This is a genomic window from Duganella sp. Dugasp56 (assembly GCF_047304105.1).
GTDB classification, from domain to species: domain Bacteria; phylum Pseudomonadota; class Gammaproteobacteria; order Burkholderiales; family Burkholderiaceae_D; genus Rugamonas; species Rugamonas hordei.
The window spans coordinates 1-56034 of the sequence record NZ_JBGLYQ010000044.1 but is presented as its reverse complement, the minus strand read 5'-3'; the positions used below and the strand labels follow the sequence as shown (position 1 = coordinate 56034).

Sequence of the window (56034 nt, the reverse complement as noted above, 5' to 3'; positions counted from 1 at the left end):
CGCCGCCCGCCCCGCCCGCGAGGCCGATCTCGATATGGCCGGCGCCGGCGTGGCGCTCGATATTGGTCAGCGCCTCCTGCGCCAGGCGGAACAGCACGGTGTTGGCGACGTCGGGCAACTCATCGGTGCTGCCGGATGCTGTGAAGTGTACCGGGGTTCCGCTGCTGAGGGTGTACTCCTGGCCCAGATGGTGCAGCGCCGCAGCCAGCCCGAGGTCGTCGAGGATGGCCGGCCGCAGGTTGTGCGAGATGCGCCGCACCTCGCCCATCACGTTGCTGAGCTGGTCCGCCGCGTGCTCGAACACCTTCTGCGCCGCCTGCAGCTGGTCCGGCTGGTCCGATGCCAGGCTGTTGTTGAGCCGAATGATGCCGGCCTCGATCTGCAGCTTGATCGACACCAGCCACTGGCTGATGCCGTCATGCAAATCGCGCGACAGCCGCGCCCGCTCCTCCTCCTGCGACTCGACCACGCGCTGGGCCAGCACCTTGAGCTTGGCGTCGGCCACGCGCAGTTCGCTGATGTTCAGCGCCAGCCCGGAACTGGCCACCGCCACCGACGCGGCGATGGCGATCGCCGCGATCCACAGCATGGTGTTGTGGATGTTGCCGGACTGCTGGACATCGACCTGGGCCAGCGCCCGGTCGACGTCGTCCAGATAGATGCCGGTGCCCATCATCCAGCCCCATTTCGGCATGGCGATCACATAGCCGAGCTTGGCGACCGGCTTGCGGGTGGACGGCTTGACCCACATGTAGCGCTCCAGCCCGCCACCCGCGCGGGCCCGCCGCAGCAGGTTCTGGATGGTCGGCTGGCCCTGCTCGTCGCGCAGCTCGAACAGGTTCTGGCCCACCAGCTCCGGCTGGCGCGGATGCATCAGCGTATTGCCCTGCATGTCGTAGAGGAAGAAATAACCGTCGTCGCCGTAGCTGAGCGAGGCCAGGATGCGCTTGGCCTCGTTCTTGGTGGCATCGTCGTCGCGGCCCGACTCGTACAGGCTGGCGATCGAGTGCGAGGCCAGCGCGACGTAGTGCTTGAGCTCGGCCTCCTTGCTGCTCAGATAGGCTTGCTGGATGGTGGCGTGCTGCTGGCGCGCCAGCAGTTCCGACTGGTGGCGGACGGCGAAGGCGATCGCGCACAGCGCCAGGATCAGCGGCGTGATCGCCAGGAAAATAACTTTTTGCCGCAGTTTCATGGCTTTGTCTCGTAATTATTCTGTAGGCGCGATTCTACGCCCCCGGCGCGGCCGCCAGCCTACGTAGTGATACCGAGCGATAGTGCGTATTGGTGCGCTTGTACGGGTTATCAGCTTGCTGAATACTGATCATAAGCTGCCAAGATGCCATCGGAGCAGCGCCTGACCACCTTGGAGGAAGCATGAAAACATCAACACATCCCCTGGCCGGCAAGCTGGGCTGGGCCGCCCTGTCGCTATGCGGCGCGGCCGCGCTGGGCGTCATCGCCCTCAAGCGTGGCGAAGCGATCAGCGCCATCTGGATCGTCATCGCCGCCGTCTGCGTCTACCTGATCGCCTACCGCTTCTACAGCCTGTTCATCGCCGACAAGGTGCTGGGCCTGGACAGCAAGCGCATGACCCCGGCCACCCGGCTGAACGACGGCCTCGACCACGTGCCGACCAACAAATATGTGCTGTTCGGCCACCACTTCGCCGCCATCGCCGGCGCCGGCCCGCTGGTCGGCCCGGTGCTGGCCGCGCAGATGGGCTACCTGCCCGGCATGCTGTGGATACTGGCCGGCGTGGTGTTTGCCGGCGCCGTGCAGGACTTCATCGTGCTGTTCATCTCGATGCGCCGCGACGGCCGCTCGCTGGGCGACCTGATCAAGTCCGAACTGGGCCAGATCCCCGGCATGATCGCGCTGCTGGGCACCTTCATGATCATGGTCATCATCCTGGCGGTGCTGGCGCTGATCGTGGTCAAGGCGCTGACCGGCTCGCCGTGGGGCAGCTTCACCGTGATGGCGACCATCCCCATCGCGCTGTTCATGGGCGTGTACACGCGCTACATCCGCGTCGGCCGCATCGGCGAGGTGTCGATCATCGGCTTCGTGCTGCTGATGGCGGCCATCTTCGGCGGCCAGCTGGTGCAGGAAAACGCCGCGTTGGCGCCGATGTTCACCTTCACCGGCACCGAGCTGACCTGGATGCTGATCGGCTACGGCTTCATCGCCTCGGTGCTGCCGGTGTGGCTGCTGCTGGCGCCGCGCGACTACCTGTCGACCTTCCTCAAGATCGGCACCATCGTCGGCCTGGCGCTGGGCATCGTCGTGGTCGCGCCCTACCTGAAGATGCCGGCCATGACCAAGTTCATCGACGGCACCGGACCGGTCTGGGCCGGCTCGCTGTTCCCCTTCCTGTTCATTACCATCGCCTGCGGCGCCGTGTCCGGCTTCCACGCGCTGATCTCGTCGGGCACCACGCCGAAGATGATCGAGAATGAAAGCCACGCCCGCTTCATCGGCTACGGCGCGATGCTGATGGAATCGTTTGTCGCCATCATGGCGCTGGTGGCCGCCTCGACCATCGAGCCGGGCGTCTACTTCGCCATGAACAGCCCGGCCGCGCTGCTGGGCACCACGGCCGAGTCCGCCGCACACGCGGTGTCGCAGATGGGCTTCTACATCACGCCGGAAATGCTGACCCAGACCGCCAAGGACGTCGGCGAAGCGTCGATCATCTCGCGCGCCGGCGGCGCCCCGACCCTGGCCGTGGGCATGGCGCAGATCCTGTCGGGCGTGATCGGCGGCAAGGTCATGATGGCGTTCTGGTACCACTTCGCGATTTTGTTCGAAGCGCTGTTCATCCTGACGGCGGTGGACGCCGGCACCCGCGCCGGCCGCTTCATGCTGCAGGACTTGCTGGGCGCGTTCGTGCCTTCGATGAAGCAGACCGACAACGTGTTCGCCAACCTGACCGCGACCGGCCTGTGCGTGGCGGCCTGGGGCTACTTCCTGTACCAGGGCGTGGTCGATCCGCTGGGCGGCATCAACACCCTGTGGCCGCTGTTCGGCATCGCCAACCAGATGCTGGCGGCGATCGCGCTGATCCTCGGCACCTGCGTGCTGTTCAAGATGAAGCGCGCCAAGTACGCGTGGGTGACGATGGTGCCGACCGCGTGGTTGCTGCTGTGCACGCTGACGGCCGGCTTCCAGAAGATCTTCGACGCCAATCCCAAGGTCGGTTTCCTGGCGCACGCCGCCAAGTACCGCGCCGCGTTCGACGACGGCAAGCTGCTGGCGCCGGCCAAGTCGGTGGCGCAGATGCAGCAGGTGATCTTCAACGACTACCTGGACGCGTCGCTGGCCGGCTTCTTCGTGATCGTCGTGCTGAGCGTGCTGGTGTTCGGCATCCGCACCGTGCTGGTGGCGCGCGCCGCGTCGCAGCCGACCGCCAAGGAAAGCCCGGTGGTCTTGATCCCGACGGTGCAGTGATGTTGGGCGAAATCGCCAAGGCGGGCCGCTATCTCGGACAAAGCATGCGTCTGATGATGGGCCTGCCGGAATACGACACCTACGTCACGCACCGGGAAGCCACGCACCCGGGCGAGCCGATGATGACGTACGAGGAATTCTTCCGCGAACGCCAGGAAGCCCGCTACGGCGGAGCAGGCAAGCGCGGCGGTTGCTGCTAATAACCTGGGGACAGTTCAAACTGTCCCCGTTTTTTTTCGTTCAGCGGGAACTTTACAGCGTCCCCATGTGTCAAAACCTGTTGAGCCGCGTAGTCGGCAGTTTCCGGGAGACACATGTCACGCACGTTTTCTTATCAGCAGGCATTTGCCCGCAACATCGGCTGGGTCACGCAGGCCGAACAATCTATTCTCCAGGGCAAGCGCATCGCCATCGCCGGCATGGGTGGCGTCGGCGGCGTGCATCTGCTGACTTTGGCACGCCTGGGCGTCGGCACCTTCCACATCGCCGACTTCGACACCTTCGACATCGCCAACTTCAACCGCCAGGTCGGCGCCACCATGTCGACGCTGGGCCAGCCCAAGGTCGAGGTGCTGGCCAACATGGCGCGCGACATCAATCCGCAGCTGCACATCACGCGCTTCCCCGGCGGCGTCAACGACCACAACATGGCAGCCTTCCTCGAAGGCGTGGACTTGTACGTCGACGGCCTCGATTTCTTTGCCTTCGGCGCGCGCCAGGCCACCTTTGCCGCCTGCGCGCGGCTGCGCATACCGGCCGTCACCGCCGCGCCGCTGGGCATGGGCACGGCGGTGCTGACCTTTATGCCGGGTAAGATGACGTTCGAGGAATACTTCGGCTGGGGCGACCTGCCCGACGAGGAAAAGGCGCTGCGCTTCCTGATCGGCCTGGCGCCGGCCGGCCTGCACGGCGGCTACCTGGTCGATCCGTCCGCCATCAACCTGAAGGAGCGGCGCGGGCCGTCGACCATCATGGGCTGCGAACTGTGCGCCGGCGCCGCCGCCACCGAGGCGCTGAAGATCCTGCTGAACCGCGGGCCGATACTGGCGGCGCCGCACGGTTATCATTTCGATGCCTATCGCAACAAGCTGGTGCGCACCTGGCGTCCCGGCGGCAACCGCCATCCGCTGCAGCGGCTGGCCATGATGCTGGTGAAGCGGCGCCGGCGCGGAGAGCAATCATGAGCAAGATGGAACAGCACCTGGACGCCACGCTGGAACAAATCCTCGAACTGGCGCGCTGGGCGCCCAGCGGCGACAACACGCAGCCGTGGCGCTTTGAAATCCTCGACGCCCGCCGCCTGGTGGTGCACGGCCACGACACCCGCGACCATTGCGTCTACGACCTCGACGGCCATCCCAGCCAGATGTCGATCGGCGCGCTGCTGGAAACCATGGCCATCGCGGCCAGCGGCCACCAGCTGGAGATGCGCGCCACGCGCAACGAGCGCGCGCCCGACGCCCGCCCCACCATCGACGTCGAATTCGTGCCGGCGCCTGCGCTCGAGCCCGATCCGCTGGCCGACTTCATCCTGCCGCGCAGCGTGCAGCGCCGCCCGCTGAGCCGGCGTCCGCTGACGGCGCAGGAAAAAGCCGCGCTGGCTGCCGCGCTGCCGTCCGGCTACCGCGTGCACTGGCTCGAGGGACGCCAGCGCCTGGCGGCCGCGCGGCTGATGTTCCGCAACGCCAAGCTGCGCCTGACGATGCCCGAGGCCTGGCAGGTGCACAAGTCGGTCATCGAATGGAACGCCCGCTTCAGCGAGGACCGCATCCCCGACCAGGCGCTCGGCGTCGATGCCGTCACCGCCAAGCTGATGCGCTGGATCATGCAGCGCTGGCAACGCGTGGAATTCTTCAACACCTGGCTGGCCGGCACGGTGGCGCCGCGCCTGCAGATGGATTTGATCCCCGGCCTGGCCTGCGCCGCCCATTTCGTGCTGGCGGCGCCGCGCCGGCCGCAGCGCATGGACGACTACCTGGCGGCCGGGCGCGCCATGCAGCGCTTCTGGCTGACCGCCACCGCGCTGGGCCTGCAGCTGCAGCCGGAACTGACGCCGCTGATCTTCGCCCGCTACGTGCGCGACGGCCGCGTCTTCTCCAGCGCACGCGGCATGCAGCAGAGCGCGGCCGACCTGGCCCGGCAGGCCGCCGCGCTGGTCGGCGAGCAGGTATGGGAGGCGGCGGTGTTCATGGGCCGCATCGGCGCCGGCGAGGCGGCGCAGGCGCGCTCGCTGCGGCGGCCGCTGCGCGAACTGATCGTCGGCCCGGAGCGGGGCCGCTGAGGCGCGGCTCCGTTTTTTTATTCCTTGCTCCCCCCTTCGCCGGCGGCACGCGCCAGTACCTTCCTGAACCGCTCGCCGATGTCGTAGCTACCGAACAGCGACGCCATCCGGCCCGCCGCCGCGCGCGCGGCCGGCTCGTCCACCAGTTCCATCACCCTGGCGCGCAGTTGCTCCTCGTTCAAGCGGTCCGAACGCAGCAAGACGCCGGCGCCGGCCGACACCACGCCGTGCATATTCAGGTACTGATCCAGGTTGCCGGCGATGCCCAGCACCGGCACCCCGGCCGCCAGCGCCTGCTGGCTGGTCGGGCTGCCGCCGTTGCAGATCACCAGCCGCGCGCGCCGCGCCGCCTCCTCGCCCGGCAGATAGTCGGCCGCGCGCGCGTTGTCCGGCAGCGGGCCGGGATCGACCTGGCCGGCGGTGGCGGCGATCACCTGCACCGGCATCGGCGCCAGCGCGCGCAGTATCTGCGGCAGCAACGCGCCCTGGCCCGAACTGCCCAGCGTCAGGTAGATGACGGGCGGCTCGGCCGCCATCGCGTCCCACCACGCCGGCAAGGGCGTCGGCGGCGACCAGGTGACCGGCCCCAGGTAGGAGTGGGTGTCGGGCAAGTCGTGCGCGGGGAACATTTCCGGGATGTCCGAGTACAGCACGTAGTCGGCGTCGGTGTAGATGCGGCGCAGGTCGTGACCCAGCGACGGCAGGCGGTAGCTGCGCCGCACCTGGTTCAGCGGCATGCTGTGCAGCGCGAAAGCCAGCGGCTGCACCAGCCGGAACAGCGGATCCGCCAGCGCGATCGGCAACGCCCGCGCCAGCCCGATCGCCGGCACCTGGTAGTGCTGGCGCACGTACGGACTCCAGTAGGCATTGATCAGCGCCACGTACGGCACTCCGGCCCGGCGCGCGCTGACCGACAGCGACAGCCGGAAGTCGCCCACCACCACATCCGGCCGCACCGCCTGCAACACGCGCAAGTCGTCCTGCACGTACTGCTGCAAGGTGGCGGCGTCGTACACCGGCCGGCCGGCCGCCAGTGCCGCCAGGAAACGCTCGCTGGAGATGCTGTGCACCGTCCAGCTGCTCAGGTTGCTGCCCTTGAAGAACATTTCATAGCCGGCCGCGCAGGCGAAATGCACATCGTAATACCGCCGGTCCAGCGTTTGCGCCAGCGCCAACGGTCGTCCGACATGGGCGAGCGTGACCGCTTCGGCCAAAAACAGGATTTTTTTTCGTTCCATGCCCCTAGCTTGGGGGGCGTGGGAGGCTATTGTTTGAGAATCCTCAAAAGTGCGGGCCTTAGATACAGATCAACGTCGCAGGCAGGCGGAGGATATATTTTTCCTACTGGCACTTAGTGTTCTGTTTGCTGCGTCGACGATTCGGCGTTCACCGTTTGCAACCACCTAAGCAATGTTCAATTTCGAACGTTCCGGTCTGAGCCAGAAACTGACCATCATCTCGGTGCTGTCGACCGGCAGCGCGTTGATGCTGGTGTTCATCGCCTTTGCCGCGACCGCGGTGCTGAGCCGCACCGACGACGAGCGCAAGCAGCTGGCCTCGCTGGCCGGGGTGATCGGCAACAACCGCGGGGCGGCGCTGCGCAGCGCCGACCGCAGGCAGGCCGGGCAAACCCTGGCCACGCTGGGCGTGGCGGACGACGTCCGGCAGGCGGCGCTGTACGACAGCGAGGGCCGGCCGCTGGCCCGCTACATGGCCGCCGGCCTGTCCCCCGCCACCGAGGCGGCGCCCCCCCTGCCTACCCCTGCTCCTGCCCCGGTTGCCGGCGCCGACGTGAGCAGCGTGCGCGGCGGCACCTGGTGGGCGCCGACACTGCGCCTGTACCGCCCGCTGCACGGCAAGGAAGACGAGCTGATCGGCACGGTGATGATCGAGGTCGCGCAAACCCGGATGTGGCTGGACATCCTGAAGAATATGGCGGCGGCGGCCGTCGCCGCCATCCTGTCGTTCATGATGGCGCTGCTGACGGCGGCGCGCTTCCGGGGCAGCATCGCCGAACCGGTCGCCAAGCTGATCACGGCGGCCCAGCAGGTCAGCCGTGGCCAGGCCACGGCGCGCATCGTCCACCAGCGCAGCGACGAGCTGGGCGCGCTGACCGACAGCTTCAACGACATGCTGGCCCAGGTCGAGGCGCGCGACGTCGCGCTGGCCGACTACCGCGAGCAACTGGAGCGCCAGGTCGGCGTGCGCACCGAGCAGCTGGAAAAGGCCAAGAACGCGGCCGAGGCCGCCAGCCAGGCCAAGAGCGCCTTCCTCGCCACCATGAGCCATGAGATCCGCACGCCGATGAACGGCGTGCTGGGCATGACCGAGCTGCTGCTGGCCACGCGCCTGACCGAGCAGCAGCGCCACTACACCAGCATGGTCAAGCGTTCGGGCGAGCACTTGCTGGTGATCATCAACGACATCCTGGACTTCTCCAAGATCGAGGCCGGCAAGCTGACCGTTGAATACATCCATTTCAATTTCCGCGAATTGCTCGACGATATAGACAACGTCTTCTCGCCGCAGGCGCAGGTCAAGGGCATCCGGCTGGAGCTGGCGGTGTCCAACGACATCCCGATCGCCATCTGCGGCGACCCGAGCCGGCTGCGCCAGGTCATCTTCAATCTGCTGGGCAATGCCATCAAATTCACCGAAAGCGGCAAGATCACGGTCAAGGTCGCCGTGACGCAGGAGGATGCGCAAACCGTCGGCCTGCGTTTCGAGGTGCACGACACCGGCATCGGCGTCTCCAGCGACGCCCGCGCGCGCATCTTCGACTCGTTCTCGCAGGCCGACGGCTCGACCACCCGCAAGCACGGCGGCACCGGCCTCGGCCTGGCGATCTCCAAGCAACTGGTCGAGCTGATGGGCGGCACGATCGGCGTCGATCATGCGCCAACGCAAGGATCGATATTTTGGTTTGCCGTAAATTTCGACAAGCGCCGGGTTGAAGTCGATGACCCGTCCTTCCATCACACCACCCAGGAATGCCGCGTTTTGATCGTCGATGAGAACCCCACCAGCCGGACCGAGCTGGAACAATTGCTGCGCCGCTGGCATATCGCCGGCACCAGCGCGACCGCCCACACCGCCTTGCCTGCCCTGCGCCAGGCGGCGGCCGACGGCCGGCCCTACAACGTGGCGCTGCTGGACATGGAGCTGCCGCGCACCAGCGGCCTGGCGCTGGCGGCCGCGATCCGCGCCGCCGTCGATGCCGAGCCCGATCTGCCCAGCCCACGGTTGTTGCTGTTGAGCACGGATCGCAACGCCGCCGACAGCGTGCAGCGGCGCCAGGCCGGCGTCGCCTTCCAGCTGGTCAAGCCGCCGCGCGAGTCGGACCTCTACGATTGCCTGCTGCCGCCGGCCCGCCCGGCCGACGCCGGTCCGGCGCGCGCGGCGCCGCAGCCGGACCGCAGCGGGGCGCACGCCGCGCCGGCCGCGCCGCCGCTGGCCGCGCTCAGTTCCAGCCCGACGCCGGCGCCCCGTGCGCGCCGGCGCCGCAAGGTGCTGCTGGCCGAAGACAATCCGGTCAACGTCGAGGTGGCCAGCGCCATGCTGGAAGGGCTGGGACTGGACGTCAGCCGCGCCTGCAACGGCGAGGAAGCGCTGCGCTCGGTGCTGCACGGCGATTACGACCTGATCCTGATGGATTGCCAGATGCCGGTCATGGACGGCTTTGCCGCGACCAATGAAATCCGCCGCCATGAAAAGCAGCGCGGCCGCACCCGCAGCCTGCCGATCATCGCCATCACCGCCAACGCGCTGCAGGGCGACCGCGAATCCTGCCTGGCCGCCGGCATGGACGATTACCTGAGCAAGCCGTTCACCCAGCAGGCGCTAGGACAAACCATTTCGCGCTGGATCAGCCTGCCGCGCATGCCGGCCCCGCAGGAAGCCGCCGCCACCGGCGACCTGCCTGGCGGCCAGATCAACCGGCAGGCGCTGGAAAACATCCGCGCCCTCAGCGCCGTCCATGGCGACGCGCTGCTGGAACGGGTGCTGCAAGCCTATCTCGACGACACCCCCACCCACCTGCAAACGCTGCGGCAAGCCATCGCCATCGGCAACATCAGCCAGATCCGCAAGGCCGCGCACAGCCTCAAGTCCAGCAGCGCGAACGTCGGCGCCGACGTGATGGCGCAGCGCTGCAAGGAGATGGAGCAGCTGGCGCGTCACGACACCACCGCCGGCGCCGCTGCCCTGCTGGCGGACATGGACCGTTCTTTCCAGGCCGTGCGGCAGGCGTTGGGAGCTATCCTGGAAAAGGAAATATGACATGGCAAGCTCAACCTCCCCCAAGCGCGGCCTGGTGCTGGTCGTCGACGACGATCCCGTGATGCGGCTGCTGATGCTGGAAATGCTGGCCCAGGTCGGCCTCGACGCGGTCGAGGCCGAAAACGGCGACAAGGCCGTGGCCTGCTATCAGGCGATGGCGCCGGACCTGGTGCTGCTGGACGTGGAAATGCCCGGCATGGACGGCTTTGCCGTGTGCCGCGAAATCCGCCGGCTGGAAACGCAGACGACCGTGCCCATCATCATGGTCACCGGCGGCGACGAACTGGAATCGGTGACCCAGGCCTACGAGGCCGGCGCCACCGATTTCGTCTCCAAGCCGATCAACTGGCCCATCCTGGGCCACCGGGTGCTGTACGTGCTGCGCGCCAGCGACGCCATCACCCGCCTGCGCATCGCCGACGCCCACCACCGCGCGGTGCTGGCGGCGATCCCCGACACCTTCTTCCGCATGAACAAGGACGGCTACTACCTGGACTACGAACAAGGCCATGAGGCCAGCGGCGTATTTTCCAGCGACCACTGCGTCGGCCGCCACCTGAGCCAGGTGTTGCCGGAGGATATCGCCCGGCACATGCTGGAGCAGGTGCAGACCGTGCTCGAGACGCAGCACATCCATTCGCTCGACTACGAGCTGCCGATACCCGGCGCCGCGCCGCGCGTGCGCCAGGGCGAGCATGCCGCCCCCGCGCCGGTGCGGCACTTCGAGGCGCGGCTGGTGGCCACCGGCGCCGACGAGGTGCTGGGCCTGGTGCGCGACATCAGCGAGCGCAAGCGCACCGAAGAGCAGATCCGCCGCCTGGCCTATTGTGACAGCCTGACCGGCATCCCCAACCGGCAAGCCTTCCTGGAAACGCTGGAAGCCGAGCTGGTGCGGTCGCGCAAGGCCAACAAGAAGTTCGCCGTGCTGTTCATGGACCTGGACGCCTTCAAGCGCATCAACGACACCTTGGGCCACGACGTCGGCGACCACCTGCTCAAAGCCGTCTCCGAGCGCCTGCGCGAAACCACGCGCCCCAGCGACCTGGTCTCGCGCACCGAGCTCGGCGGCAACAACCTGGCGCGGCTGGGCGGCGACGAGTTCACCATCCTGATCCCGGACCTGGAGCGGGTCGAGAACGCGCTCAACGTCGCCCACCGCGTCAAGGAGGCGATGCGCCGCCCCTTCCTGCTGGGGGCGCATGAAATCTTCGTCACCGCCAGCATCGGCATTTCGCTGTATCCGGAGGACGGCGAGGATTGCAACTCGCTGCTCAAGTATGCGGACACGGCGATGTACCACGCCAAGAACTGCGGCAAGAACAACGCCAAGCTGTACAGCTCCTCGCTGACGATGCAGATCATGAGCCACGTCAAGCTGGAAGTGGGCTTGCGCAAGGCGCTGCAGAACGACGAGCTGTACCTGCTGTACCAGCCGCAGATCGACGTGCAGAGCTCGCAGATCGTCGGCGTCGAGGCGCTGGTGCGCTGGCGCCATCCCGAGCGCGGCATCATCTCGCCGACCGAGTTCATCCCGCTGGCCGAGGAAACCGGCCTGATCGTGCCGATCGGCGAATGGGTGCTGCGCACCGCATGCCGGCAGGCGATGGCGTGGCAGGCGATCGGCCAGCGGCCGGTGCGCGTCGCCGTCAACCTGTCGGCCAAGCAGTTCAAGGACGAGAACCTGACGCAGATCGTCATCTCCACGCTGCACGACACCGGCCTGCCGCCCGAGTTGCTGGAGCTGGAGCTGACCGAAGGCACGCTGATGGACGATGCCCGCGCCACCATGGTCACGCTGGAGCAATTGCGCGCCATCGGCGTGTATCTGTCGATCGACGATTTCGGCACCGGCTATTCGTCGATGAACTATCTGAAGCGCTTCGACGTGCGCGCGCTGAAGATCGACAAGAGCTTCATCAGCGGCCTGCCGCAGGATTCGGAAAACGCCGCCATCACGCGCGCCATCATCGCCATGGCGCATGGCCTGAAGATGGCGGTGGTAGCCGAAGGCGTGGAGACCGACGCCCAGCTCGTGCTGCTGGAAGAGTACGGCTGCGACATGGCGCAAGGCTACTACCTCGGCCACCCGTCGCCGCCGGAATCGATCAACATCATGCTCGGCAACCAGTTCGCCCTGGTCGGAACCGCGGCCAACGACACCGCGCCCAAGATAAAGTTCCCTGCTCAGCTTTGACGCCCATCCCTCCGCCGCCGGCTCAGCTGTCTATGATGAATAGACCGCTGACCGATCACAGGAGTTCGTATGGACGACAAAGAACATTCCTTCCGCCTGGTGTTCGCGCCCGAGCGGCATGCCCATCGACGGCCGCTGGTGCTGCGGGCGGCAGGCGTCGCGCGCCGGGTGGACGCGCTGTTCAAGGCGATGGCGCAGGATTACCTGCTGCGCGAACAGTTCGTCACCGATCCGGCGCAGGTGCTGGCCGAATATGTCGATGGCGGCCAACTGCCGGAGCAGCGCAGCTCGGTCAGCAACCAGCTGGTGTATGCGTTGCTGTCCAATCGGCGCTTGCTGCGCTGGCTGAGCGACTACGCGGGCGAAAACCGCCACCGTACTCCCAGCCGCAATGAATTCATGACCGCCTTCGGCCATGCCGTCGTCGAACATGGCGGCGACCATGTGGTGCTTGCGCTGATACGCAGCGGAATCGAAAGCGCCTCGCCGTTCGCCACCATCGGCGTCGAACAGGCGATGCTGTTCACCAGCAGCCCGATCTTCGCCAGCGGTTTCCTGGTGCCGACCGATCACCGCACGATCAACGACTCCAATAGCACGCAAAGCTTCGAGCACAGTTCGGCCACCATCGGCACCGGCCCCGGCACGCAGCACGGCACGGAAGTGCGCACCGACGGCAACGGCACCCAGACCGGCACCCATCTGGGCACCGATGACGGAACGGACGATGGAACCGACGACGGGACCGACGATGGCACCGATACCGGCACGGACACCGGCACCGATACGGGCACCGACACCGGTACCAATACCGGCACGGATACAGGCACCGACGACGGTACGGACGACGGAACCGACGACGGCACGGACGGTGGCACCGACACCGGCACCGACGACGATTCCCGCTTCGATCCCTACCGCGGCCAGGAATACATCCGCGTCACCATCGAAGCGCTGGTGCAGTACGCGGCAACGTTGCAGGCACGCGGCATCCTCAACATCGTCGACGAGCAATTCAATGTCTCCCGCTGACACGGAAACGGCGATGCTGCGCCGGCGCGGCCACACGCTGTCCATCATGCCGACCTTCACCTGCCCGGCCAAATGCGCCGACTGCGGCACGCTCTCCAGCCCGCGCGACCGCACCCGGCTGGAACCTGCCGTGGTCCTGGCCGCCATCGACGAGGCCAGGCATCTGAATTTCCACAACATCGTCTTCACCGGCGGCGAAGCCACGCTGGAATGGAAAACGCTGTTACTGGGTATCCGCCGCGCCGCCGATCATGACTTTCCCGTGCGGCTGGTCACCAACGCGCACTGGGCCACCAGCCTGGAGACCGCCCGCGCCAGGCTCGCCGAACTGATCGACGCAGGCCTGTCCGAAATCAACTACAGCACCGGCGACGAGCACGTCCGTTTCGTGCCGCTGGAGCGCGTGGTCCTGGCCTGCGTGGCCGCCTGCGAACGCCGGTTCCGAACCCACGTGATGATGGAGCTGAAGCAGGACCGCGGCATCACACCGGACATGATACTGGAGCATCCACTCATCACCGCGTTGCCGCCCCACCAGTTCGATGCGCTGACGATATTGAGCAGCCCATGGATGCCGCTGCGCCACGAAACGATTTATCAATATCCAGAGGGCGTGGCCTGCGACGTGCAGGCGGCGGCGATACGCGGCGGCTGTTCCAGCGTGCTGAAGACCTACACGCTGCAAGCGGACGGCCGCATCGGCGCCTGCTGCGGCCTGGGCCTGCGCGTCATCCCCGAGCTCAACGTTGCCGATACGGCGCAACCGCAATTCCTGCGCCGGGCCATCCTCGACGCCGAGGAAGACTTCCTGAAACTGTGGATACACCATCAGGGCCCGGCCAAGATTGTCGCCTGGGCGGCCACGCACGACCCTTCGATCAGCTGGGAAGGCATGTACGCGCACCAATGCCAGATGTGCCAGCGCCTGTACCACGACGACGCCGTGCGCAAGGTCATCGCCGAGCACTGGCAGGAAATGATCGCCGACGTGCTGCAGGCGGCCTGGCTCGACAACGTGCACATCCCGGACACGCTGGGCAAACTGTCTGCGGCAGTCAACGCCTAGGACCGCGAGATGACGCAGGCGTCCTCCCCACTTTCCGTTGCCAAGCTGCGCCACGACGTCGCCCAGTTTTCCTATCTGCAGCGCCTGGGGGCCTTGGGAACCGAATTCACGCCCATCGTAAAGCGCTACCGTCAGATTGCCGACCAACTGGCCGCCAGCAAGATCAGCCGGCGCGAACAGCTGACATTGGCCGAGCAGATACAGATCGGCGCCGTCTACAACCGCACGGTCTACCTGCGCCCCACGCCGCGCGTCGAGCAACCGTTCTCCGGCACATGGCAAGGCGCGGAGGTGGAACAGGCGTATCAGGCCCAGGCGCCGGGCATCGTCGTCATTGACGACTTCCTGTCGGCGGAGGCGCTGGAGGGATTGCGCCGCTTCTGTCTTGAGTCGACGATATGGTCGTCGCTGCGGTATTCGCACGGCCGCCTGGGCGCGCTGTATCACAACGGCTTCAACTGCCCGCTGCTGCGCCAGATCGCGCACGCGCTGCGCCGCACGCTGCCGCAGCTGATCGGCGAGCGTCACCGCCTGACGCAAATGTGGGCCTACAAATATCCGCCGCTGCTGCCCGGCGACGATATCCATGCCGACTTCGCCGCCATCAACGTCAACTTCTGGCTGACGCCGGACGACGCCAACCTCGATCCCGAAAGCGGCGGCATGGTCATCTACGATGTGGAGGCGCCGCCGGATTGGGACTTCACCAGCTACAACCGGCGGCCGGACCTGATACGCCGCTACCTCGGTTCGGTCCAGGCGAGTGCCCGCTACATTCCGTACCGGCAGAACCGTGCGATCATCTTCAACTCCGACCTGTTCCACGGCACCGCCGCCTGCCGCTTCCGCGACGACTACGAAAGCCGCCGCATCAACGTGACGATGCTGTACGGCCATCGCCGCAACGATGCCTTCCGCCGCCCTCCGCCGGCGCCCGAGCGAACCGCCGATGCCACCGAGCCATACGCAGCCTGGCGATCCGCCGCGTTGCGCCGTTCCCGCCGCTAGAAAAAAGGACCGCGATGAGCTCGCAGCTGGGGCAAGACCATTTCGTGCTGTCGGTATTGAACGGCATGCGCGGCGGCTACTTCCTCGACTCCGGCGCGGCCGACGGCATCCGCTCCAGCAACACGCTGCTGCTCGAATCGGTGTACGGCTGGCGCGGCATCTGCATCGAACCCAACGACCGATATTTCCGGGCGCTGCAAGCGAACCGCCGTTGCATCTGTGTGCACAGCTGTCTCTACGATCAGGCGGGTGAAGTGGATTTCGTGGAAAACGCCCACATGCTGGGCGGCATACTGCAGGAATATCCGCCGGCGATGCTGCGTTATGCCCGCTCGCTGTTCGGCCCGCTGAACGCCGTGCGCAAGCCGGCGCGTACGATAGCCTCGATATTGAAGGAACACAAGGCGCCAGCCGTCATCGACTACTGGAGCCTGGACACAGAAGGCTCGGAGCTGGCGATACTGAAAAGTTTTCCGTTCGACGAATATCGATTGCGCCTGCTGACGGTCGAGCACAACCGGCAACCGGTGCGCGGGGCAATCCTGCACCTGCTGGAAGCGCGTGGTTATCGGCGCATCCATGACTTCGGCATCGACGATGGCTATCTCGGTCCAGGCGAACCGTTGCCGGGCAATTATGCGGCCTGGCGCAGCGCCGCATGGCGTCGTTAAAGCACGCCGTCCTGCTTCATGGCCGCGATGTCCTGCGCGCTGTAGCCCAGCGACTGCAACACCTCGTCGTTGTGCTGGCCCAGCGCCGGACCGATCCACTTGGTGTGGCCAGGCGTGGCCGACAGCTTGGGCGAAATCGCCGGCAGCTTGACCGGCGTGCCGTCGGCGAAGTGGTGCTGCTCGAACATCTCGCGCGCGATGAACTGCGGATCGACCATCATGTCGCGCACCGAATAGATCTTGCCGGCCGGGACATCGGCCGCCTTCAGCACCGCCAGCGCGCTGTCGATGTCGTGCGTGTCGCACCAGGCCTGGATGGCGTCGTCGATTTCCTGCGTGCGCTTGACGCGGCCGTCGTTGCGCTCCAGTTCCTTGTCGCCGGCCATGTCGATGCGGCCCATCGCCAGCATCAGCCGCTTGAAGATCGCATCGCCATTGCCGGCGATGACGATGTTCTCGCCGTCCCTGGTCGTGTATGTGTTGGATGGCACGATGCCGGGCAAGGCGCCGCCGGTACGCTCGCGCACCACGCCGGCGTGGTCGAACTCCGGCACCAGCGATTCCATCAGGTTGAACACGGATTCGTACAAGGCGACGTCGACCATCTGGCCTTCGCCCTTGAGCTTGCCGCCGGTCGCGTCGCGGTGGCGCAGCGCCATCATCGCGCCGATCACACCGTGCAGCGCCGCCACCGAATCGCCGATCGACACGCCCACCCGCACCGGCGGCCGGTCCGCGTGGCCGGACACGTAGCGCAAGCCGCCCATCGATTCGCCGATGGCGCCAAAGCCTGGCAAGTCCTTCATCGGCCCGGTCTGGCCAAAGCCCGACAGACGCACCATGATGGTGGCCGGATTGACCGCCTTCAATTGCTCGTAGCCGATGTCCCATTTTTCCAGCACGCCGGGACGGTAGTTCTCGATGATGATGTCCGCCTCCAGCGCCAGCTGGCGCGCGATGGCGCGGCCGCGGGCATGCTTCAGGTTCAGCGTCAGCGATTTCTTGTTGCGCGACTGCACCGACCACCACAGCGACGTGCCATCCTTCAGCACCCGCCATTTGCGGATCGGATCGCCGCCGTCGGGCGACTCGATCTTGATCACCTCGGCGCCGAACTCGGCCAGCATGCGCGCACAAAAAGGGCCCGCGATCAGCGTGCCCAGTTCCAGTACCTTGATACCGGCAAGGGGGCCAGCAGGGGTTTCAGGCGGCATGCCGCCTGCCTGCTTGCGGTCTTCCCCTGCAGGGGAAGACTCCTTCCCAGAGATCTTTTCAGTCATGTCGCCCTTCGATCCAGCATCGCGCGGGCGATGGTGCCCGCGTCCACGTATTCGAGTTCGCCGCCCACCGGCACGCCGCGCGCCAGCCTGCTGACGTTCAGGCCGCGCGCCTTCAGCAGCTCGCTGATGTAGTGCGCGGTCGCCTCGCCTTCGTTGGTGAAATTGGTGGCCAGCACCACTTCGGTGACCAGGCCGTCGGCGGCGCGCGCCACCAGTTTTTCCAGGTGAATATCCTTGGGGCCGATGCCGTCCAGCGGCGACAGCCGTCCCATCAACACAAAGTACAAGCCCTTGTAGGTCAGGGTCTGTTCGATCATCAGCTGGTCGGCCGGCGTCTCCACCACGCACAGCAGGCGGCGGTCGCGCTGCTCGTCGTTGCAGGTGTCGCAGACGTCTTCCTCGGTGAAGGTATTGCACAGCGCGCAGTGATGCACGGCGCTCACGGCCTGATGCAATGCGCGCGACAGCATGTCCGCCCCTTCGCGATCATGCTGCAGCAAGTGAAACGCCATCCGCTGCGCCGACTTGGGGCCGACGCCGGGCAGACGGCGCAACGCTTCCGTCAGGAATTCCAGCGATTTGGACATGGAGCCAGGCTGACGCCGTCCTTAGAAAGGCATCTTGAAGCCGGCCGGCAGATTCATGCCGGCGGTCAGGCCGCCCAGCTTTTCAGCGGAGGTGGCTTCGGCTTTGCGCACGGCGTCGTTGAAGGCGGCGGCGACCAGGTCTTCCAGCATGTCCTTGTCGTCGGCCAGCAGCGACGGATCGATCGTGACGCGCTTGACGTCGTTCTTGCAGGTCATGACGACCTTCACCAGGCCGGCGCCGGATTGGCCTTCGACTTCGATCAGGGCCAGCGCGTCCTGCGCCTTCTTCATGTTGTCCTGCATTGCTTGCGCTTGTTTCATCAAGCCAGCCAGTTGGTTCTTCATCATGATGGATACTCCGTGTTTGGAAACGAGTTTTTGAAAATTAAGGGTGTGATCAGTTGGCGGCCGCTGCCGAAGCAGCCGGCGGCACGATCGATCCCGGAACGACCCAGGCATCGAACTCGCGGATCATGCTGTTCACAAAGGGATCGTTGGCCACCACGTCTTCGGCGGCGCGCTGGCATGCTTCGCGATGCGCTTGCGCTTCGGCGCTGGCGGTGTACCAGACGGCGCCCAGTTCGGTGTCCACGCGTACGGGGCGGCCGAAGCGTTCTGTCAGCGCGACGGTGAGCTTTTCGACGTTGCCGGGCGTGCGCCAGGTTTCGATCGGCACGCGCACCTTGAACACCACCGCGTTGCCGTCGATGGAGCAGTCGATCAGCTCGGCCTGCATCGCCAATTGCTGGGCCACACCGCGCAACGGCAAGGCGGCGGCTACGGCCGGCCAGTTGCCATCCCAGTTCAGTTCCGGAACCGGGGTGATGACATAGGCGTGCGGGGCCTTGGCGGGGGCCGGCGCGGCGCGGGCGGGCATGACGACCGCTTGCGCCTCATCGGCATAGGACAGCGGCGCCGGCGCCTGATTGTGGGCTTGCGGCTGCGACTGCGCTGCGGGCGGCGCGTAAGCCTGCGCCGGGGCCGATTGCGCTACGGCGCTGTCGTCGGAAAATTCGGTCACCCAGGGTGGCAGGTCGTCTTCCTCATCGGCCTGCTGTTGCGCAGGCTGCGCGGCTGGGGCGACGTACTGAGGCGCGGCAGCGGGTGCGGTTTGCTGCACCGGCTGCACCACGGCCTGGCGAACAGGCGCCTCCAGGACAGCCGCTTGCGCGTCGCCGCCCATGGTGGCGGCCGGCGGCATATCGTCCCAAGGCGCGGGACGCGACGGTGCGACAGCGGAAGCGCTCGACGTGTACGACGCGGCAGGCGCTTGTGGCGCGGGTGCCGGAGGTGCGGCCATCGCGGGTGCGGTGTATGGTGCAGCCGACGGAGCTGGTGCGGCGGAGGCCGGTGGCGCCGAAGCGGCCGGCGCGGCGCTTGCCTGCGATGCCGAACGCGCGCCGGGCTTGGACGCAGCGCGCGCAGCTTCCAGCGCCGCATTGATCGCGGCGCGTGCGGTGCTGATCGGCGCGGCTGGTGCGGCAGGTGCGGTCGCTGGCGGCGGCGCGGCGGACGACTGTGCGGCCGGCGTAGCGGCAGCCTGCGGCGCGGCTTGGGCAGGCTGCGGCGCGGCTTGAACTGCTGCGGCCGGCGGCGCCGCTGGAGCTGCTGCGGCCTGCGGAGCAACTGGAGCTGCGGCGTGCGCCTGCGGTGCGGCTTGCACGGCAACCGGTGCCGGCGCTTGCGGCGCAGTCACCGCAGCCGGCGCGACACTGGCAGACGGGTTTGCAGGTACGGTGTATGCCGCAGCATCGGCCCGCGCCATCGCGGCAACAGCGCCGGCAACCACCGCCGGCGGCGTCACGCTCGCGTGGCTCGCTTGCACATGCGCGGCCGCGCGCGCAGGCGGCGCACCGGCAGCGGCGCGTGCCGATGCCATCGCCGCCTGGCGCGACATCGCCGGCGCCGCGACGGGTTGTCCTTCTGCCCCGCCTACGCCGGGCCGAAAGGCGAGCATGCGCAGCAAGGTCATCGAGAACCCTGCATATTCATCCGGCGCCAGACCCAATTCATTGCGGCCATGCACCGCGATCTGGTAATACAGTTGCACCTCTTCGGCGTCGAATGCACCGGCCAGGCGGACGATATCCGCGTGTTCCGGCAAATCGTCCGGCAGCGCGGCCGGCACCGTTTGCGCCAGGGCGATCCGATGCAGCAAGGTACCCAAATCCTGCAAGGCGCCGTTATACGACAGGCTGCGCGTGGCCATCTCATCGGCCACGGCCAGCAGATCCGCGCCATCCTGCGCGGCCAGCGCATCGAGCAAGCGAATCAGGTAAGACTGGTCCAGCGCGCCCAGCATGCCCTGCACCGCATCGAGCGTCACGGCGCCGGCGGCGTAGGCGATCGCCTGGTCGGTCAGCGACAGCGCGTCGCGCATCGAACCGTGCGCACCGGCGGCCAGCAGGCGCAAGGCCGGCTGTTCGAAGTTGATACCTTCCTGGCCCAGGATGTTTTCCAGGTGGCCGATGATGTGCCCCGGCGGCATCTGCTTCAGATTGAACTGCAGGCAGCGCGACAGCACCGTCACCGGGATCTTTTGCGGATCGGTGGTGGCCAGGATGAACTTGACGTGCTCAGGCGGTTCCTCCAGCGTCTTCAGCATCGAGTTGAAGGCGTGGTTGGTCAGCATGTGCACCTCATCGATCATATAGACCTTGAAGCGCGCATTGCTCGGCGCGTACACCGCCTGCTCCAGCAGCTGCGCCATCTCGTCGACGCCGCGGTTGGACGCCGCATCCATCTCGATGTAATCGACAAAGCGCCCCGCGTCGATCGCCGTACACGCTTCGCACACGCCGCATGGCGTCGGCGTGATGCCGCCGGTGCCGTCCGGGCCGACGCAATTGAGCGACTTGGCCAGGATGCGCGACAAGGTGGTCTTGCCGACCCCGCGCGTTCCGGTGAACAGATAGGCATGGTGCAGGCGGCCGCTGTGCAAGGCATGCGTCAGCGCGCGCACGACGTGCTCCTGGCCGACGAGCGTTTCGAAATTCTTGGGGCGGTATTTACGGGCGAGGACTTGATAGGACATGCTGGAATTTTACCGTAGATAGCGGGTGCCAAAGCGGCAATTGTAACAAGCCGCGACCGGATTAGGTAAGTCGGCGATCAGGCCTTACAATTTGTTTTTCTTTTAACATGACAAAAATGAAAAAATCAGCCCTCCTCCTGCCATTGTTGTTGTCCCTCACCGCCCACGCCGACGAGCGCGAATGGCTGCCATATAAGAAGCTGGTCGAAGACCTGCGCATCGACAAGTTCTACGCCCTGCCGGCCGCCGAACGCGACAAGATCAACCTGTATATCACCGTCAAGCCGAAAAACAAGAACTACAAGCCGGCCGACGTGGTGCTGACCGTGGTCCACGGCGCCGAACGCCAGCCGCTGCCGGCGCTGTCGCCCGACTTCCGCATGACGCTGGTGCCGAATTCCAAATGGATGACCGACGATACCAAGATCATGACCAGCCTGCCGAAGGAAGAAAAGTCGCAGGTCAACTACGACGTCACCACGCCGCTGCCGGAAGGCACGCAGTGGAACTATGCGCCGGTGATGGGCAGCGTCGGCCAGATGAACCAGGCGATCAAGAAGATGGCGGGTGCGCTGAGCATGTTCGCGCCCAGCGTCAAGGTGGTGGTGTTCAAGTTCAACAAGCCGGCGCAGCTGAAGGTCGGCACGACGGTCTACAGCACCGATGCCAAAAACCAGATCAAGCTGAAGCCCGAATCGGCATGGCTGAAGGAAAATCCGCTGATGGTGGCGTCCGAGCGGCCGTTCGAGGCGGAATTGGATAGTGAGTAAATAAGGAAGCAAATAAAAAAGCTGCCCATGGCAGCTTTTTTAATATCCCGAAGGAGGCGAGCCTGATCTGCGGCACTTATGGTTAATAGCCGTGGCTGCTTCGTTCCCGACCTGACCAGGTTAGCCATGCCACAATGCGCAGGGGCCCGCCGAGGGTGATTATACCCTACAGGCCCAACTCCTGCCAAATCTGATCCACCCGTGCCTTCACTTCGGGCGCCATGGTGATCACCGTGCCCCATTCGCGCGTGGTTTCGCCCGGCCACTTGTTGGTCGCGTCGATGCCCATCTTGCTGCCCAGGCCGCTCACCGGCGAGGCGAAGTCCAGGTAATCGATCGGCGTGTTGTCGACCAGCGTGGTGTCGCGGGTCGGATCGACGCGCGTGGTGATCGCCCAGATCACCTCGTTCCAGTCGCGGATGTTGACGTCCTCGTCCACCACCACGATGAACTTGGTGTACATGAACTGGCGCAGGAAGCTCCACACCCCGAACATCACGCGCTTGGCGTGGCCGGCGTACTGCTTCTTGATCTGCACCACCGCCATGCGGTAGCTGCAGCCTTCGGCCGGCAGGTGGAAATCGGTGATCTCCGAAAACTGCTTTTGCAGCAGCGGCACGAACACCTCGTTCAGCGCCAGGCCCAGGATCGCCGGTTCGTCCGGCGGCTTGCCTGTATAAGTAGAGTGATAGATGGGATCGCGGCGCATCGTGATGCGGTCGATGGTAAACACCGGGAACGAGTCCTGCTCGTTGTAATAGCCGGTGTGATCGCCGTATGGACCTTCGAGCGCGTGTTCGTAGCCGCTCGGGTGGTTTTCGTCAGGATAGATATGGCCTTCCAGCACAATCTCGGCCGACGCCGGCACCCGCAGTTCGCTGCCGATGGCCTTGACCAGCTCGGTGCGGCTGCCGCGCAGCAGGCCGGCGAACTGGTATTCCGACAGGCTGTCCGGCACCGGCGTGACCGCACCTAATATAGTAGCGGGGTCGGCACCCAGCGCGACGCAGATCGGATAGGGCTTGCCCTTGCTCTGTATGGCGTGCTCGCGGAAATCCAGCGCGCCGCCCCGATGCGCCAGCCAGCGCATGATGACCTTGTTCGGACCCAGCACCTGCTGGCGGTAGATGCCCAGGTTCTGCCGCTTCTTATTAGGACCCTTGGTGATCACCAGGCCCCAGGTGATCAGCGGCGCGACATCGCCGGGCCAGCAATGCTGAATCGGCAATTTCGACAAATCGACATCGGCGCCCTCCCAGACGATTTCCTGGCACGGCGCGCCGCGCAGTTCCTTCGGCGCCATGTCCCACACGGCCTTCACCAGCGAGCCCATGCCCATCAAATCCTTGAAGTCCTTGGGCGGTTCCGGTTCCTTCAGCCGCGCCAGCACGTGGCCGATCTTGCGCAGCTCGCTGACGCTGTCGGCGCCCATGCCCAGCGCCACGCGGCGCTCGGTGCCAAACAGATTACCCAGCACGGGGATGCTGTGGCCGGTCGGGTTCTGGAACAGCAAAGCCGGTCCGGCGGCCCGCAAAGTGCGGTCGCAAACCTCGGTCATCTCCAAATACGGTGAAACGGGGATCAAAATGGGCTTAAGTTCGCCCATTCGTTGCAGTTGAGAAATAAAATCTCGCAGATCAGAATATTTCATCGTTTTTTAATTATTTCTTACAACGCAGCATACTGTTTAAAAAGACAGGTCAAGTAGTTGATTTTATTGGTTTTAGGCGCAATACAAGCAAAAAAGTAAGATTTAAAAGTTATAGCTTTCGATTGCGTTAGTATTGACTTGATATAAAACGGCTTCTACAATTTGCCCTACTTGAAGAGAACACGGTTCAGCGCGAACTTAGATCGCTAAACGAACCACATACATGTGTTGCTTATTCATTCACGGAGTCGGGGCTCCACATGACATTTTAAGGAGTGTTTTCAAAAGGCGTCTGCCTTACCCCCGAAAGAAGTTGTATTGCCACTGATCGAATACCACAGGGAAAGATCAGCTCAAGCAAACAATGACGGCGTCCAACGCGCGCTCCCAGCGGCGGCGGACGATGAGATATTTCTGATGCACGGCATTAGCACCCGGTTTAGCTGCGTTCAACGCTGGCAGGGACCCGCTTTTACGGACATTTCAGGGGAACTATATGATCAATCGCATCACCGGTGCAACGCAGTTTGCCCGCACCATGGCTCGCCAGCCAGCAACGTGGTTTTCCACGACTCGCGTTTCGGCAAAAGGCGTGTTAACCACCGCCCAACATACTCTGACCATTTTGGGTGTAACCGCTTTAGTAGTGATGGCAGTCCTGTTTGTCCGTCCGGACCTGGCCAAGGCATTGAGCAACAGTCTGAACCACGAACCAGAAGCAGAAGCCGTTGCCGTCGTGGCGCCGCCGCTGTCGGCCCTGATGGAAACGCCAGCCTCGGCACCGGTTCCCAGCCCGGCGCCGCTGACGGCCGAAGAAAAAGCCCTGCTGGGCACGCAGAAGCAGCAACAATGGGTTACCTCCTGGCTGTCCAAGCGTTACCGCGTAGCCGGCGACGCCGCCAACATGCTGGTGTCCACCGCCTACCTGACGGCACGCGAGATCAAACTTGATCCGCTGCTGATCCTGGCGGTGATGGCGATTGAATCGGGCCTGAATCCGTTCGCGGAAAGCCCGGTCGGCGCGCAAGGCCTGATGCAGGTGATGTCGAAAGTGCACCACGACAAATTCCAGGAAATGGGCGGCCTGCAGGCAGCGCTGAACCCGGTGGCCAACATCCGTGTCGGTTCGCTGATCCTGAAGGATTACGTGACCCGCGGCGGTTCGGTGGAAGCCGGCCTGAAGATCTACGTCGGCGCCGGAGCGTTCGAGCACGACGACGGCTACGGCTCGAAAGTGCTGGCCGAGTACCAGCGCCTGAAGCAGGTTTCGGCAGGTAAGAAAGTGCCGACCATTACCCCGATGATGGCCGCAGCGCCAGTCAAGCCGGTGCCACCGGTGGCGGCGGCTGAAAAGTCGGTCAGCGGCACCCAGATCGCCGGCCTCTAATATATATATGTAGGGCAGCAACGACGAAGCCACCGCAAGGTGGCTTTTTTACGTCCGTACTCCGCCTATGGACAAGACCGGACCGAGGTCCTCCCGGTGTCCCGGAACGGATCGCGGCCGCCGCTGAAGGTGTTGGGCTCCTTGTAAATGCAGGCGGTGCCGCCGCCCGGCATGCGCCATTTGGTCACGCGTGAGCCGTCGGCCATGACCATTTCCCCGATCGCCCCGCTGCCGCCGCCCACGTAGGCGCTGCCGATGGCCGCCGCCAGCGGCGTGGTGTCGTTGACGACCGCCCTGTCGCGCTGCGTCCAGGCTTCCTTGCGCAACTGCTTGTCGATGTTGAAGGCGCTTTTCAGCGCGCGCTGTTTCAGGTCGTCCTCAGGCTTGACCGGCAATGCGAAGGGATCGGGCGGCGCGGCCTGGGTAATGGCTTGCGGCTGCGGCGCGGCCGGAGGCGGAGGCAGCAGCGCCATCGGTGCCGGTTCGACGCTGCGGGCGTTCGTTGGCCGCACCGGCCGCATGCGCTCCGAAGACTGCGCCGTTTTCGGTCGCTCCGGTGGGAGACGCCGCATCGGCGCCAGAATATAAGTGACCGGCGCGCGGACCGCCACAGACGTCGCCAGAGGCCGCTCAGGCGCCCGCCAGCAGAGAAACGCCACGATATGCACGCCGCCGATCAGCGCCAGCCAGCCGCACCGTCGCCAGGCCTGCGGGCCGGATGGTCGATTCAGTTCGATGATATGGCCTCTAGTTAGCTTACATTGGGCAGGTGCCGACCTTGGTCTTGACACCGTCGCGGAAGGGATCGCGGCCACCGGTCAGCGCGTTCGACTCCATGTAGGCGCAGTAGGTGCCGGCGGGGCCGTGGATCTTGGTCATATGGCGTCCGTCGGGGAGGCTGACCTCCTCGTACGTCACCGAGCCGCCGCCGATGTAGGCGCCGCCGATCTTGGCCGCCAGCGCGGTCTGGTCGTTGGCGACGAACTTGTCGCGCGGATTCCAGGCTTCCTTGCGCAGCTGCTTGTCGACGGCGGCCGCGCTTTTCAGGGCGCGCTGCCGCAAATCCTCGTCCGGCTTGGCCGGCAAGGCGAAGGGATCGGGCGGTGGCGCTGTCTGGGTGATGGCCTGCGGCACGGTCGGATGCACCGCCGGTGCCGGCGCCGGCAACGATGACGACGCCGGCGCTTCCCGCAACCGCCTGACTGGCGCCTGTGCCGTCTTCGGCCGCTCAGGCGGCGGCTGGACAGGGGCCAGGATATAGGTGATGCCCGCCTGGGGCGCCACGGGGGCCGCCAAAGGCCGCTCAGGCGTCCGCCAGCAGAGAAACGCCACGATATGCGCGCAGCCGATCAGCGCCAGCCAGCCTCGCCGTCGCCAGGCCTGCGGGCCGGATGGTCGATTCAGTTCGATGATATCGCCTCAAGTTAGCTTAAAACCAAGCGATACTGCTGCGCCCTCCTCTGCCCGTCAAAGCAAATATAAAAAAAGCCACCGCAAGATACCTTGGGTGGCTTTTAACAGTACCGGACGCCGCTTAGCGTTTCTTATCGGCGGCGACCTCGTCGGGACGAACCTTGGCAGCCAGCTTGTCCAGCACGCCGTTGACATATTTATGGCCATCGATACCGCCGAAGGACTTGGTCAGCTCGACCGCTTCGTTGATGACGACGCGGTAAGGGATTTCCAGGTTGTTCTTCAGCTCGAACGCACCGATCAGCAGCACGGCGTGCTCGATCGGGGACAGTTCCGCCACGCCGCGGTCGACCAGCGAGGCGAAGCTTTCGCGCAGCGCCACCGAATCCTTGATCGCGCCGTACAGCAGCACAGTGAAGTGATCGCCGTCCGCCTTGTCGAAGCCGTGCGCGGCGCGGATGTTGTTCACCACGGTGGCGGCGTCTTCATTGTTCAGCAGCCACTGATACAAACCCTGCAACGCAAACTCGCGCGCGCGGTGGCGCGGCGTACGGTTCTTGCTAGGGTTGGCGTGCAAAATTTTATCTGTCATGGTTATACCTGTTCTTAAATACTTACAAAATTACTGATTACTCGTCGTCGCCGTTGTCCTGGTTCAGCTCTTCCAGGGCGATGGTCAGATTGGCCATCTCAACCGCGACGCGCGCCGCGTCGGCGCCCTTCTCGGCCATGCGCACTTCGGCCTGCTCATCGGTCTCGGTGGTCAGGATCGCGTTGGCGATAGGAATACCATAATCGAGGCCGATACGGGTGATGCCCGCGCCCGATTCGTTCGACACCAGTTCGAAGTGATAGGTTTCGCCGCGGATCACCGCGCCCAGCGCGATCAGCGCGTCGAACTGCTGCGACTCCGCCATCTTCTGCAGAATCAGCGGCACTTCCAGCGCGCCCGGCACGGTCACGTGCAGCACGTCTTCATCGGCCACGCCCAGGTGTTTCAGTTCGGCCAGGCAGGCCGACAGCAGGCCGTGGCAGACGTCCTCGTTAAAGCGGGCCTGGACGATGCCGACACGCAGGCCATCGCCGGACAAATTGGTTTCGTAGCTTCCTACAGTCATGGAGTGCCTCTTTATATGTTGGGTTGTTAGTTCGGTTTGGCCAGGTAGCCGGTCACTTCCAGGTCGAAGCCCGTCATCGACGGCATCTTGCGCGGGCTGGCCAGCAGCTGCATCTTGCAGACGCCGACTTCACGCAGGATTTGCGCGCCGATACCGTAGCTGCGCAGGTCCATGCTGGCCGCGCGGCCCTTCGGCTTGGTTTCCGGCTTGCCCAGCGCGTCGAACTGGGCGAAGAACTGCTCCGCCGTTTCTTCGCAATTGAGCAGCACGATCACGCCGCGCTCGGACGCCTTGACCGCCGCCAGCGACGACGACAGGTTCCACGAGTGGGTGGTCGCTTCCGATTCCAGGATATCCAGGATGGACACCGGCTGGTGCACGCGCACCAGGGTTTCCTTGCTCTTTTCGATGTCGCCGTGCACCAGCGCCAGGTGCGCCGAGCCGCTCGGCTTGTCGCGGAAGGCGATCATGCGGAAGTCGCCCTGCGCCGTCTTCAGCGGACGCTCGCCGATCTTCTCGACCAGCGACTCGTTGCGGCTGCGGTAGTGGATCAGGTCGGCGATGGTGCCGATCTTCAGGCCGTGTTCCTTGGCGAATTCCAGCAGGTCCGGCAGGCGCGCCATGGTGCCGTCGTCCTTCATGATCTCGCAGATCACCGAGGCCGGCGTCAGGCCGGCCATCGAGGTCAGGTCGCAGCCGGCTTCGGTATGGCCGGCGCGCATCAGCACGCCGCCCTTTTGCGCCTTCAGCGGGAAGATGTGGCCCGGCTGGACGATGTCCGACGGCAGCGTGTCCTTGGCCACGGCCACCTGGATGGTCTTGGCGCGGTCGGCCGCCGAGATGCCGGTGGTCACGCCCTCGGCCGCCTCGATCGACACCGTGAAGTTGGTGCCGAAGGCGGTGCCGTTACGGGCCGACATCATCGACAGGTTCAACTGGTCGCAGCGCTCCTCGGTCAGGGTCAGGCAGACCAGGCCACGCGCGTGCTTGACCATGAAGTTGATGGCTTCAGGCGTGACGAAGTCCGCCGCAAGCACCAGGTCGCCCTCGTTTTCCCGGTCTTCCTCGTCGACCAGGATCACCATGCGGCCAGCGCGCAGTTCGGCGACGATTTCTTCGGTGCTGGAAATAGACATTTTTAATCCTTTGTAGCTGAGCTAGAACGTTTCTTAACCCGCTATTTTAAAGGATTTACGCCACCCCAACCGGAAACGCCGGTTTTTCCGCGAAAAACCGCTACCCAACGTGGTGACAGTCCTATTCTCCTCGATAGTGCCCGGCTGCGATATCTTCCAGCAGTGTCGGATGCCGTGGTTGCCAATCCAGCAACTCGCGGGTGGCGGCGCTCGATGCGGCCGCATCCAGGCCGAAGAACATGCCGAGCCAATCAAAATGCTCGCGCGCCTGGTCCGCTGGGATTGTCGTCACTGGCACGTTGAGAAACTGGCCCAGCGCAGCAGCGATCTCCCGCGTGGCGACGCCTTCCTCGCCAACAGCGTGCAGCACGCTGCCCGCAGGAGCCTTGTCGATCGCCAGTTGAACCAGCTTGCCTGCATCCAGCCGGTTCACCGCGGACCACCGGTTCCGGCCATCGCCGATGTACGCCGACACGCCCTTCTTGCGCGCGATGCTGGCGAGCACGGAGACGAATCCATGATCGCCGCCGGCGCCGTGCACAGTCGGCGAAAAGCGCATCACCATCGCCCGAATGCCGCGCTCCACCAGACTCAGCGTGTACGCCGCATTCCCCAGGCGCGGATGCATCGAGATATTGGGCATGTCGCGTTCCGTGCCGATCCGCCCCGTAGCCAGCCCCAGCGTGCCGGAGGCGATGAGCAGCGGACCATTCGAGTCTTCCAGCACATCGGCGAACGTCTCGATGGCCGTGCGGTCCATCCGCGCGGCGGCCGCCATTTGAGAGAAGTCGTGGCTGTAGCCGAGGTGCACCACGCCCTCTGCCCGCCCGGCGGCCGCGCGCAGGCTGACCAAGTCATTCAGGCTGCCGCGAACCACTTCGGCGCCCAGCTTGTCAACTTTGGCGGCGGCTTCATCCGATCGGGCCAGCCCAAGAACATGATGTCCTGCGGCGATCAGTTCGGTGACGGTGGCCGAGCCGATCCAGCCGGACGCACCGGTAACGAGTAAGCGCATGGGATTTCCTTTCGAAGTGATGTCATCAAGTGTCATCAGTATAGACCTATAATGTCACTTTGTGTCAACACCAGGAAAAATCATGGGGCGATGGGAACCGGATGCCGCAGGCCGCTTTCGGCAGGCGGCACTGGAATTGTTCGGTGATGTGGGATATGAGCAAACGACCGTTGCCGACATTGCCGCGCGGGCCGGGCTCACTGCGCGCACGTTCTTTCGCTACTTCGCCGACAAGCGGGAAGTACTTTTCAACGGGTCTGAGCGCCTGCAGCAGGTAATGATGGATGGGCTCGGCAACGCGCCGGCAAACGCTTCCGCGATGGAAGCTATTGCGGCCGCGTTGAACGGGACGGCCGACTTCTTCGTCGCCACGCATCGCCCGTTTTCGCGGCAGCGCAGTGCGGTGATCGCCGCCAATACAGAGCTTCTTGAACGCGAGCTGATGAAGCTCGCCAACCTGGCGCTGGCGCTGGCCGCAGGCTTGCGCGCGCGCGGCGTTCCCGAGCCGGATGCCAGTCTCGCAGCCGAGACGGGCATCGCAGTTTTCCGCGTGGCCTTTGGTCAGTGGGTCGACGCATCGGAACAACGCAGTTTTGGCGAAATCGTCAACGAAGCGCTGGCCCGGCTCAGGGGCCTTGCCGCGCCCGCTTGAGGTTCCCCCTTTACTTACCGATGATGCTGGACACCGACACCATCCGCTCCACGTAGCGGGCGATCAAGTCGATTTCCAGGTTGACCTGCTTGCCCACTTCCAGATGCTTCAGCGTGGTCATGGCGATCGTGTGCGGGATGAGGTTGATCGAGAACTGGCAGACCAGGTCCTTGCCGCTGCCGATGTCGGTCACGCGGTTCACCGTCAGCGACACGCCGTTGACGACGATCGATCCCTTGAATGCCAGGAACTTGGCCAGGTCGTGCGGCGCTTCGATGACCAGCTCCCACGATTCGCCCACCGCCTCGAACTTGCGCACCACACCCAGACCGTCCACGTGGCCGGAAACCAGGTGGCCGCCGAGACGTTCGTTCAGGGTCAGCGCCTTTTCCAGGTTCACTTCGGTCAGCGTGTCGAGGCCGACGGTGCAATTGAGGCTCTCGCGCGAGACGTCGACGCGGAAACTGGTGTCGTCCTTCTCGACCACGGTCATGCAGGCGCCGTTGATGGCGATCGAGTCGCCCAGCGCGACGTCGGCCAGCGGCAGGCCGCCGGCGTTGATGTCCAGGCGCACGCCTGCGAACGAGCCGCCTTCAAGCGGTTTGACCGATTCAATTTTGCCGATAGCGGCGACAATTCCAGTAAACATGTGAGTGCAATCTAAATTAATGAGTGAATCGTGCAAGGATACGCAAATCTTCGCCGACCTGCTTAACCTCGTGAAATTTCAACTGTTGCTTGAGCGACAGGTCGGTCAACGCCGGCAAGGCGAACATGCCCTGCCCGTCGCCGATCAGCGACGGCGCCAGGTACACCAGCAACTCGTCGACGCAGCCCTCGCGTATCAATGAGCCGTTCAGCTTGCCACCCGCCTCCACGTGCAGCTCGTTGATCTGGCGGCGGCCCAGTTCGCGCATCAGCGCGGGCAGGTCGACCTTGCCCGATGCGTTGGGCAGCATGATGAGCTCGGCGCCGGCCGCGCGCAACGCCGCCTCCTTTTCAGGATTGGCCACCGCCGCCGCGATCCACGTGCCGCCGCCTTCCAATATCTTGGCGGAAAGGCTGATATCAAGCTTGCTGTCGACCACGATGCGGCGCGGCTGGCGCGGCGTTTCCACCGCGCGCACGTTCAGCTGCGGATCGTCGGCCTTGACGGTGCCGATGCCGGTCAGGATGGCGCAGGCGCGGGCGCGCCAGGCATGGCCGTCCGCGCGCGCTTCCGGGCCGGTGATCCATTGGCTGACGCCGTTGTGCAGCGCCGTCATGCCGTCCAGGCTGGCGGCGGTTTTCATGCGCACCCACGGCAGGCCGCGCGTCATGCGCGAGAAAAAGCCGATGTTCAGTTCGTAGGCCTGCGCGGCCAGCAGGCCGGTGCTGGTCTCGATGCCGGCGGCGGCCAGCTTGGCCATGCCCTGCCCGGCCACCAGCGGATTCGGATCCTCCATCGCCGCCACCACACGGCCCAGGCCGGCGCGCACCAGCGCGTCCGAACATGGCGGCGTGCGGCCATAGTGGTTGCAAGGCTCCAGCGTGACATAGGCGGTGGCGCCGCGCACATCGTGGCCGCGCGCCTGCGCATCCTTGAGCGCCTGGATTTCGGCATGGTCGCCACCGGCCTGCTGCGTCACACCGGCACCGATCACCTGGCCGTCGCGCACGATCACACAGCCGATGTGCGGGTTCGGCGACGTGGTGTACAAGCCTTTCGCGGCCCATTCCAGCGCCAGCGTCATGCCTTCGAGATCGTTGCTGATGTTCACTTTGTCCTTAGTCAGTAGCGCTGGAGCAGCTTGCGCCGTCCACCGCCGGATCGCATACGCGCACCCGGCCCAGCATATTGATCTTGATATTGCGCGTGCTATCCCCCTGCACCAGCGACAGCGTGCCCCAGCGGGCCGCCAGGCTGTTGCCGGCGCTGCAAGCACGCCCAGCGCTATTATAGGCAAGGTAGGCCGGTGTTGCACTCGATGAAAAAACCGAGGCCACACTGATGCCCTCCTCCAGCGGACCATGCTGGAACAGCAGCAACTCGCCCGCGTCGGGGCGACGGTTGTTGTTTTCATCGACAAATACCACCCAACCTTCGCGCCAGGAGCTGCCGGACGGGTCCAGCGGCACCAGCAATACCTTGCCGCCGCGCGCGACGGCATGCGAGCGGGTCAGGTTGATAGCGGCGACCAGGTCGTTGACAGCGATGCGCAGTTGCTGGCGCCGCAGCACGCCGACATAACTGGGCACCGCGACCGCCAGCAGTATGCCGGCCAGCCCCAGCACAATCAGCAATTCGGTGAGCGAGTAACCGCGTCGCGTTGAGCCGCTCATGGCCAGCACCGCGTGGACGGGCCGGACGCGAGCCGCAGGCCGGTGCTGGTCAGCGTCAGTTGCTGGCAATCTTCGTCGTGGAAATTGCGATCCACGACCGCTGTTCCCGGCTTGGCGATCAGTTGCACGCATTGGGAAATCAGTTCGCCATCGCAGGCCTTGCCTTCGATTTCGTAAGCGCTGGTCAGCGCGCCATTGCTGCTCCACCACTTGAACTGCCGCGCCTCCGGCTCCGTGACGCCGGCGGAGAATGCGATGTAGGTATTGGTCTGCGTGAAAAACCGTTCTTCCTGCTGCATCAACTGCAGCAGCGCGGCCTGCCCCTCGGCGCGACGCGCGCGTATCACGTGCTGCTGGTAGCTCGGCATCGCCTGCGCCGCCAGCACGGCCAGGATCACCAGCACCACCAACAGCTCGATCATGCTGAACGCCTTGCATCGCGCCCCGTTCATTTCAAGGCCTCATGCAGTTCGCGCCAGTTGGCCACCTCGCGCCAGCTGAGCCGGCCGGCTCGCAACTTCACCTTGATGCTGCCAACAGGCGCGGCTCCAGGTGCGGCCGGATTGATCAGGTTGTAGGTCTTGTCGATGCGGGCCTGGCCGGTTGAATCGGGTGCCGTGCGAGTGACGGACGCCAACAGCAACGACGGCGTCGCCGCATAGGCAGTCATTGGCGCGCCTATCAGCGGGTAACCGATGCTGACTGGCGACGGCATAAAAACAGCATAGCCATCGGGCAAGCCGCTCAGCGCGTTCAAGGCGTAGCTGCGGCTGCTGGAGGCGCCGCATGCACCGGTGCCGGGCAGCAGCGTGTTGAACACCACTTCGACGCCAAGCAGCCTGCCGCTGTCGATGCTGCGCTCGCCGCTGCTGGCGGACCGCAGGAAGTCCATATACCAGCCCTTGCTGCCAGGCTCCGCCTCGCGGCCGCTGATGCCGAGCAAATCGGCCACACCTGCGCCTGCCGTCAGCACACGCTCCGTTAGTTGGCGCCGACCGGACACAGCATCCATGGGCACGGCGAGACTGTCATGGATCGCGTAGAACGACTGCGTCGAGAAACTGGCGGGCAACAGGTCTGCTCGTTCTATCAGTGCGCCGGTGCCGAACAGCACCATGTAGCCGCCGCCCGTGGCGTAGGCCAGCATCGGCTGCTGGGCGATGGGCTGGCGCTTGCCGCTCGCATCCCGGGCGCTGAACAACGGCGTTTTGCCTGCGCCTTTCCACGGAGCGGGGCCGCCAAAGTCAAAGCGCCACAGATTGCCTTGCAGGTCGCCGGCATAGGCGTAGGCCAGCGCGCCGTCGTGGTCCAGCGCCAGCACCGGCGCGCTCAGCGCGTTCGCCAACGTGGCGTCGGCGATCGGAGTGATCAGGCGGTAGTAATTGCTGTTGATCTGCCACGGTGCGTCGCGCGCCTTGTCCAGCGCCAGCAGGAACAAGGCGCCCTTGCCGGCTGTGCTGGCGTGGCCATCGCCGGCATAGTTGTTCAAGCCGCTGGCGACGATGGCGAAATAGCGGTAGCTGGCCACGCCGCCGCTCATGCTCATGCGAACCTTCGCGATCTGCGGTGATGTGGTGACGTTGCCCATCATGGGATCGTCGCGGTCCGTAAATTCCCACAGCGCAGTGGTGGCGTCCAGGCGTTCAGGATCGGTGACATCGAGTGCGAACACGCCTTGCGCGCCCCCGCCCATGCCTGACACCAGGACGGTGCGCCAGTTGCCGGCAATCAGCGCATCTGCCGTGCCGGCGGGGCCGTCGACGTAGGCGCGGTGGACGTAGTCTTTGCCCGGCAGCCGGTTCAGTACCGGCATCAGGGCGTCGGGCACATAGGCGTACAGCTCCTTGCCGGTGTCGGCGTCGAAAGCGTGCAGCATGCCGTCGTTGGCGCCCAGGTAGATGACTTGGCGGCGGGCTTTGTGGCGCATCCGGAAAACCTGGTAGTCGGCGCCCGGCGAAGCGCCAGCAGGCGGGCCGACGAACACCGGTGTGCCATGGACCGAGTCGCCCAGCACGCTGCCTCGGCGGCGGAACAGCGTGCCTTCGCCACTACGGTCGCCGCGCAGATAGGCAAGTCGGAATTCGCCCAAACCGTCTGCTGTCCGAACGGGCTTGGCCGCTGCCGTCGGCGGTGCTTGATTCAGCAACGCCTGCTGGGCGGCGGATAAGGCGGACCACTCGAAGGGCGCGCCACTCAGCGTGCCATCCGCCTGCACAACCGACGTGTAGATTCGCCGCTCGGCCGGTAGCGGCAACGGTGCATGCGCGGAGTCGCCGGTGAGGATGGCACCGGCGTCCCACGACGCGGTGGGCGATGCCAACAGCAAGGCGATGCGTTCAAAGTGACCGCTCCAGTCGCCTATATCCATCGTTGCCTGAAACAGATCTCCACCGCCCGCGGCCGCCACGAGCAGCGTGGGACCCGCGACGCTGACGGTCGCGCTGCCCGGTGTCACGGAGCGGCAAGCAGCGGTCAGAGGTTCGCTGGCAATATTCAACACCGGTGGCGCGGCGCAAACGTCCATCGCCATCAGCAACCATACCGGCGCCACTTTTAAGACATGCATGACACTCCCCTCAATCCGGCTTGCTGAACACGGTTTGCAGCACTACCTCGGTCGCCGGCCTGGCGCCAAAGCCGATCGCGGTCACGCGGTAGCAATAGCTGGCCGCCGCGCCGGCCGACGCATCCTCGCCCGGCGGATGACACTCCATGCGCTCGATCACATAACGCGGCTTCTTGAACGGCAGGAAGCCCTCGCCGGTCGACATCGCGGCGCCGGTTCGCGCGCCATAAGAAAGCGTGCATTTGCCGCCGTCTTCCACGCCGGACAGATCCACCCGCTGCCAGACCGGCGCAGCACCGGGCACCGCGTCGCATGGCACCGCAGGGCCGGCCTGTATATCGCGCTCCGCATCCGCCAAGGCATCCTCCGCCGCCTGAAACGCCACGTCCCGGTCGCGCTCACCGCGCGCGGCCTTCTCGCCCTGCAAGCTCATTTGCGCCGCCGACACACCCAGCAGCATCACCAGGATCAGCATCATCAAGCAGACCAGCACGGTCACACCCTGCTGCCGCCGCGCGCGCTTCATCCGCCGCTCCGGTTGCGCAACGCGACTGTCATGCCGACCACGCGCCGCGCCCGCGTGCGCTGGGCCGCCGGCAAGCTGCCTTCCATGATGCGCACGCCCTCGTCGTCGCCGTGCGCTTCGGAATACGCGGCGCCGAACAGATCGAATTGCGTCGCCACCGTGTCGGCGCGCGAGTTGCTGTCGCCGTGCAGCAGCAAGGCGACCTTGATGCTGCACACGCGCTTCCACCAGCTCTTGCGGTTCAGGTCGCGCTGGCGTTCATCTGGCGTGCCGCCGACCAGCGCCAGCGCGGCATCCAGCGCGTCGACCGTCCTGGCGTTGACGTAAGTATTGGGAATGCCGTCGGCCGCAACGTCGGTGTCCAGCCCGTACAGCACTTGAAAGGAATCGACGCCGTGCACGATCGCATCGGCGCCCCAGCCGGAGGCGCCACGGTATTTGCAGCGCAGTTCCGCTTCGCCGGCAGCATCGGCGGCGACATAGAATATGCTCCAGCCGCGCTCCGCCTCCGCGTGCGGTATGGCGACGCCAAAGCCGGCGCAGTTCAGGCTGGAGCCGTCGCCGTTGCCGCCCTCGCCCGAACCGGAGAAGCGCAACGCCAGCACGTCGCTGCCGTGCGCCACGGCCGGCAATGGCGCGGAGATGTCCGCGCTGCCCCGACCGATGCTGCTCGCGTCCAGTCCGGCAACGGGCGCAGGCGCGTCGGCCGCCAGTTCGGCCGGCGCGGCCTTGCTGTCCCAGTTGACGTAGGCGCTTTGGCGTATGGCCTGCGCCATGATGTCCAGCGCCTGGCGGCCGTCGTCGTTGAGCCAGGAGTTTTCATTGTGGTTGCGGTAGTTGCCGGCGGCCGCCAACAGCAAACTGCCGGCCACCAAGGTGACGAGCAGGCCCAACAGCAGCGCGATGGCGAATTCGACCAGCGTCCAGCCGGCCGGGTGCGAGGGCGCCGATCGCATGAGCAGCCTCGGCGCGTTCATCGCGTCGCTCCCACCGCCAGCGCGACGCCGGGCGCGAATTCGCCGGCATCGTCCTTGCGCGGCGTGCCGTCCGGATTCTTGCCATGCCAGCCGACCTTGACCACCAGCGGCGCGCCGGCCCCGCCACCGCAGGCCCAGCGCAATTTTCCGCCCACCCACAGGCCGGCATCGCGGCACACCAGCACGCGCCCCGCCGGCAGCCGGTCGCGCACCTGCACCTTGATCTCGTACAGATCGAACGATGCCAGCTGCGCGCTATCGCAGGCGCCGCCATAGCACAGCGCCGCCGGCGCCGACGGATGAGGATCGGCCAGCGCGTCGTAGTTGAGCAGCAAATAGGGATTGGCGCCGTCGCCGAGGCGCATTTGATCGGCGTTGGCGCGCATGCGCTCGGCCAGGCTGGTGGCCAGCTGCGTTGCCTGCGACACCAGCACCGCCTGATGTCGCGTGCGCAGCGCCGCCAGTTGCATCGCCACGCCGCCGACGATACCAAACGCCAGCAACAGCACGGCGACCAGTATTTCCACCAGCGTAAAACCGGACAACAAAGCACGTGCGCGCACGGCACACCTCCGCAAAGTCGATCACGACTGTGCTAGAAGTTAGCAGCGCTTACTGCAGAGAGTATGAGATGTATCAAAAGTGCGCCAGCCGTAGGCCGGCGGACGATCAAGCCTTGCGTGGCTTGCGGTCCTGGCCGACTTCGGCAATCGCATCCTGGAACTCGGCCAGGTCTTCGAAGTTTTTATACACCGACGCAAAGCGGATGTAGGCGATCTTGTCCAGGCGCTTCAGCTCCTGCATCACCAGCTCGCCGATGTAGCCGGTGTCGACTTCGCGTTGTCCGCTGGTCAGCAGCTTTTCTTCGATGGACAGTATGGCCGCATCGACGGCGGGCGCCGCCACGGGCCGCTTGCGCAAGGCCAGGGTCAGGCTGCCGCGCAGCTTGGCCGCCGCATACTCGGTGCGGCTGCCGTTCTTCTTGACCACATACGGCATCACCAGTTCGATGCGCTCATACGTGGTAAATCGTTTATCACATTTACCGCAGCGCCTGCGCCGGCGTATGGAATCCCCTTCCTCGGATACACGCGTATCGAGAACCTGGGTATCGTCATGCTGGCAGAACGGACATTTCATATGGGCATGCGCCTCGGTGATAGTGTGACGCCGGCGGTCGCCGGCGTCACGATGCTGCAATTACTTGGCGTAGACAGGGAACTTGTCAGCCAGCACCTTCACCGCCGCCTTGACGCGATCGATGGTGGCCGCGTCGTGCGGGTTGTCCAGCACGTCGGCGATCAGGTTGCCCACTTCTTCCGCTTCCGCTTCCTTGAAGCCGCGGGTGGTCATCGCCGGCGAGCCCAGGCGGATGCCGGAAGTCACGAATGGCTTCTGCGGATCGTTAGGAATGCCGTTCTTGTTGGTGGTGATGTGCGCCGTGCCCAGGATCGCTTCCGCTTCCTTGCCGGTCAGGTTCTTCGGACGCAGGTCCACCAGCATCACGTGCGACTCGGTGCCGCCGGAGACGATGCGCAGGCCGCGCTTGATCAGGGTCTTGGCCAGCACGTCGGCGTTGATGACGACCTGTTGCTGGTAAGCCTTGAACTCGGGGGTCAGAGCTTCCTTGAACGCGACAGCCTTGCCGGCGATCACGTGCATCAGCGGGCCGCCCTGGATGCCTGGGAAGATGGCCGAGTTGATGATCTTCTCGTGCTCGGCCTTCATCAGGATGATGCCGCCGCGCGGGCCGCGCAGCGATTTGTGCGTGGTCGAGGTGACGAAGTCGGCGTGCGGCACAGGGTTAGGGTACAGGCCGGCGGCGATCAGACCGGCGTAGTGCGCCATGTCGACCATGAAGTATGCGCCCACCGCTTTGGCGACGGCGGCGAAGCGCTCGAAGTCGATCTTTTTCGAGAACGCCGAGGCGCCGGCGATGATCAGCTTGGGCTTGTGTTCCTTGGCCAGCGCTTCCATGGCGTCATAGTCGATGTCTTCCGCAGCGGTCAGGCCGTAGGAGACGACGTTGAACCATTTGCCGGACATGTTCAGCGGCATGCCGTGGGTCAGGTGGCCGCCTTCGGCCAGCGACATGCCCATGATGGTGTCGCCTGGTTTCAGCACGGCGAAGAACACGCCCTGGTTGGCCTGCGAGCCCGAGTTAGGCTGGACGTTGGCCGCTTCCGCGCCGAACAGCTGCTTGACGCGGTCGATCGCCAGTTGCTCGACGACGTCGACATACTCGCAACCGCCGTAGTAGCGCTTGCCTGGGTAGCCTTCGGCGTATTTATTGGTCAGCTGCGAACCCTGGGCTTCCATCACCGCTGGCGAAGTGTAGTTCTCTGAGGCGATCAGTTCGATGTGATCGTGCTGACGGGTGTTTTCTTTTTGAATGGCGCCGAACAGTTCCGGGTCAACGCTGGCGAGGGTGTGATCTTTTGCGAACATGAAAAACTCCAATCGATTGAGTAGCTTGTTACTGGCAGTTGGATCGAATGAGGGAAGCCGATAGCGGACAGGCAGCCTCTTCGTGCATTTCCATCGTGGGCTGCCCAGGCGAACGGCTATTGAAATCTCACGTTTCCCGGTGGATGCCCACCTTTCGCCGACAGTCGGAAAACGCACCAAATCAGGGACGTTTTGCCGATTCCTGCAGCTTTTCGCCAGTTACGTGAGACGTAATGGAAGCCCGATTGTAATTTATGCGCCAGAATTGAGCAAGGAAATGATTGCTTTAAAAATAACTTTAAAGCCTTTTTCATGGCCGCCATAAGCAAAGCAGTCATTTCGGCTACAATTTTCCCCAACATTGACCACCAAGGATAGATCATGATCGTCTTCATCACGGGCGCCACCGCCGGCTTCGGCGCCGCCATGGCACGCACCTTCGTCCAGAACGGCCACAAGGTGCTGATCAGCGGCCGCCGAGAAGACCGCCTGCAGGCGCTGTCGGCGGAACTGGGCGCGGCCGCCCGCCCCATCGTGCTGGACGTGACCGACAAAGCCTCGATCAAGGCCGCGCTCGACAGCCTGCCGGCCGAATGGCAGCAGATCGACGTGCTGATCAACAATGCCGGCCTGGCGCTGGGCGTCACGCCGGCGCATGAGTCGTCGCTGGAAGACTGGGACACGATGATCGCCACCAACTGCAGCGGCCTGGTGGCGATGACGCGCGCGATCCTGCCTTCGATGGTGGCGCGCGGCAGCGGCACCGTCATCAACCTCGGCTCGGTGGCCGGCGACACGCCCTACCCGGGCGGCAACGTCTACGGCGCCACCAAGGCGTTTGTCGAACAGTTCACGCTCAACCTGCGGGCCGACCTGGTCGGCACCGGCGTGCGCGCCACCAACCTGGCGCCGGGCCTGTGCGGCGGCACCGAGTTCTCCAATGTGCGCCTGAAGGGCAACGACGCGGCGGCGGCCAAGGTCTACGAAGGCACCGAGCCGCTGACGGCCGAGGACATCGCCAACACCGCGTTCTGGATCGCCACGCTGCCGCCGCACATCAACATCAACCGCATCGAGATGATGCCGACCTGCCAAGGCTACGGCCCGCTCAACATCAAGCGCAGCGTTTGACGTAGCCGCTAGCGCATTTGCGGCCCCTCTTGCTTAAGAGGGGCTTAGCCGACCATTCATTCATGCATTGATTCGTAAGCGGTTGTTACAAACCTTGGCAAGTTGCCAGTAAAACGCTTTACTGTCGCAAGTGCAATTTTTTGCGCGCAAGTTGAAAAATCCGGCTAATTATCGGATTTGACGTGAATTCACCCGTCCATGCTTCAACGAAAACAACAAAATCGCGTAGAATGTTGCTCAATCTCACTAGTAGTCAAAATAACATGCCTGCAGAGTTTATCTGGAACGTACGGGTCTACTACGAAGACACCGACGCCGGCGGTATCGTCTATTACGCGAACTACCTCAAATTCTTTGAGCGCGCCCGCACCGAATGGCTGCGCGCGATCGATGTCGAACAGCACGCCCTGCTGCGGGAACACGACGTCATGTTCGTCGTCAAAAGCGTCAGCGCGGAGTATCATGCGCCTGCTAGGCTGGACCATGAACTAAAATTAACACTCGGCATCGAAAAGCTGGGCCGCGCTTCGATTATCTTCGTGCAACAGGCGTGGTGCGGCGAACAGTTGCTGAACACGGCCAGGGTTAAAGTCGGCTGCGTCGGCTCGGACCTGAATCCGCGCGCCGTACCGCCAGCGGTTGTGGAAAAAATGCGCAACAGTGTCACCACTAAAACAGACTGATCAGACTGAAAACTACATGAACGTCACCCAAGACCTATCTTTCCTGTCCCTCATCACCAATGCGCACCTGATCGTGCAGTTGATCATGGCGCTGCTGTTCATCATTTCGCTGACCAGCTGGACCTACATCTTCAGCAAGATCTTCGCCGTGCGCTCGGCGCGCCGCCTGACGATCGAATTTGAAAAGACCTTCTGGGCCGGCGGCAACCTGCACGCGCTGCACCAGAACGCCGGCAAGGACCGCGCCAACAGCGGCCCGCTGGCGCGCATCTTCGAAGCCGGCATGGGCGAGTACATCAAGAGCAAGGCGGCCTACACCTCCAGCCGCGAAACCATGGACTTCGGCGCCGTGCTCGACGGCGCCCGCCGCGCCATGCGCGCCGCCTTCCAGCGCGAGATGGATGTGCTGGAATCGCACCTGGCCTTCCTCGCGTCGGTCGGTTCGGTGTCGCCGTACATCGGCCTGCTCGGCACCGTGTGGGGCATCATGAACGCCTTCCGCGGCCTGGCCAACGTGCAGCAGGCCACCCTGGCGGCGGTCGCCCCCGGCATTGCCGAAGCGCTGATCGCCACCGCCATCGGCCTGTTCGCGGCGATTCCGGCCGTGGTTGCCTATAACCGTTTTTCGCACGATATCGACCGCCTGGCGATCCGCTTCGAAAGCTTCGTCGAAGAGTTCTCCAATATCCTGCAGCGCCAGTCGCGTTAAGAAGGCAGACAGATCATGGCTTCCTCATTCTCCAGCAGCATGCGCGGCAGCCGCGGCCGCAAGTTCAAGTCCGAGATCAACGTCGTGCCCTACATCGACGTGATGCTGGTGCTGCTGATTATTTTCATGGTGATGCCGTCGGCTAACGACCCGAGCGTGGTCAACCTGCCCAACGCGGAGAAATCCACCAAGCCGCCAAGCGACTTCGTGCAGATCGTCATCAAGCCGAACGGCGCGCTGTCGATCGGCGTCAAGGGCAAGGGCGAGGAAGCGCCGGAGACGGCGCCCAACCGCGACGCGCTGGTCAAGAAGCTGCGCACCATCCATACCGACCATCCCGACTACCCTGTGCTGATCGCCGGCGACAAGGAAAGCAAGTACGACGACGTGATCCAGCTGATCTCGGAAGCGAAGAAGATGGGCATAACCCGCGTTGGCCTGGCCACCAAGTAAACCATAGTGCAAACGATGAAACCCGCAACGGCAGGCGGCCCTTACAGAGTGCCGCGACAAAATGAAGGCTGGCGCTCCGTGCTGCTGGCCGCGGCGATGCACGCCGTGCTGCTGCTGTTCCTGTGGGTGGGCGTGAGCTGGCAAAACAACGAGCCGACCGAAGTGCAGGCCGAGATCTGGGACATGAAAGTGCAGGAAGCCGCGCCCCCGGCCCCGCCGCAGCCCGAACCGGAACCGGAACCCGAGCCGGCGCCAGTGGTCAAGGCCCCGCCTCCGCCGCCGGTGGAAGCGCCGCCCGTGCCGAAGGAGCCGGACATCGCGCTGGAGCGCCTGAAGCTGAAGAAAAAACTCGACGAAGAGAAAAAGCTGGAAGAAGCCAAGCAGGCCAAGCTGAAGAAGGAAGCCGACGAGAAGCTGGCCAAGCTGGAAGCGAAGAAGAAGGCCGAGAAACAGGAAAAGCAGGACGCGGAGGACAAGCTGAAGGAAGAAAAGCTGCAGGCTGAAAAGGACAAGAAGAAAGCCGCCGCCGAGAAACTGGCCAAGGAAAAAGCCGACAAGGCCGCCAAGGACAAGGCCTTCGCGGCCGAGATGAGCCGCATCACCGGCGCCGCCGCCAAGGGCACGGCAGGCACGGCCGCCGTGTCGACCGGCGGCAAGGTCGACGGCGGCTACCAGGCGGCGATCCGCGCCAAGATCAAGAGCAACCTGGTCTACGGCACGGTCGACGACACGCTGAGCGCGACCTACCAGATCACGCAGCTGCCGACCGGCGAGATCATCGGCGTGCGCAAGATGAAGAGCAGCGGCTCGGCCGCCTATGACAGCGCGATTGAAAACGCCATCGCCAAATCGTCACCACTACCCAAGAAAAAAGATGGTACGGTAGAGCGCGAATTCGTCGCCGATTTCAACATGAAGGATATGCACTGATGACCACCATGAAAAAACTGAACCAAGTGATCCTGACCGCCGGCCTGGCGCTGGCCGCCACCGGCAGCGCCTACGCCCAGATGCGGATCGAGATTTCCGGCGTCGGCAGCAACCAGATCCCGATCGCCGTGGCCGGTTTTGCCGACGAGAACGTCGCACCGCAGGAAATCTCCGCCATCATCAAGGCCGACCTGGAGCGCAGCGGCGCCTTCAAGATCATCGACGCCGGCGTCGTCACCAGCATGAACAACATCGACTACAGCGGCTGGAAGGCCAAGGGCGCCGACGCGCTGGCGGTCGGCACCGTCGCCAAGCTGGCCGACGGCAACTATGAAGTGCGCTACAAGCTGCTCGACACCGTCAAGCAGAGCGAGCTGTCGCAGCTGGGCCTGTCGCCAACGCCGCAGTTCGTGCGCCTGACCGCGCACAAGATCGCCGACGACATCTACCTGAAGCTGACCGGCATCCGCGGCGCCTTCTCGACCCGCATCGCCTACGTGCGCCAGGACGGCCCGAAGAGCTTCCAGCTGATGGTGGCCGACGCCGACGGCGAAGGCGAACAGATGGCGCTGCGCTCGAACGAGCCCATCATCTCGCCATCGTGGTCGCCGGACGGCACCAAGGTCGCCTACGTGTCGTTTGAGCAGAAGAAGCCGGTGGTCTACGTGCAAAACCTGATCACCCGCGCCCGCACCGTGATCGCCAACGAAAAAGGCAGCAACTCGGCGCCAACCTGGTCGCCGGCCGGCAACAAGCTGGCCGTGTCGCTGTCCAAGGACGGCCACACGCAGATCTACACCGTCAACGCCGACGGCAGCAGCCTCAAGCGCGTCTCCAACAGCGCCGGCATCGATTCCGAAGCCCACTTCGCGCCGGACGGCAGCATCTACTTCATGAGCGACCGCAGCGGCGGCCCGCAGATCTACCGCATGAACGCCGACGGCGGCGACGCCAAGCGCGTCACCTTCACCGGCAACTACAACATCAGCCCGCACGTGTCTGCCGACGGCAAGACGCTGGCCTACATCTCCCGCCGCGACGGCAACTACCAGCTGTACGCGATGGACCTGGCCAGCGGCCAGGAGCAGCGCCTGTCCGACAGCACCGACGACCTGAATCCAAGCTTTGCCCCGAACGGCAAATACATCATGTACGCCACGCAAGCCGGCGGCCGCAAGTCGCTGGCCGTGGTGTCGGTGGATGGACGTGTAAAACAACGCCTGACGACTCAGGCGGGCAACATCAAGGAGCCCACCTGGGGTCCGTTCATGCAGTAAGTTCAAGCAGCAACCTTACCTTTCACTACTAGGAGAATCAAATGCGCAAACTCAGCAGCTTAGCTTTCATCATCACCACCGCCGCCATCCTGTCCGCCTGCTCGACCCCGGTCAAAGTTGCCGAGCCGGCACCAGTGGTTGAGCGTCCAGTTGAAAAAGCGCCTGCGCCACAAGCCGACACCCGCACCGTCGCCCCGGTCGAGACCAAATCGCTGGATCCGCTGGACGATCCAAAAGGCGTGCTGGCCAACCGTAGCGTCTACTTCGACTTCGACAGCTACGTCGTGCGCGCCGACGGCAAGCCAGTGGTGGAAAACCACTCCGCCTACCTGGCCAAGAACAAAAACCGTTCGATCCTGATCCAAGGCAACACCGACGAACGCGGCGGCGCCGAATACAACCTGGCCCTGGGCCAGAAGCGCGCGGAAGCCGTCCGTAAAGCCATGAGCACCCTGGGCGTGCCGGAATCGCAGATCGAAGCCGTATCGCTGGGCAAGGAAAAACCAAAAGCCACCGGTTCGAACGAAGAAGCATGGGCGCAAAACCGTCGTGCTGACATCGTCTACAAGTAATCGAAAGCACTACCCTTTTGCCGGGTCACAGGCATAATACGGGGCGGCATGCGGATAACACCGCGTCCTGCCCCGTTTCCATTTAGATTTGTGTGAAAGCGCCCGACATGATGAAACTCTCCAAATCCGGCCTGAGCGCCGCCCTGCTGGCCGCGCTGACCTGGCTGCCGCTGCAAGCCCACGCCGGTCTGTTCGACGACGACGAGGCCCGCAAGGCCCTGCTCGACCTGCGCGCCAAGGTCGAAGCCATGCGCATCGAGCTGAACGCCCGCCTGGACACCAAATCCGACAAATCCAGCACGCTGGACCTGGTCTCGCAAAACGAAGTGACGCTGCAGGAAGTGGCCAAGCTGCGCGGCCAGATCGAAGTGCTGGCCAACGATATCGCCAACGCGCAAAAGCGCCAGAAAGACTTCTACGTCGACCTCGACACCCGCCTGCGCAAGCTGGAGCCGCGCGAAGTGACGATCGACGGCAAGACCGCCCAGGTCGACCCGAACGAACAGCGCACCTATGAAGCGGCGATGCAGACCTTCAAGGCCGGCGACTACAAGGCGGCCGGCGCGGCGCTGCAGGAGTTCGTCCAGCGCTATCCGGGCTCAAGTTATGCGTCCAACGCGCAGTACTGGCTGGGCAACGCCTACTACGCCCAGCGCGACTGCAAGAGCGCCATCACGGCCCAGCTGCTGGTGCTGAAGAACTATCCGGACAGCCCGAAGGCGCCGGACGCGATGCTGAACATCGCCAGCTGCCAGACCGAGTTGAAGGATAAGGCCGCCAAGAAAACGCTGCAGGACCTGATCAAGACCTATCCGGACTCGACGGCGGCAGCGGCGGCCAAAGAGCGCCTGAGCGGTAAATAATTACTTGGGGGTATTTGACAGTTAGCGTGGTTACCCCCTATAATCTCGCTTCTTCGGGGGTCGTTAGCTCAGCTGGTAGAGCAGCGGACTTTTAATCCGTTGGTCGCAGGTTCGAATCCCGCACGGCCTACCACCGAAGCACCCTTGGGTCGTTAGCTCAGCTGGTAGAGCAGCGGACTTTTAATCCGTTGGTCGCAGGTTCGAATCCCGCACGGCCTACCAAGACATCTCAGAAAAGCCCACGAATTTCGGTTCGTGGGCTTTTTTGTTTCTGGTCCATTTCTGGCTTTCCGTTCCATCTCACTGCCGTAACTAACCGAGGGATTCGCCTCTCCTCACTCATGAAACAAAAATCAATCTTTGCTAGCTAGCAAATTGATCTTCGATTATACTGTACATAAACACAGTCATCTGTGTTGCCTGAAACCCAGCCCGAAAATATCCTGATCAACGATCGACATGCTCATCTTTAAGAAAACACAATGTTAGGGAGTGTTTTTCCTCCCATATCTCACCGGGGACAATATGGAAGCCAGTCAGCTATACATTTTGAAAAACCGATCTTTTCAGCAAAATGTTTTAAAGATTGGAATGACAAATAAACAAGTGAATGCTCGAGCAAAGCAAATATACAATGGAGCTACCGGTGTACCGGAGCCATTTGACGTACTGTTTGCGTGTAGCGTTGCAGACTGTCGCATTGCAGAACGCCAAGTCCATCGGCGTCTTGCGGCCTATCGTGTAAATGAATCTAGAGAATTCTTTAGAATTTCTGCTATGGCAGCTCGACAAATAGTTTTCGACGTTTGCTCGGAAATAAATATTGATCGCCAGCATGAGCGCCCCATCATTACAGTGGATTTGATCACTGTCCAAGAACCGGAGTTACCTCCAAGTGATCAATACCAAGAAAAGTATGGCGAGATCCTATCAATCCCTATTGACAAGATCAGGCAACTACCCATTGGAACTAGTACATTAAGCAAACTTCAAAAAGAAAGAATATCTACCATCGACGCTATTCTTCAGGAAGTGTTTCCAGAATGCGAAGAAAGCTGGTATGACTCTTTCTCTCGCGAGAAAAATCCAGAACCAGAAATAAGAATTTGGGAGCATATCGCTAAGGCCTTTTTAAAAGTTGACCAAATCAACTGTTTGAATACGACCGAAAAGAAGGAGGCGTACACATTATTACTGGCTAGGTCGCTGAGTCCGACTAAAACTGTTCTTCAGGAACACGTTCTTCGATATTTCACGAAAAACGCTGCTCTTAAGATTATGACAGGCTACGAGTTGCCTCCAAAGCCTATCACTGTAAGAAAAGAAAAACCAGAAGTTTCATCAATAAAAAATCTGAATATCAGACCTTTAAAATCAGTGATACCAGATATATTAGCGAGCCAGCGCAGGCCAATTGACGAATAGGTACGCCTGAGGCGACCAAGGGACTTACAGCGGCGTGGTGAGCCAATGCCTGCTGTTTCGCGGATTTTTAAGGCATTAGCCGCAGGTTCGAGTCCCGTATGGCCTACCGAGATAAATCAAGGAAGCCCACAAATTTCGGTTCGTGGGCTTTTCCGTTTCCTGCAGTCGATCTTATCAAGCTTCCGCCGTGGCCTTGGCCTTGCGCGGTGCGCGCGGCTTCTTTGGCTTTTCAGCGGCGACGGCTTCGCCCTTGCCTTTCACCGATTCGATCAGCGCGGCGACATAGGTGTTGCGGGCGGTCTGGGCGATTGCCACTTGCTGCTGCAGGCGGGCCAGCTCGGCATCCACTATCTGCACATTCACTGCCTGCATTTTTGCGGCATCGCTGAGCTTCTCGGATGCGTAGGACGTACCATTGATCGTAATATATTGCGGCAAACTCATTATTTTCCTTTTTTATCCAATCCGAGGTAAAAATCCCGGTCGGCCGCAATTGTATGTCCAACCCGCGCGGCTGGCAAAGGCCTATGCCGGCAACGGCCGCACAACAACACGTCGCGCAGTCGACTGGAAGACGCGGCCCAGCGGAGTTTCAACGCATTCGAAGAAGAAGGCGCCGGCTAACAGGCTGGAGGCCCACGCGACCAGCATGCCCATGGCCTGCCATTGCGGCTCGGCGGGAGCAAACCGGGTGAACACTGCGTTCACCAGCAGGCACACGGGGAAATGAATCAGGAATACCGAATACGATATCCGGCCCAGGCCGTTGACGACAGACCATCCCTGGCCGTCCGAAACGGTTTTCACGCGGCCGAACAGGAACAACACGCAGGCGACCACCAGCGCCAGCGCGATGCGGCTGCGGAAGTCCACCACCAGCGCGACCAGCGCGGGCACCAGCGCCATCAGCACGAGCAGGAATACAGCGCCCGGCTTGCGGCGCGCATCGCTCGCCCACCAAGCCATCATGCCAAGGCCGTAGCTGCCGACGAAATACGGCGCCCAATTATCCCAGTCGGCATCCAGATTGAAATACAGCAGGGAGAACATGATGCCCGACGCGATCACCACAGGCATCAGCCACAGCCATGGGCGCTTGCCCGCGACCAGCCCGGCCAGCCACAGCGTCAAGGCGATCAGCGCATACAACTGAAAATCGATGGCGACATACCACGCGCCGGCCGACAGGGACTCGTAGCCCAGCACGCCGTGCAGCAGCAGCATATGCGCGCCCAGCTGGCTCAAGGTCGCCGGCGCCGAAATCGAATCATGTGTCATCCATGTGCGGGCCACGCCGGAGGCCACGACGGCAAGCAGCGTCGCCACAATAAAGGGAGGCGCCAGCTTGGCGTAGCGCCGCCAGATCGCCCCCAAGGGATCGCGAAGTCCAGGATAGCCGGAGGGAGTGAGCGATTTGGCAACCAGAAAACCGCTGATGACCAGGAATACCTGCACGGCAATGCGCGCGCTGGTACCCAGCCAGTCGATCAAGGCGGGCAACAGGGGGCGGACGTGATCGGCCATCGGGCCATAAAACGCCAGGTGATGCAGGACGATCAGCTGCGCTGCTCCCGCTTTCAACAAGTTAATGAGGCCAAACTGAGGCGAAACCGCCTCCGTTGCTCTCGAAATTCTCCCTGCGACCAAATTCATTCCTATTTTTGCCATATGCATTTATTCCTCCACAGCATGCCAGGCAAGCAAATTGCTAGTGATTTGCCGGCCGGGCGCCATAATAGCCGAGGTTGGGAAATCGGTGGCGCAAGTTACCGAGATGTAATTCTCAAAATTACAGTATCGACAACCAATCGGGAGTCAATGCAGGAGTTGTAAACCGCCTTCAGCGGCGGAACTTCTTCGGTTGCCGCTTGCGTGCAGCCGAGTTCTGATCCTGCAGGATCGAGTCGACCCGCTCCGAAGCCTGGCGCGACAGCTGCTGCGCCGCTTCCGTGTCGGGGAAATATTCGGGCTGGCGATACGCCAGCCACGCATAGGCCGAATACAGCCGGCACGCATCCTCCACCTCCTGCAGGTTCATGAAGTGCAGCGGGTTCTGCTCCGGCTTGATGGGCGTGATCTTCTTGGCCGCCAGCGCGGTCGCCCAATGCTCCCATGCGCGCTGCAGCGACGGCACCTTGGACGAGATCGGCACCAGCGACAGCGCGAACTTTTCCGCCACCGTCAGCTCCAGCGTATCGAGCCACGCGGCCCGCTCGAACTGGTCCTCTGTGATGCGCGGATAAAAGAAGCCGTCCGGCACGTCGATGTTGTGCACGAAGCGCTTGAGCAGCTTGGCCAGGCCGTGCTCGTTGGTCACCGACGAAATCCGGTGCAGATGCTCCAGCGTGGGCGCGACGGCAAAGCCGGTGGTCTTCAAAGGCACCGGTTTTTCCTGCAGCAGCGAGCGCATCACCTTGTGCGTCTCGTTGTCGTAGCCGGCCACCAGCCCTTCCTCATGCACGCCGAAGCGCCCCGCCCGGCCGGCGATCTGGCGCGCCAGCGCGGCCGGAATCTCTTCCTCTTCGTAGCCGTTGTACTTGACGGTGGTGGTCATGATGATGCGCGCGATCGGCATGTTCAAGCCCATCGCGATCGCATCGGTGCCGACCACCACATCGGCGGCGCCGTCGCGGAAGCGCTGTGCCTGCGCGCGCCGCACTTCCGGCGACAGATTCCCGTACACCGTGGCGACCGACAGGCCCAGCTCGGTCACCATGTCGCGCCACATCAGCACCTCGCGGCGCGAGAAGCAGATCACGGCGTCGCCGCGGCGCAGGTTGCTCATCTTGCGCACGGCCGACGCTTCCATCGACAGCGGCCCCTTGCGCTTGAGCACATGCACCTCCAGCTCGCACTCCAGCCGCGCAGCCAGCACCTCGATCGCCCGCCGCGCTTCCGGCGCGCCGACCAGGTACACCACATGCGCCGGCGCGCCGCACACGGCGGCGGTCCAGGCGGCGCCGCGGTCGCGGTCGGACAGCATCTGGATTTCATCGACCACGGCCACATCCACCGGCGTGCGCGTGTCGAGCATCTCGACCGTGCTGGCGACATGGGTCGCGCCCGCCACCAGCCGACGCTCCTCGCCGGTCACCAGGCTGACCTTCAGCGGCTTGCCGTGCTGCTCCATGCCCTGCAGGCGTTCATAGTTTTCCAGCGCCAGCAGCCGCAACGGCGCCAGATATACGCCGCTGGGCGCCTTGGCCAGCGCTTCGATCGCCTGATGGGTCTTGCCGGAATTGGTGGGCCCCAGCAGCGCGATGAACTTGCGCTTCATGCGCCGCGCCACGTCGAACGAGGCGGGATATTCGGCCAGGTTGATGCTTTGCCGCGTGCGCTCGGCGTGCTGCTCCTCCATCTCGCGCTCGACGGCATGCTCGAGGCGCTGGCGGATGCGGTCGAACACGGTGCCGGCCGGCTCGGAGATCTGCATGTCGGCCAGCGCGCCCAGGAAGGGTTGCGCGTCGAGCCCGCAGTCGTCGCAGGCGTCGGACATTTCCGTCACGAAAGCGCTGACGAAGCCGTGCAGCTCGGCGATCACCTCGTCGCTGGCGCGCTCGCGCAGCAGCGACGAGCGGGTGTCCGTATCCATCTTGCGCCATTTGGACGGTTTGGCCAGCACGCCCTGCGCCGGCACCAGGTCGTACGGCACCTTCAGGCCGCCATATTCGATGATGCCGCTGAGCCGCAGGAACACCCGGCCCTCCTGGCGCGCCAGCACGATGCCCTTGGCGGCCAGTCCGAGCCGGCGCATCAGGTCGTCGTCTTCCCCCTGGTCGCTGTCCGTGGCGGGCAAGTGGGTCGCGGGGGAGGAATTGCTCATATCTCAATACTCGGGGTGATGGCCCTGGATTTTAGCAGATCGTTACAGTTGGAGAGAAAGCATTGCCTATGGGCCACCTATAATGCTCCGCCGGGGCTGCCAGCCCCGTCCATCATTTCATCAACTAAACCTACAAAAGGAAAAAATGGGCATGGTATTCTGCCGCGGCTGCGGTAAAGAAATTCACGAAACGGCTCCTTCTTGCCCACATTGCGGCGCGCCGCAACACGTCACCGCATCCGGCGCCCCCAAATCCGACAAGGACTTCGTCGTCACCGTATTGCTGTGCTTTTTCCTTGGTTTCCTGGGCGTGCACCGCTTCTATGCCGGTAAAATCGGCACCGGCATTTTGATGCTGCTCACCTTTGGCGGTTTCGGCATCTGGGCGCTGATCGACTTCATTATCATCGTCATTGGCAACTTCACCGACAGCGACGGCCTGCGCATTACCAACCGCTAAGACGTTTTGTCTTTCTCTCCGATTTCTGGCACCATGACCCGGTTTACACCGCCGTCGTGCCAGAAATCCCCGCCATGCCCTTCTCTATCGCCACACCCGTCCACAGCGAATTGCTGATTAAAAAAAGCCGCTTTATCGCCTGCGTCCAGCCTATGGCCGACCGGGCTGCAGCGCAAAAAGTGGTGGCGGAATTATGGGCGCAACATCCAGGTGCCGCCCACGTTTGCTGGGCATTATTAGCGGGCGGTCAATCAGCTGCCGTCGATGATGGCGAACCCAGTGGAACCGCCGGCCGGCCGATGCTCGATGTATTACGCCATCAGGATCTGGAAGGTGTATTGGCGACCGTGGTCCGTTATTTCGGCGGGGTAAAGCTCGGCGCAGGCGGCCTGGTGCGCGCTTATACCGACAGCGTGGCCCAGGCATTATTAAAAGCCGATAAAGTCGCCATTATCAAGCTGCATTACCTGACCTGCACCGCGCCTTATGCGATGGAGGGTATGGTGCGCCGGGAAATAGAATCTGCCGGCGCCCGCCTCGATAATGTGGTCCATTCAGATCACGTTCAATTTGAGTTCAGCCTGCCCGATAGCGCGGCAGCACAGCTGGTCCACCGATTGAATGAGGCCGGTCACGGCCGCATTCAATGGATCTCCCCCGACGACGAATAAAGGCGGCGAGCGGCCATACCCGCCGCTCGCCCTTCCCTAGCCATTTTTTGGTATATTCACGCCAATATTTGGCATGGCTTCACTACGGGCACCGGCCCAGGTGGCTTTGTGCCACAGCGTTTCAAGCGGTCCCTGCTTGTGGCTGCGCAGCCACCACACGCTGAACTGCCGCTGCAGCAAGGCCAGTACCACGCCTATCGTCAAGGCAAAGCTGGCGCCGGTATATTGATACATGCCCAGGCCGAATCCATAATAAATCAATGTACCGACAACGGATTGCGTCACATAACAGGTCAGACTCATACGGCCTAGTGGAGAGAATATTCCTAGCCAATTTCCGGAATAAGACAGTAGCGTAAATCCGGATACCAGAACCACCATAAACGCGAGGTTCGACCAGGAGGTAATAATTACCAACAGCGGGCGACGGATGGCTTCGCCTATATGCCAGGCATCCGGATTGGATTTCAGCAGGTACAGCGGAATAAATGCCAGCGCCGCTGTCAGCAGTGTTTTCCGCCAAAACAACTTATTCGCATCGGATGGAATAAACAGCTCTTTTCGCCCAGCCAGCATACCCAACATGAATAAAGCCGGAATCTGGAATATGCGGCCATTTTCCCAACTCCAACGGATAACACCGATCTTCCCGTTGGTTAAATTACCCCACCACACCTGGAACGCGGATCCATGTGCCATATATTTCTCTGCACGGCCGAAATAAGCCCATGATGCAGGGTCCGCGAGTTTTTCATTTGGCGCAGGCAACGCCTGAAAGAATTCAATCCAGGCATAAGGTTGCAGTAGTAAAAATACCGCAATCGCCAATACCAGGCCGCTGCGCAGCCGCGCCACCGGTATCAGCGCCAATCCCAATACGGCATAAATACTCAGGATATCGCCGTGGTAAAACATTGAATTGAATATGCCGAATCCCAGAAGCAACACCAGTCGCCAGGCAAAGCGGGGGCGGAAGTCCTCGCCGCGCAGTTCCCGGTTGCGATTCTGGATGTAGAACGTCATGCCGAACAGCAGCGCAAAGATCGCATAGGATTTGCCGCCGAACAGGAAGAACAGGCTATCCCAGATTGTTTTGTCCACCGCTTGCAGCCAAGCGGGCAAACCGGTCGGGAGAAAATAGAAGTCGAAGTGCTCGATGTTGTGCAACAGCAATATCGAAGCAATGGCAAAGCCGCGCAAAGCGTCGATGACATCCAGGCGGGAGGTGTTTGTAGTCATTATGTTCCATCAACCTTGGCAGTGAATAGGAGTGCATAGTGTAGATGAAAACGATTTCAATAAACACAACTAACATCTCTCAGCCGCTGACGGCGCCGGCCACGCTACAATCGCGGCATGAATCCACTGCACATCGAAGCCTTGGAATCGGCCGGCTTCGCCGCTTTCCTTCTTTACCTCAACGACCACCTGTCCGACAACGGCCGGGACGGTACCGCCTATTTCCAGCCGCTGTCGCGCGACGACTCGCGCTTCCCTGCCGACAAGGCCGAGGCGTTCAAGACCGGCATGGCGACCGAAGTCGGGATGACGGGTTGGCGGCGAGTATGGGTGGCACGCGACGGCGAAGGCCGCATCGCCGGCCACATCGACCTGCGCGCCCATGCGGAACGCTACACCGGTCATCGCTGCCTGCTTGGCATGGGCGTGGACCGGGAGCATCGCAAACAAGGATTGGGCAACCGCTTGATTCCGCACGCGGCGCAGTGGGCACAGGAATCGGCGGGATTGGAATGGATAGATTTACAGGTGCTGTCCGTGAACGCGCCCGCCATCAAACTCTATGAACGCAACGGCTTCCACAAAACCGGCGAAATCGCCGCCATGTTCAACATCGACGGCCAGGATTTCGCCTACACCAGCATGAGTAAGTATTTAGCTAATGCGTGGCCAAATAGATGATTACTGCGATTGTATAGCCTACACCAAGGACAACCGCTATCGCGGTCAGCCACGTCATCAGGCGCTCACGCTGCTCGCGAACCGCGACGTATTCAAAAAACGATTCAAGTGGATTTTTCATGATGAACGCCCTCATGATCTACCGATGAGATAATGGGCTTCGGCGAAGATAAATGCAGAAACCATGGCTACCAAAATTGATAGTAGCATTATCCTCGACAGCCTCATATGTACAACGGCCCAAGCCAGAAACTGAAGAAGGTCCATGGCCTATCCTTTCAAGGGTGTCCGGATACGGACGATGTTGGGCGGAGACGGGCATGCGCTGCATGCGGCAGCGCCCGGCTCACTCATGCTAGGCCTTTGATTTATATGGTTTTGTCTTTATATCAACCGCGTGGCACGGGGCTTGCAATAGAGGGAGCAACGCAAACTCACTCATCGCATCCCCATGGACCAGGCGCTCAGCCCGACAATCATCTCCCGCCGCAACCGCAGGACGGCCATCGTCATCGCCGCCGCGCTCGCCACGCTGTGCGCGGCGGCATGGGGCCTTAACCGCGTCGTCAGCCCCAGCGTCGACGCGGCCAGCGTGCTGCTGGCGGAAGTCCGCGTCGGCAATATCGCCAACACCATCAACGCCTCCGGCCTGGTGATCCCGGTCCACGAGGAACTCGTCTCCAGCCCGATCCAGACCCGCGTGTCCAGGGTCTACGCCAAGCTGGGCCAACAGGTCAAGCAAGGCGAACTGCTGCTGGAGCTGGACAACCGCACCATCATCCTCGCCATCGACGGCATCAAGGAGCAGCTGGCGCAGCAGGAAAACCGCATCCTCGCGCTGACCTTGGAAATGGAACAGAAACGCAAGCAGATCGTCAGCGCCATCGAACTGCTGGAGCTGGACCTGCAGGCGACCCGCGTCAAGCTGGGCCGCTATCAAACCCTGCGCAAGGCCGGCGGCGTGTCGGCCGAGGACCTGCTGACAGCCGAACTGAACGTCAAGCGCAACGAGATCCAGCTGCGCCAGCAGCACGAGCAGATCGAGGACAGCAAGCGCGTCACCTCCTCCAGCATCGAAGGCGCGCGGCTGCAAAAGAACATCCTGCAAAAGCAGCTGCAGCAACAGGAACAGCTGCTGGCGCAAACCCAGGTGCGCGCGCCGTTCGCCGGCATGCTGACCTGGCTGCTGGCCGACGAAGGCGCCAGCCTGGCCACCGGCCAGCTGGTGGCCAAGGTGTCCGAGCTGAGCAACTACAAGGTCGAAGCCTCGCTGTCCGACTTCCACGCCCGCGCGCTCAGCGCCGGCCAGCCGGTGCGCATCGAGCAAGGCAACGTGCGGCTGGACGGCACGGTCCAGACCATCCTGCCGGAAATCCAGAACGGCACCGTCAAGCTGCTGGTCACGCTGGCGCAACCCAGCCACCCTATGCTGCGCAACAAGCTGCGGGTCGAGGTCAATATCGTCACCGAACAAAAGAGCAACGCCCTGGTGGCCGACAACGGCCCCGCCTTCAACGGCCGCGGCCCGCAAGACATCTTCGTGGTGCGCGACGGCATCGCGCGCAAGACCACACTGAACATCGGCGCCAGCGATGGCAAGTCCGTGGAAATCCTGTCCGGCGCGCGCGCCGGCGACCGCCTCATCATTTCAGACACCAGCCGCTACAAGGATCGCGACAGCATCCGCGTGGCCCAATAAGGAGAGAGCATATGATACGCCTGCAAAACGTCAGCAAGACCTACCAGACCGACAAGGTCCAGACCCTGGCCCTGAAGGACATCGACCTGCACGTCGAAAAATCCGAATTCGTCTGCATCATGGGCCCCAGCGGCTGCGGCAAGAGCACCTTGCTGAACCTGATCGGCCTGCTGGACCGTCCCGGCAGCGGCGCCATCCATGTCGGCGGCGCACCGGTCGCCTCGTACAAGGACAAGCACGTGGCCAAGCTGCGCAACAGCACCTTCGGCTTCATCTTCCAGAGCTTCCACCTGATCAACGACCTACGCGTGATCGACAACGTCGAGCTGCCGCTGCTGTACCGCGACATGTCGGCCAAGAAGCGCCAGCGGCTGGCGCGCGAGGCGCTGGAAAAAGTCGGCCTCGGCGCCCGCATGGACCACTACCCGAACCAGCTGTCGGGCGGCCAGCAGCAGCGCGTGGCGATCGCCCGCGCCATCGTGGGGGGGGGGCCCGCGGGGGGGGGGGGGGGGCCCGCGCCCCCCCCCCCCCCCCCCCAGAGGGGGGGGGGGGGGGGGGG

At 63.4% G+C, this 56034-nt stretch carries 55 protein-coding genes, 2 tRNA genes, 1 other RNA gene and 1 riboswitch (1 of these 59 only partly in view); of the genes, 29 read left to right on the top strand and 29 right to left on the bottom strand.

Translation table 11 applies throughout. The annotated features are described in order from the left end of the window. Positions 1-1192: the 5' portion of a cache domain-containing protein gene (locus ACCD07_RS25770; RefSeq protein WP_353404683.1), read on the bottom strand. Its footprint begins 182 nt before the window's first position; the window shows 1192 of its 1374 coding nt (coding positions 1-1192); its start codon is at positions 1190-1192; the stop codon falls past the left edge of the window. Positions 1193-1374: 182 nt separating this feature from the next. Between ACCD07_RS25770 and ACCD07_RS25765 the strand changes: the two genes are divergently transcribed. From ACCD07_RS25765 to ACCD07_RS25750, 4 genes are all read left to right on the top strand, one after another. Then, the gene (locus ACCD07_RS25765) at positions 1375-3447 is read left to right on the top strand and encodes a carbon starvation CstA family protein (protein ID WP_176653594.1); all 2073 of its coding nucleotides are present in this window, start codon (positions 1375-1377) and stop codon (positions 3445-3447) included. Then, on the top strand, positions 3447-3647 hold the full coding sequence (locus tag ACCD07_RS25760; RefSeq protein ID WP_176653593.1) for a YbdD/YjiX family protein: 201 nt from the start codon (positions 3447-3449) through the stop codon (positions 3645-3647). Before ACCD07_RS25765 ends, ACCD07_RS25760 begins: the two co-directional genes overlap by 1 nt. Before the next feature lie 114 nt (positions 3648-3761). After that, positions 3762-4631, top strand: coding sequence for a ThiF family adenylyltransferase (locus ACCD07_RS25755; protein WP_413448976.1), 870 nt, complete (start codon positions 3762-3764; stop codon positions 4629-4631). Beyond that, positions 4628-5728 (top strand): nitroreductase family protein, encoded by a 1101-nt coding sequence (locus tag ACCD07_RS25750; protein ID WP_353404681.1) that lies wholly within the window; start codon positions 4628-4630, stop codon positions 5726-5728. Before ACCD07_RS25755 ends, ACCD07_RS25750 begins: the two co-directional genes overlap by 4 nt. A 17-nt stretch (positions 5729-5745) precedes the next feature. Here the strand turns inward: ACCD07_RS25750 and ACCD07_RS25745 are convergent, their stop codons facing one another. Next, positions 5746-6966: a glycosyltransferase gene (locus ACCD07_RS25745; protein WP_176653590.1), complete on the bottom strand. Its 1221-nt coding sequence runs from the start codon at positions 6964-6966 to the stop codon at positions 5746-5748. 172 nt (positions 6967-7138) lie between these two features. Here ACCD07_RS25745 and ACCD07_RS25740 point away from each other — a divergent pair, with 172 nt between their 5' ends. The 6 genes from ACCD07_RS25740 to ACCD07_RS25715 all read left to right on the top strand — a co-directional run bounded on the left by ACCD07_RS25740 (position 7139) and on the right by ACCD07_RS25715 (position 15977). Then, complete coding sequence (locus ACCD07_RS25740) at positions 7139-10006, top strand: response regulator (RefSeq protein ID WP_413448975.1); 2868 nt, start codon at positions 7139-7141, stop codon at positions 10004-10006. A gap of 1 nt (position 10007) precedes the next feature. Continuing rightward, a complete protein-coding gene (locus ACCD07_RS25735) occupies positions 10008-12200 on the top strand; it encodes a putative bifunctional diguanylate cyclase/phosphodiesterase (protein WP_353405198.1) in 2193 nt (730 codons plus the stop codon). Positions 12201-12269: 69 nt separating this feature from the next. Next, positions 12270-13232 carry a hypothetical protein gene (locus tag ACCD07_RS25730; RefSeq protein WP_413448974.1) on the top strand — a complete coding sequence of 321 codons (963 nt, stop codon included), beginning with the start codon at positions 12270-12272 and terminating at the stop codon, positions 13230-13232. Further along, positions 13219-14298 (top strand): radical SAM protein, encoded by a 1080-nt coding sequence (locus ACCD07_RS25725; RefSeq protein ID WP_413448973.1) that lies wholly within the window; start codon positions 13219-13221, stop codon positions 14296-14298. Before ACCD07_RS25730 ends, ACCD07_RS25725 begins: the two co-directional genes overlap by 14 nt. 9 nt (positions 14299-14307) lie before the next feature. Beyond that, positions 14308-15306, top strand: coding sequence for a hypothetical protein (locus ACCD07_RS25720; protein ID WP_413448972.1), 999 nt, complete (start codon positions 14308-14310; stop codon positions 15304-15306). Positions 15307-15320: 14 nt separating this feature from the next. Next, positions 15321-15977, top strand: a complete 657-nt coding sequence (locus ACCD07_RS25715) for an FkbM family methyltransferase (protein WP_413448971.1) — start codon at positions 15321-15323, stop codon at positions 15975-15977. Here ACCD07_RS25715 and ACCD07_RS25710 read toward each other — a convergent pair. The 4 genes from ACCD07_RS25710 to dnaX all read right to left on the bottom strand — a co-directional run bounded on the left by ACCD07_RS25710 (position 15974) and on the right by dnaX (position 20878). Next, positions 15974-17191 (bottom strand): CaiB/BaiF CoA transferase family protein, encoded by a 1218-nt coding sequence (locus ACCD07_RS25710; RefSeq protein WP_413448979.1) that lies wholly within the window; start codon positions 17189-17191, stop codon positions 15974-15976. The two genes, ACCD07_RS25715 and ACCD07_RS25710, sit on opposite strands and share 4 nt — an antisense overlap. A 62-nt stretch (positions 17192-17253) precedes the next feature. Further along, positions 17254-17844 carry a recombination mediator RecR gene (recR, locus tag ACCD07_RS25705; protein ID WP_413448970.1) on the bottom strand — a complete coding sequence of 197 codons (591 nt, stop codon included), beginning with the start codon at positions 17842-17844 and terminating at the stop codon, positions 17254-17256. 21 nt (positions 17845-17865) lie between these two features. After that, positions 17866-18192, bottom strand: a complete 327-nt coding sequence (locus ACCD07_RS25700; RefSeq protein WP_176653583.1) for a YbaB/EbfC family nucleoid-associated protein — start codon at positions 18190-18192, stop codon at positions 17866-17868. 49 nt (positions 18193-18241) lie between these two features. Next, positions 18242-20878 (bottom strand): DNA polymerase III subunit gamma/tau, encoded by a 2637-nt coding sequence (gene dnaX / locus ACCD07_RS25695; RefSeq protein ID WP_413448969.1) that lies wholly within the window; start codon positions 20876-20878, stop codon positions 18242-18244. A 149-nt stretch (positions 20879-21027) separates the two neighbouring features. On the opposite strand from dnaX, the gene ACCD07_RS25690 reads away from it, so the two are divergent. Beyond that, complete coding sequence (locus ACCD07_RS25690) at positions 21028-21648, top strand: DUF2987 domain-containing protein (protein WP_413448968.1); 621 nt, start codon at positions 21028-21030, stop codon at positions 21646-21648. A 52-nt stretch (positions 21649-21700) separates the two neighbouring features. On the opposite strand, the gene ffs is transcribed toward ACCD07_RS25690, so the two are convergent. Together ffs and ubiD are read right to left on the bottom strand one after the other, a co-directional pair. Then, positions 21701-21799: signal recognition particle sRNA small type (ffs, locus tag ACCD07_RS25685), an RNA gene on the bottom strand. 15 nt (positions 21800-21814) lie between these two features. Next, positions 21815-23299, bottom strand: a complete 1485-nt coding sequence (gene ubiD, locus ACCD07_RS25680; RefSeq protein WP_353405206.1) for a 4-hydroxy-3-polyprenylbenzoate decarboxylase — start codon at positions 23297-23299, stop codon at positions 21815-21817. 496 nt (positions 23300-23795) lie between these two features. On the opposite strand from ubiD, the gene ACCD07_RS25675 reads away from it, so the two are divergent. Further along, positions 23796-24686, top strand: coding sequence for a transglycosylase SLT domain-containing protein (locus tag ACCD07_RS25675; RefSeq protein WP_413448967.1), 891 nt, complete (start codon positions 23796-23798; stop codon positions 24684-24686). A gap of 65 nt (positions 24687-24751) precedes the next feature. On the opposite strand, the gene ACCD07_RS25670 is transcribed toward ACCD07_RS25675, so the two are convergent. The 6 genes from ACCD07_RS25670 to ACCD07_RS25645 all read right to left on the bottom strand — a co-directional run bounded on the left by ACCD07_RS25670 (position 24752) and on the right by ACCD07_RS25645 (position 29368). Continuing rightward, entirely contained in the window at positions 24752-25258 is a 507-nt protein-coding gene (locus ACCD07_RS25670; RefSeq protein WP_413448966.1) for a hypothetical protein, read from the bottom strand. A 184-nt stretch (positions 25259-25442) separates the two neighbouring features. Then, the gene (locus ACCD07_RS25665) at positions 25443-25982 is read right to left on the bottom strand and encodes a hypothetical protein (RefSeq protein ID WP_353405208.1); all 540 of its coding nucleotides are present in this window, start codon (positions 25980-25982) and stop codon (positions 25443-25445) included. A 238-nt stretch (positions 25983-26220) separates the two neighbouring features. Beyond that, positions 26221-26691 (bottom strand): transcription antitermination factor NusB, encoded by a 471-nt coding sequence (gene nusB / locus ACCD07_RS25660; RefSeq protein ID WP_353405209.1) that lies wholly within the window; start codon positions 26689-26691, stop codon positions 26221-26223. A gap of 37 nt (positions 26692-26728) precedes the next feature. Next, the gene (gene ribH, locus ACCD07_RS25655) at positions 26729-27217 is read right to left on the bottom strand and encodes a 6,7-dimethyl-8-ribityllumazine synthase (protein ID WP_176653578.1); all 489 of its coding nucleotides are present in this window, start codon (positions 27215-27217) and stop codon (positions 26729-26731) included. A 26-nt stretch (positions 27218-27243) separates the two neighbouring features. Continuing rightward, complete coding sequence (gene ribBA / locus ACCD07_RS25650) at positions 27244-28353, bottom strand: bifunctional 3,4-dihydroxy-2-butanone-4-phosphate synthase/GTP cyclohydrolase II (protein ID WP_176653577.1); 1110 nt, start codon at positions 28351-28353, stop codon at positions 27244-27246. A 121-nt stretch (positions 28354-28474) separates the two neighbouring features. Further along, positions 28475-29368, bottom strand: coding sequence for an SDR family oxidoreductase (locus ACCD07_RS25645; RefSeq protein ID WP_413448965.1), 894 nt, complete (start codon positions 29366-29368; stop codon positions 28475-28477). An 82-nt stretch (positions 29369-29450) separates the two neighbouring features. Here ACCD07_RS25645 and ACCD07_RS25640 point away from each other — a divergent pair, with 82 nt between their 5' ends. Next, positions 29451-30020, top strand: a complete 570-nt coding sequence (locus ACCD07_RS25640) for a TetR family transcriptional regulator (protein WP_353405213.1) — start codon at positions 29451-29453, stop codon at positions 30018-30020. 10 nt (positions 30021-30030) lie between these two features. On the opposite strand, the gene ACCD07_RS25635 is transcribed toward ACCD07_RS25640, so the two are convergent. The 10 genes from ACCD07_RS25635 to glyA form a co-directional block, all read right to left on the bottom strand. Continuing rightward, a complete protein-coding gene (locus tag ACCD07_RS25635) occupies positions 30031-30669 on the bottom strand; it encodes a riboflavin synthase (protein WP_353405214.1) in 639 nt (212 codons plus the stop codon). Between the two features lie 16 nt (positions 30670-30685). Further along, on the bottom strand, positions 30686-31780 hold the full coding sequence (ribD, locus tag ACCD07_RS25630) for a bifunctional diaminohydroxyphosphoribosylaminopyrimidine deaminase/5-amino-6-(5-phosphoribosylamino)uracil reductase RibD (RefSeq protein ID WP_413448964.1): 1095 nt from the start codon (positions 31778-31780) through the stop codon (positions 30686-30688). Between the two features lie 7 nt (positions 31781-31787). Then, positions 31788-32342, bottom strand: coding sequence for a GspH/FimT family pseudopilin (locus ACCD07_RS25625; RefSeq protein WP_413448963.1), 555 nt, complete (start codon positions 32340-32342; stop codon positions 31788-31790). Then, positions 32339-32794 carry a type IV pilin protein gene (locus ACCD07_RS25620; protein WP_413448962.1) on the bottom strand — a complete coding sequence of 152 codons (456 nt, stop codon included), beginning with the start codon at positions 32792-32794 and terminating at the stop codon, positions 32339-32341. Before ACCD07_RS25620 ends, ACCD07_RS25625 begins: the two co-directional genes overlap by 4 nt. Then, a complete protein-coding gene (locus tag ACCD07_RS25615; protein ID WP_413448961.1) occupies positions 32791-34710 on the bottom strand; it encodes a pilus assembly protein in 1920 nt (639 codons plus the stop codon). The genes ACCD07_RS25620 and ACCD07_RS25615 overlap by 4 nt, the downstream gene beginning before the upstream one ends. Before the next feature lie 208 nt (positions 34711-34918). Then, on the bottom strand, positions 34919-35434 hold the full coding sequence (locus ACCD07_RS25610; RefSeq protein ID WP_353405219.1) for a pilus assembly protein: 516 nt from the start codon (positions 35432-35434) through the stop codon (positions 34919-34921). Continuing rightward, the gene (locus ACCD07_RS25605; protein ID WP_413448960.1) at positions 35431-36390 is read right to left on the bottom strand and encodes a PilW family protein; all 960 of its coding nucleotides are present in this window, start codon (positions 36388-36390) and stop codon (positions 35431-35433) included. The genes ACCD07_RS25610 and ACCD07_RS25605 overlap by 4 nt, the downstream gene beginning before the upstream one ends. 17 nt (positions 36391-36407) lie before the next feature. Beyond that, entirely contained in the window at positions 36408-36974 is a 567-nt protein-coding gene (gene pilV / locus ACCD07_RS25600; protein WP_353405223.1) for a type IV pilus modification protein PilV, read from the bottom strand. 106 nt (positions 36975-37080) lie between these two features. Further along, positions 37081-37551, bottom strand: coding sequence for a transcriptional regulator NrdR (gene nrdR / locus ACCD07_RS25595; protein ID WP_176653567.1), 471 nt, complete (start codon positions 37549-37551; stop codon positions 37081-37083). 60 nt (positions 37552-37611) lie between these two features. After that, positions 37612-38859, bottom strand: coding sequence for a serine hydroxymethyltransferase (gene glyA, locus ACCD07_RS25590; RefSeq protein ID WP_413448959.1), 1248 nt, complete (start codon positions 38857-38859; stop codon positions 37612-37614). A gap of 95 nt (positions 38860-38954) precedes the next feature. Then, positions 38955-39092, bottom strand: a riboswitch (ZMP/ZTP riboswitch). A gap of 148 nt (positions 39093-39240) precedes the next feature. Here glyA and ACCD07_RS25585 point away from each other — a divergent pair. The 11 genes from ACCD07_RS25585 (at position 39241) to ACCD07_RS25535 (ending at position 46902) form a co-directional block, all read left to right on the top strand. Continuing rightward, the gene (locus ACCD07_RS25585) at positions 39241-39990 is read left to right on the top strand and encodes an SDR family oxidoreductase (RefSeq protein WP_413448958.1); all 750 of its coding nucleotides are present in this window, start codon (positions 39241-39243) and stop codon (positions 39988-39990) included. Positions 39991-40253: 263 nt separating this feature from the next. Further along, the gene (ybgC, locus tag ACCD07_RS25580) at positions 40254-40673 is read left to right on the top strand and encodes a tol-pal system-associated acyl-CoA thioesterase (RefSeq protein WP_413448978.1); all 420 of its coding nucleotides are present in this window, start codon (positions 40254-40256) and stop codon (positions 40671-40673) included. Positions 40674-40689: 16 nt separating this feature from the next. Beyond that, a complete protein-coding gene (tolQ, locus tag ACCD07_RS25575; protein WP_176653563.1) occupies positions 40690-41382 on the top strand; it encodes a protein TolQ in 693 nt (230 codons plus the stop codon). A gap of 15 nt (positions 41383-41397) precedes the next feature. After that, a complete protein-coding gene (locus tag ACCD07_RS25570; protein WP_353405227.1) occupies positions 41398-41835 on the top strand; it encodes a biopolymer transporter ExbD in 438 nt (145 codons plus the stop codon). Between the two features lie 15 nt (positions 41836-41850). Then, positions 41851-42765 carry a cell envelope integrity protein TolA gene (tolA, locus tag ACCD07_RS25565; protein WP_353405229.1) on the top strand — a complete coding sequence of 305 codons (915 nt, stop codon included), beginning with the start codon at positions 41851-41853 and terminating at the stop codon, positions 42763-42765. Further along, the gene (gene tolB / locus ACCD07_RS25560; RefSeq protein ID WP_176653561.1) at positions 42765-44042 is read left to right on the top strand and encodes a Tol-Pal system beta propeller repeat protein TolB; all 1278 of its coding nucleotides are present in this window, start codon (positions 42765-42767) and stop codon (positions 44040-44042) included. Before tolA ends, tolB begins: the two co-directional genes overlap by 1 nt. Positions 44043-44083: 41 nt before the next feature. Next, complete coding sequence (pal, locus tag ACCD07_RS25555; protein WP_176653560.1) at positions 44084-44614, top strand: peptidoglycan-associated lipoprotein Pal; 531 nt, start codon at positions 44084-44086, stop codon at positions 44612-44614. Between the two features lie 107 nt (positions 44615-44721). After that, the gene (gene ybgF / locus ACCD07_RS25550; protein ID WP_413448957.1) at positions 44722-45477 is read left to right on the top strand and encodes a tol-pal system protein YbgF; all 756 of its coding nucleotides are present in this window, start codon (positions 44722-44724) and stop codon (positions 45475-45477) included. A gap of 57 nt (positions 45478-45534) precedes the next feature. After that, positions 45535-45610: transfer RNA gene (locus ACCD07_RS25545), tRNA-Lys, on the top strand. A gap of 13 nt (positions 45611-45623) precedes the next feature. Next, positions 45624-45699: transfer RNA gene (locus ACCD07_RS25540), tRNA-Lys, on the top strand. A 303-nt stretch (positions 45700-46002) separates the two neighbouring features. Continuing rightward, on the top strand, positions 46003-46902 hold the full coding sequence (locus ACCD07_RS25535; RefSeq protein WP_413448956.1) for a GIY-YIG nuclease family protein: 900 nt from the start codon (positions 46003-46005) through the stop codon (positions 46900-46902). Positions 46903-47076: 174 nt separating this feature from the next. Here ACCD07_RS25535 and ACCD07_RS25530 read toward each other — a convergent pair whose 3' ends face one another. From ACCD07_RS25530 to ACCD07_RS25520, 3 genes are all read right to left on the bottom strand, one after another. Next, on the bottom strand, positions 47077-47346 hold the full coding sequence (locus ACCD07_RS25530) for a DUF6447 family protein (protein WP_176653558.1): 270 nt from the start codon (positions 47344-47346) through the stop codon (positions 47077-47079). An 81-nt stretch (positions 47347-47427) separates the two neighbouring features. Further along, positions 47428-48576, bottom strand: a complete 1149-nt coding sequence (locus ACCD07_RS25525) for an acyltransferase family protein (RefSeq protein WP_413448955.1) — start codon at positions 48574-48576, stop codon at positions 47428-47430. 166 nt (positions 48577-48742) lie between these two features. After that, the gene (locus tag ACCD07_RS25520; protein ID WP_413448954.1) at positions 48743-50725 is read right to left on the bottom strand and encodes a helicase-related protein; all 1983 of its coding nucleotides are present in this window, start codon (positions 50723-50725) and stop codon (positions 48743-48745) included. A 145-nt stretch (positions 50726-50870) separates the two neighbouring features. Here ACCD07_RS25520 and ACCD07_RS25515 point away from each other — a divergent pair, with 145 nt between their 5' ends. Both ACCD07_RS25515 and ACCD07_RS25510 read left to right on the top strand, forming a co-directional pair. Next, entirely contained in the window at positions 50871-51185 is a 315-nt protein-coding gene (locus tag ACCD07_RS25515) for an NINE protein (protein WP_353405235.1), read from the top strand. Between the two features lie 74 nt (positions 51186-51259). Further along, a complete protein-coding gene (locus ACCD07_RS25510) occupies positions 51260-51856 on the top strand; it encodes a YigZ family protein (protein WP_176653555.1) in 597 nt (198 codons plus the stop codon). Positions 51857-51892: 36 nt separating this feature from the next. Here ACCD07_RS25510 and ACCD07_RS25505 read toward each other — a convergent pair whose 3' ends face one another. Then, entirely contained in the window at positions 51893-53095 is a 1203-nt protein-coding gene (locus ACCD07_RS25505; protein WP_413448953.1) for a DUF418 domain-containing protein, read from the bottom strand. A gap of 117 nt (positions 53096-53212) precedes the next feature. Here ACCD07_RS25505 and ACCD07_RS25500 point away from each other — a divergent pair, with 117 nt between their 5' ends. Continuing rightward, positions 53213-53776 carry an N-acetyltransferase family protein gene (locus ACCD07_RS25500; protein ID WP_413448952.1) on the top strand — a complete coding sequence of 188 codons (564 nt, stop codon included), beginning with the start codon at positions 53213-53215 and terminating at the stop codon, positions 53774-53776. Here ACCD07_RS25500 and ACCD07_RS25495 read toward each other — a convergent pair. Then, on the bottom strand, positions 53754-53897 hold the full coding sequence (locus ACCD07_RS25495) for a hypothetical protein (protein ID WP_353405240.1): 144 nt from the start codon (positions 53895-53897) through the stop codon (positions 53754-53756). The two genes, ACCD07_RS25500 and ACCD07_RS25495, sit on opposite strands and share 23 nt — an antisense overlap. Positions 53898-54227: 330 nt before the next feature. Between ACCD07_RS25495 and ACCD07_RS25490 the strand changes: the two genes are divergently transcribed. Together ACCD07_RS25490 and ACCD07_RS25485 are read left to right on the top strand one after the other, a co-directional pair. Next, entirely contained in the window at positions 54228-55475 is a 1248-nt protein-coding gene (locus ACCD07_RS25490; protein WP_413448951.1) for an efflux RND transporter periplasmic adaptor subunit, read from the top strand. 11 nt (positions 55476-55486) lie between these two features. Continuing rightward, positions 55487-56034: ABC transporter ATP-binding protein (locus ACCD07_RS25485; protein ID WP_413448950.1), on the top strand; the 548-nt coding region annotated here is incomplete at its 3' end.

Bases quoted from the DNA above. Each gene is read 5' to 3' on its own strand.
- ACCD07_RS25715 (WP_413448971.1), top strand. From the start codon at position 15,321: ATGAGCTCGCAGCTGGGGCAAGACCATTTCGTGCTGTCGGTATTGAAC.
- ACCD07_RS25505 (WP_413448953.1), bottom strand. From the start codon at position 53,095: ATGACTACAAACACCTCCCGCCTGGATGTCATCGACGCTTTGCGCGGC.
- ACCD07_RS25670 (WP_413448966.1), bottom strand. From the start codon at position 25,258: ATGCGGCGTCTCCCACCGGAGCGACCGAAAACGGCGCAGTCTTCGGAG.
- tolQ (WP_176653563.1), top strand. From the start codon at position 40,690: ATGAACGTCACCCAAGACCTATCTTTCCTGTCCCTCATCACCAATGCG.
- ACCD07_RS25740 (WP_413448975.1), top strand. From the start codon at position 7,139: ATGTTCAATTTCGAACGTTCCGGTCTGAGCCAGAAACTGACCATCATC.
- ACCD07_RS25520 (WP_413448954.1), bottom strand. From the start codon at position 50,725: ATGAGCAATTCCTCCCCCGCGACCCACTTGCCCGCCACGGACAGCGAC.
- ACCD07_RS25765 (WP_176653594.1), top strand. From the start codon at position 1,375: ATGAAAACATCAACACATCCCCTGGCCGGCAAGCTGGGCTGGGCCGCC.
- ACCD07_RS25675 (WP_413448967.1), top strand. From the start codon at position 23,796: ATGATCAATCGCATCACCGGTGCAACGCAGTTTGCCCGCACCATGGCT.
- ACCD07_RS25635 (WP_353405214.1), bottom strand. From the start codon at position 30,669: ATGTTTACTGGAATTGTCGCCGCTATCGGCAAAATTGAATCGGTCAAA.
- ACCD07_RS25625 (WP_413448963.1), bottom strand. From the start codon at position 32,342: ATGAGCGGCTCAACGCGACGCGGTTACTCGCTCACCGAATTGCTGATT.
- ybgF (WP_413448957.1), top strand. From the start codon at position 44,722: ATGATGAAACTCTCCAAATCCGGCCTGAGCGCCGCCCTGCTGGCCGCG.
- ACCD07_RS25570 (WP_353405227.1), top strand. From the start codon at position 41,398: ATGGCTTCCTCATTCTCCAGCAGCATGCGCGGCAGCCGCGGCCGCAAG.
- ACCD07_RS25500 (WP_413448952.1), top strand. From the start codon at position 53,213: ATGAATCCACTGCACATCGAAGCCTTGGAATCGGCCGGCTTCGCCGCT.
- ACCD07_RS25640 (WP_353405213.1), top strand. From the start codon at position 29,451: ATGGGGCGATGGGAACCGGATGCCGCAGGCCGCTTTCGGCAGGCGGCA.
- ACCD07_RS25730 (WP_413448974.1), top strand. From the start codon at position 12,270: ATGGACGACAAAGAACATTCCTTCCGCCTGGTGTTCGCGCCCGAGCGG.
- ribBA (WP_176653577.1), bottom strand. From the start codon at position 28,353: ATGTCTATTTCCAGCACCGAAGAAATCGTCGCCGAACTGCGCGCTGGC.
- ACCD07_RS25755 (WP_413448976.1), top strand. From the start codon at position 3,762: ATGTCACGCACGTTTTCTTATCAGCAGGCATTTGCCCGCAACATCGGC.
- ACCD07_RS25720 (WP_413448972.1), top strand. From the start codon at position 14,308: ATGACGCAGGCGTCCTCCCCACTTTCCGTTGCCAAGCTGCGCCACGAC.
- ybgC (WP_413448978.1), top strand. From the start codon at position 40,254: ATGCCTGCAGAGTTTATCTGGAACGTACGGGTCTACTACGAAGACACC.
- pal (WP_176653560.1), top strand. From the start codon at position 44,084: ATGCGCAAACTCAGCAGCTTAGCTTTCATCATCACCACCGCCGCCATC.
- ACCD07_RS25495 (WP_353405240.1), bottom strand. From the start codon at position 53,897: ATGAAAAATCCACTTGAATCGTTTTTTGAATACGTCGCGGTTCGCGAG.
- tolA (WP_353405229.1), top strand. From the start codon at position 41,851: ATGAAACCCGCAACGGCAGGCGGCCCTTACAGAGTGCCGCGACAAAAT.
- ubiD (WP_353405206.1), bottom strand. From the start codon at position 23,299: ATGAAATATTCTGATCTGCGAGATTTTATTTCTCAACTGCAACGAATG.
- dnaX (WP_413448969.1), bottom strand. From the start codon at position 20,878: ATGTCCTATCAAGTCCTCGCCCGTAAATACCGCCCCAAGAATTTCGAA.
- ribH (WP_176653578.1), bottom strand. From the start codon at position 27,217: ATGACTGTAGGAAGCTACGAAACCAATTTGTCCGGCGATGGCCTGCGT.
- ACCD07_RS25525 (WP_413448955.1), bottom strand. From the start codon at position 48,576: ATGCATATGGCAAAAATAGGAATGAATTTGGTCGCAGGGAGAATTTCG.
- glyA (WP_413448959.1), bottom strand. From the start codon at position 38,859: ATGTTCGCAAAAGATCACACCCTCGCCAGCGTTGACCCGGAACTGTTC.
- ACCD07_RS25585 (WP_413448958.1), top strand. From the start codon at position 39,241: ATGATCGTCTTCATCACGGGCGCCACCGCCGGCTTCGGCGCCGCCATG.
- ACCD07_RS25750 (WP_353404681.1), top strand. From the start codon at position 4,628: ATGAGCAAGATGGAACAGCACCTGGACGCCACGCTGGAACAAATCCTC.
- ACCD07_RS25745 (WP_176653590.1), bottom strand. From the start codon at position 6,966: ATGGAACGAAAAAAAATCCTGTTTTTGGCCGAAGCGGTCACGCTCGCC.
- recR (WP_413448970.1), bottom strand. From the start codon at position 17,844: ATGTCCAAATCGCTGGAATTCCTGACGGAAGCGTTGCGCCGTCTGCCC.
- ACCD07_RS25710 (WP_413448979.1), bottom strand. From the start codon at position 17,191: ATGCCGCCTGAAACCCCTGCTGGCCCCCTTGCCGGTATCAAGGTACTG.
- ACCD07_RS25535 (WP_413448956.1), top strand. From the start codon at position 46,003: ATGGAAGCCAGTCAGCTATACATTTTGAAAAACCGATCTTTTCAGCAA.
- nusB (WP_353405209.1), bottom strand. From the start codon at position 26,691: ATGACAGATAAAATTTTGCACGCCAACCCTAGCAAGAACCGTACGCCG.
- ACCD07_RS25510 (WP_176653555.1), top strand. From the start codon at position 51,260: ATGCCCTTCTCTATCGCCACACCCGTCCACAGCGAATTGCTGATTAAA.
- ACCD07_RS25760 (WP_176653593.1), top strand. From the start codon at position 3,447: ATGTTGGGCGAAATCGCCAAGGCGGGCCGCTATCTCGGACAAAGCATG.
- ACCD07_RS25615 (WP_413448961.1), bottom strand. From the start codon at position 34,710: ATGGATATAGGCGACTGGAGCGGTCACTTTGAACGCATCGCCTTGCTG.
- ACCD07_RS25605 (WP_413448960.1), bottom strand. From the start codon at position 36,390: ATGCGATCGGCGCCCTCGCACCCGGCCGGCTGGACGCTGGTCGAATTC.
- ACCD07_RS25725 (WP_413448973.1), top strand. From the start codon at position 13,219: ATGTCTCCCGCTGACACGGAAACGGCGATGCTGCGCCGGCGCGGCCAC.
- ACCD07_RS25610 (WP_353405219.1), bottom strand. From the start codon at position 35,434: ATGAAGCGCGCGCGGCGGCAGCAGGGTGTGACCGTGCTGGTCTGCTTG.
- ACCD07_RS25700 (WP_176653583.1), bottom strand. From the start codon at position 18,192: ATGATGAAGAACCAACTGGCTGGCTTGATGAAACAAGCGCAAGCAATG.
- ACCD07_RS25620 (WP_413448962.1), bottom strand. From the start codon at position 32,794: ATGAACGGGGCGCGATGCAAGGCGTTCAGCATGATCGAGCTGTTGGTG.
- nrdR (WP_176653567.1), bottom strand. From the start codon at position 37,551: ATGAAATGTCCGTTCTGCCAGCATGACGATACCCAGGTTCTCGATACG.
- ACCD07_RS25515 (WP_353405235.1), top strand. From the start codon at position 50,871: ATGGGCATGGTATTCTGCCGCGGCTGCGGTAAAGAAATTCACGAAACG.
- ACCD07_RS25490 (WP_413448951.1), top strand. From the start codon at position 54,228: ATGGACCAGGCGCTCAGCCCGACAATCATCTCCCGCCGCAACCGCAGG.
- ACCD07_RS25530 (WP_176653558.1), bottom strand. From the start codon at position 47,346: ATGAGTTTGCCGCAATATATTACGATCAATGGTACGTCCTACGCATCC.
- ACCD07_RS25735 (WP_353405198.1), top strand. From the start codon at position 10,008: ATGGCAAGCTCAACCTCCCCCAAGCGCGGCCTGGTGCTGGTCGTCGAC.
- ACCD07_RS25645 (WP_413448965.1), bottom strand. From the start codon at position 29,368: ATGCGCTTACTCGTTACCGGTGCGTCCGGCTGGATCGGCTCGGCCACC.
- tolB (WP_176653561.1), top strand. From the start codon at position 42,765: ATGACCACCATGAAAAAACTGAACCAAGTGATCCTGACCGCCGGCCTG.